The sequence below is a fragment of the Caulobacter sp. CCG-8 genome (assembly GCF_037402475.1).
Classification (GTDB): Bacteria; Pseudomonadota; Alphaproteobacteria; order Caulobacterales; family Caulobacteraceae; genus Caulobacter.
Window position 1 is genome coordinate 167839 of record NZ_JBBEUD010000008.1, and the last position, 45694, is coordinate 213532.

General features: G+C 69.4%; 44 protein-coding genes (1 of these 44 cut by a window edge). 20 read left to right on the plus strand and 24 right to left on the minus strand.

Going from position 1 to position 45694, the window contains the following annotated elements:
• Positions 1–185 carry the 5' end (the start) of a 7-carboxy-7-deazaguanine synthase gene (gene queE / locus WAE60_RS10145; RefSeq protein ID WP_337686106.1) on the minus strand. The gene continues 448 nt to the left of window position 1, outside the view, so 185 of the gene's 633 nt are visible here — the first part of the coding sequence; it begins with the start codon at positions 183–185; the stop codon falls past the left edge of the window.
• 147 nt (positions 186–332) lie between these two features.
• Positions 333–1085 (minus strand): 7-cyano-7-deazaguanine synthase QueC, encoded by a 753-nt coding sequence (queC, locus tag WAE60_RS10150; RefSeq protein WP_337686107.1) that lies wholly within the window; start codon positions 1083–1085, stop codon positions 333–335.
• A gap of 537 nt (positions 1086–1622) precedes the next feature.
• Between queC and WAE60_RS10155 the strand changes: the two genes are divergently transcribed.
• A complete protein-coding gene (locus WAE60_RS10155; RefSeq protein WP_337686109.1) occupies positions 1623–4439 on the plus strand; it encodes a TonB-dependent receptor in 2817 nt (938 codons plus the stop codon).
• Positions 4440–4535: 96 nt separating this feature from the next.
• On the opposite strand, the gene WAE60_RS10160 is transcribed toward WAE60_RS10155, so the two are convergent.
• Both WAE60_RS10160 and WAE60_RS10165 read right to left on the minus strand, forming a co-directional pair.
• Positions 4536–4976, minus strand: coding sequence for a hypothetical protein (locus tag WAE60_RS10160; protein ID WP_337686110.1), 441 nt, complete (start codon positions 4974–4976; stop codon positions 4536–4538).
• 217 nt (positions 4977–5193) lie between these two features.
• A complete protein-coding gene (locus WAE60_RS10165; RefSeq protein WP_337686113.1) occupies positions 5194–7545 on the minus strand; it encodes an arylsulfatase in 2352 nt (783 codons plus the stop codon).
• 227 nt (positions 7546–7772) lie between these two features.
• Here WAE60_RS10165 and WAE60_RS10170 point away from each other — a divergent pair, with 227 nt between their 5' ends.
• Complete coding sequence (locus WAE60_RS10170; protein ID WP_337686115.1) at positions 7773–9308, plus strand: response regulator; 1536 nt, start codon at positions 7773–7775, stop codon at positions 9306–9308.
• A gap of 7 nt (positions 9309–9315) precedes the next feature.
• Here WAE60_RS10170 and arsC read toward each other — a convergent pair whose 3' ends face one another.
• Genes arsC through WAE60_RS10185 form a run of 3 tightly spaced genes read right to left on the minus strand, consistent with a single transcriptional unit; the run spans position 9316 to position 10771 of the window.
• Positions 9316–9729 (minus strand): arsenate reductase (glutaredoxin), encoded by a 414-nt coding sequence (arsC, locus tag WAE60_RS10175; protein ID WP_337686117.1) that lies wholly within the window; start codon positions 9727–9729, stop codon positions 9316–9318.
• The gene (locus tag WAE60_RS10180; RefSeq protein WP_337686118.1) at positions 9726–10397 is read right to left on the minus strand and encodes an MIP/aquaporin family protein; all 672 of its coding nucleotides are present in this window, start codon (positions 10395–10397) and stop codon (positions 9726–9728) included. Before WAE60_RS10180 ends, arsC begins: the two co-directional genes overlap by 4 nt.
• Positions 10398–10399: 2 nt before the next feature.
• Positions 10400–10771 carry a helix-turn-helix transcriptional regulator gene (locus tag WAE60_RS10185; RefSeq protein ID WP_337686121.1) on the minus strand — a complete coding sequence of 124 codons (372 nt, stop codon included), beginning with the start codon at positions 10769–10771 and terminating at the stop codon, positions 10400–10402.
• 54 nt (positions 10772–10825) lie between these two features.
• Here WAE60_RS10185 and arsH point away from each other — a divergent pair, with 54 nt between their 5' ends.
• Positions 10826–11566, plus strand: a complete 741-nt coding sequence (arsH, locus tag WAE60_RS10190; RefSeq protein WP_337686123.1) for an arsenical resistance protein ArsH — start codon at positions 10826–10828, stop codon at positions 11564–11566.
• Here arsH and WAE60_RS10195 read toward each other — a convergent pair.
• Entirely contained in the window at positions 11563–13113 is a 1551-nt protein-coding gene (locus WAE60_RS10195; protein WP_337686126.1) for a hypothetical protein, read from the minus strand. The genes arsH and WAE60_RS10195 overlap by 4 nt on opposite strands.
• 94 nt (positions 13114–13207) lie before the next feature.
• Here WAE60_RS10195 and WAE60_RS10200 point away from each other — a divergent pair, with 94 nt between their 5' ends.
• Both WAE60_RS10200 and WAE60_RS10205 read left to right on the plus strand, forming a co-directional pair.
• On the plus strand, positions 13208–13708 hold the full coding sequence (locus tag WAE60_RS10200) for a CPBP family glutamic-type intramembrane protease (protein WP_337686128.1): 501 nt from the start codon (positions 13208–13210) through the stop codon (positions 13706–13708).
• Positions 13709–13769: 61 nt separating this feature from the next.
• Positions 13770–14519 (plus strand): hypothetical protein, encoded by a 750-nt coding sequence (locus tag WAE60_RS10205; protein ID WP_337686131.1) that lies wholly within the window; start codon positions 13770–13772, stop codon positions 14517–14519.
• A gap of 56 nt (positions 14520–14575) precedes the next feature.
• Here WAE60_RS10205 and WAE60_RS10210 read toward each other — a convergent pair whose 3' ends face one another.
• A complete protein-coding gene (locus WAE60_RS10210) occupies positions 14576–14920 on the minus strand; it encodes a hypothetical protein (protein WP_337686134.1) in 345 nt (114 codons plus the stop codon).
• Between the two features lie 273 nt (positions 14921–15193).
• Positions 15194–16897 (minus strand): acyl-CoA dehydrogenase family protein, encoded by a 1704-nt coding sequence (locus WAE60_RS10215; RefSeq protein WP_337686136.1) that lies wholly within the window; start codon positions 16895–16897, stop codon positions 15194–15196.
• Positions 16898–17043: 146 nt separating this feature from the next.
• Here WAE60_RS10215 and WAE60_RS10220 point away from each other — a divergent pair, with 146 nt between their 5' ends.
• Together WAE60_RS10220 and WAE60_RS10225 are read left to right on the plus strand one after the other, a co-directional pair.
• Entirely contained in the window at positions 17044–17670 is a 627-nt protein-coding gene (locus tag WAE60_RS10220; protein ID WP_337686137.1) for a glutathione S-transferase, read from the plus strand.
• 134 nt (positions 17671–17804) lie between these two features.
• Positions 17805–18782: a hypothetical protein gene (locus tag WAE60_RS10225; RefSeq protein ID WP_337686140.1), complete on the plus strand. Its 978-nt coding sequence runs from the start codon at positions 17805–17807 to the stop codon at positions 18780–18782.
• 138 nt (positions 18783–18920) lie between these two features.
• On the opposite strand, the gene WAE60_RS10230 is transcribed toward WAE60_RS10225, so the two are convergent.
• Complete coding sequence (locus WAE60_RS10230) at positions 18921–20318, minus strand: hypothetical protein (RefSeq protein WP_337686141.1); 1398 nt, start codon at positions 20316–20318, stop codon at positions 18921–18923.
• Between the two features lie 250 nt (positions 20319–20568).
• Here WAE60_RS10230 and WAE60_RS10235 point away from each other — a divergent pair, with 250 nt between their 5' ends.
• The gene (locus tag WAE60_RS10235; RefSeq protein WP_337686142.1) at positions 20569–21144 is read left to right on the plus strand and encodes an SH3 domain-containing protein; all 576 of its coding nucleotides are present in this window, start codon (positions 20569–20571) and stop codon (positions 21142–21144) included.
• A gap of 101 nt (positions 21145–21245) precedes the next feature.
• Here WAE60_RS10235 and WAE60_RS10240 read toward each other — a convergent pair whose 3' ends face one another.
• Positions 21246–21989, minus strand: a complete 744-nt coding sequence (locus WAE60_RS10240) for a DUF2059 domain-containing protein (RefSeq protein WP_029907875.1) — start codon at positions 21987–21989, stop codon at positions 21246–21248.
• A 125-nt stretch (positions 21990–22114) separates the two neighbouring features.
• Here WAE60_RS10240 and WAE60_RS10245 point away from each other — a divergent pair, with 125 nt between their 5' ends.
• Positions 22115–23722: a serine hydrolase gene (locus WAE60_RS10245; protein ID WP_337686144.1), complete on the plus strand. Its 1608-nt coding sequence runs from the start codon at positions 22115–22117 to the stop codon at positions 23720–23722.
• Positions 23723–23861: 139 nt separating this feature from the next.
• The gene (locus WAE60_RS10250) at positions 23862–24200 is read left to right on the plus strand and encodes a DUF559 domain-containing protein (protein WP_029907878.1); all 339 of its coding nucleotides are present in this window, start codon (positions 23862–23864) and stop codon (positions 24198–24200) included.
• A gap of 57 nt (positions 24201–24257) precedes the next feature.
• On the opposite strand, the gene WAE60_RS10255 is transcribed toward WAE60_RS10250, so the two are convergent.
• The 3 genes from WAE60_RS10255 to WAE60_RS10265 all read right to left on the minus strand — a co-directional run bounded on the left by WAE60_RS10255 (position 24258) and on the right by WAE60_RS10265 (position 25816).
• Positions 24258–24860: a TetR/AcrR family transcriptional regulator gene (locus WAE60_RS10255; RefSeq protein ID WP_337686146.1), complete on the minus strand. Its 603-nt coding sequence runs from the start codon at positions 24858–24860 to the stop codon at positions 24258–24260.
• 84 nt (positions 24861–24944) lie between these two features.
• Positions 24945–25592, minus strand: a complete 648-nt coding sequence (locus WAE60_RS10260; RefSeq protein ID WP_337686148.1) for a TetR/AcrR family transcriptional regulator — start codon at positions 25590–25592, stop codon at positions 24945–24947.
• Complete coding sequence (locus WAE60_RS10265; RefSeq protein WP_029907884.1) at positions 25589–25816, minus strand: hypothetical protein; 228 nt, start codon at positions 25814–25816, stop codon at positions 25589–25591. Before WAE60_RS10265 ends, WAE60_RS10260 begins: the two co-directional genes overlap by 4 nt.
• A 348-nt stretch (positions 25817–26164) precedes the next feature.
• Here WAE60_RS10265 and WAE60_RS10270 point away from each other — a divergent pair, with 348 nt between their 5' ends.
• Both WAE60_RS10270 and WAE60_RS10275 read left to right on the plus strand, forming a co-directional pair.
• On the plus strand, positions 26165–26362 hold the full coding sequence (locus tag WAE60_RS10270) for a twin transmembrane helix small protein (RefSeq protein ID WP_029907886.1): 198 nt from the start codon (positions 26165–26167) through the stop codon (positions 26360–26362).
• A gap of 90 nt (positions 26363–26452) precedes the next feature.
• Entirely contained in the window at positions 26453–27031 is a 579-nt protein-coding gene (locus WAE60_RS10275; protein WP_029907888.1) for a cob(I)yrinic acid a,c-diamide adenosyltransferase, read from the plus strand.
• Between the two features lie 189 nt (positions 27032–27220).
• On the opposite strand, the gene WAE60_RS10280 is transcribed toward WAE60_RS10275, so the two are convergent.
• Positions 27221–27493, minus strand: a complete 273-nt coding sequence (locus tag WAE60_RS10280) for a hypothetical protein (protein ID WP_337686154.1) — start codon at positions 27491–27493, stop codon at positions 27221–27223.
• Positions 27494–27624: 131 nt separating this feature from the next.
• Between WAE60_RS10280 and WAE60_RS10285 the strand changes: the two genes are divergently transcribed.
• The 4 genes from WAE60_RS10285 (at position 27625) to WAE60_RS10300 (ending at position 31087) form a co-directional block, all read left to right on the plus strand.
• The gene (locus WAE60_RS10285) at positions 27625–28314 is read left to right on the plus strand and encodes a DUF4336 domain-containing protein (protein ID WP_337686157.1); all 690 of its coding nucleotides are present in this window, start codon (positions 27625–27627) and stop codon (positions 28312–28314) included.
• Positions 28315–28494: 180 nt separating this feature from the next.
• A complete protein-coding gene (locus tag WAE60_RS10290) occupies positions 28495–29241 on the plus strand; it encodes an electron transfer flavoprotein subunit beta/FixA family protein (RefSeq protein ID WP_029907894.1) in 747 nt (248 codons plus the stop codon).
• Positions 29241–30182, plus strand: a complete 942-nt coding sequence (locus WAE60_RS10295; RefSeq protein WP_337686159.1) for an electron transfer flavoprotein subunit alpha/FixB family protein — start codon at positions 29241–29243, stop codon at positions 30180–30182. The genes WAE60_RS10290 and WAE60_RS10295 overlap by 1 nt, the downstream gene beginning before the upstream one ends.
• Before the next feature lie 176 nt (positions 30183–30358).
• Positions 30359–31087 (plus strand): alpha/beta hydrolase, encoded by a 729-nt coding sequence (locus WAE60_RS10300; protein ID WP_337686160.1) that lies wholly within the window; start codon positions 30359–30361, stop codon positions 31085–31087.
• A 43-nt stretch (positions 31088–31130) separates the two neighbouring features.
• Here the strand turns inward: WAE60_RS10300 and WAE60_RS10305 are convergent, their stop codons facing one another.
• Complete coding sequence (locus tag WAE60_RS10305) at positions 31131–31262, minus strand: hypothetical protein (RefSeq protein WP_337686162.1); 132 nt, start codon at positions 31260–31262, stop codon at positions 31131–31133.
• A 121-nt stretch (positions 31263–31383) separates the two neighbouring features.
• On the opposite strand from WAE60_RS10305, the gene WAE60_RS10310 reads away from it, so the two are divergent.
• Positions 31384–32283, plus strand: coding sequence for a LysR substrate-binding domain-containing protein (locus WAE60_RS10310; RefSeq protein WP_337686164.1), 900 nt, complete (start codon positions 31384–31386; stop codon positions 32281–32283).
• Here WAE60_RS10310 and WAE60_RS10315 read toward each other — a convergent pair whose 3' ends face one another.
• Positions 32284–32733 carry a MarR family transcriptional regulator gene (locus tag WAE60_RS10315; RefSeq protein ID WP_197026636.1) on the minus strand — a complete coding sequence of 150 codons (450 nt, stop codon included), beginning with the start codon at positions 32731–32733 and terminating at the stop codon, positions 32284–32286.
• Positions 32734–32818: 85 nt separating this feature from the next.
• On the opposite strand from WAE60_RS10315, the gene WAE60_RS10320 reads away from it, so the two are divergent.
• Complete coding sequence (locus tag WAE60_RS10320; protein WP_337686167.1) at positions 32819–34351, plus strand: FAD-dependent oxidoreductase; 1533 nt, start codon at positions 32819–32821, stop codon at positions 34349–34351.
• A gap of 3 nt (positions 34352–34354) precedes the next feature.
• Here WAE60_RS10320 and WAE60_RS10325 read toward each other — a convergent pair whose 3' ends face one another.
• A complete protein-coding gene (locus tag WAE60_RS10325) occupies positions 34355–37327 on the minus strand; it encodes a hypothetical protein (protein WP_337686169.1) in 2973 nt (990 codons plus the stop codon).
• Positions 37328–37461: 134 nt separating this feature from the next.
• Positions 37462–38850 carry a glycoside hydrolase family 47 protein gene (locus tag WAE60_RS10330; protein ID WP_337686170.1) on the minus strand — a complete coding sequence of 463 codons (1389 nt, stop codon included), beginning with the start codon at positions 38848–38850 and terminating at the stop codon, positions 37462–37464.
• 284 nt (positions 38851–39134) lie between these two features.
• Here WAE60_RS10330 and WAE60_RS10335 point away from each other — a divergent pair, with 284 nt between their 5' ends.
• Positions 39135–40013: a 3-hydroxybutyryl-CoA dehydrogenase gene (locus WAE60_RS10335; protein WP_029907907.1), complete on the plus strand. Its 879-nt coding sequence runs from the start codon at positions 39135–39137 to the stop codon at positions 40011–40013.
• 3 nt (positions 40014–40016) lie between these two features.
• Here WAE60_RS10335 and WAE60_RS10340 read toward each other — a convergent pair whose 3' ends face one another.
• Positions 40017–40397: a type II toxin-antitoxin system VapC family toxin gene (locus tag WAE60_RS10340; protein WP_337686172.1), complete on the minus strand. Its 381-nt coding sequence runs from the start codon at positions 40395–40397 to the stop codon at positions 40017–40019.
• Positions 40381–40902 carry a hypothetical protein gene (locus WAE60_RS10345; protein ID WP_337686173.1) on the minus strand — a complete coding sequence of 174 codons (522 nt, stop codon included), beginning with the start codon at positions 40900–40902 and terminating at the stop codon, positions 40381–40383. The genes WAE60_RS10340 and WAE60_RS10345 overlap by 17 nt, the downstream gene beginning before the upstream one ends.
• Here WAE60_RS10345 and WAE60_RS10350 point away from each other — a divergent pair.
• Positions 40895–43171, plus strand: coding sequence for an arylsulfatase (locus tag WAE60_RS10350; protein WP_337686176.1), 2277 nt, complete (start codon positions 40895–40897; stop codon positions 43169–43171). The two genes, WAE60_RS10345 and WAE60_RS10350, sit on opposite strands and share 8 nt — an antisense overlap.
• A gap of 150 nt (positions 43172–43321) precedes the next feature.
• On the opposite strand, the gene feoB is transcribed toward WAE60_RS10350, so the two are convergent.
• Both feoB and WAE60_RS10360 read right to left on the minus strand, forming a co-directional pair.
• Positions 43322–45208 (minus strand): ferrous iron transport protein B, encoded by a 1887-nt coding sequence (gene feoB / locus WAE60_RS10355; protein WP_337686178.1) that lies wholly within the window; start codon positions 45206–45208, stop codon positions 43322–43324.
• A gap of 4 nt (positions 45209–45212) precedes the next feature.
• Positions 45213–45560, minus strand: coding sequence for a FeoA family protein (locus WAE60_RS10360; RefSeq protein ID WP_337686181.1), 348 nt, complete (start codon positions 45558–45560; stop codon positions 45213–45215).
• Positions 45561–45694: the final 134 nt, after the last annotated feature.

Here is a 45694-nt window from a genome sequence, read left to right on the forward strand (position 1 = left end):
CCGCCGTTCTCGCCGTCGGTCCCGACGAAGTCGGTGTCGCAGAAGGTGCAGACGGCCTTGGCGCGATCCTGCTCGCGGCCGGTCCACAGGTTGCAGCCGGCGAACCGGCAGAACACCGCCGCCTTGCCCGCCTGGCCGCCCTCGCCCTGCAGGGTGAGGAAGATCTCTTTCACCGAGTAGGTCATCGAGCGATCTCGCCCTCCACCGTTGTCATCCCGGAAAGCGCGGAGCGCTTGTCCGGGACCCAGGTGAACCGCATCGCCTTTGCCCAGTCCCCTGGGTCCCGGACAGCCTCCGCGAGGCTTCCGGGACGACAACTGAAAATGCGAATCTCAGACACCGAGCACGTCCCGTCCCGCCGCGTCCCAGTCCTCGTACCCCTTCTGGCGCAGGTCGCAGGCCGGGCATTCGCCGCAGCCGTGGCCCCAGGCGTGCAGCTCGCCGCGGTCGCCCTGGTAGCAGGTGTGGCTCTCGATCACGATCAGGTCGACCAGGTCCTCGCCGCCCAGGGTCTTGGCCAGGGCCCAGGTCTGCGCCTTGGTCAGCTTCATCAGCGGGGTCTCGACGACGAAGTCGCGGTCCATGCCCAGGTTCAGCGCCTGCTGCATGGCGTCCAGCGTGTCGCGCCGGCAATCGGGATAGCCCGAGAAGTCGGTCTCGCACATGCCGCCGACCAGCGCCCCCAGGCCCCGGCGGTCGGCCAGGGCGGCGGCGTAGATCAGGAACACCAGGTTGCGGCCCGGCACGAAGGTGGACGGCAGGCCGCGCTCGGTCATCTCGATGGCGACGTCGGCGGTCAGGGCCGACTGGGCCACGGCGCCGAAGCCGGTCAGGTCCAGCACGTGGTCCTCGCCCAGGCGCTCGGCCCAGTGCGGGAAGCGCTGGGCCATCTGGGCGCGCACCGCCTGGCGGGCCTGCATCTCGATGGAATGGCGCTGGCCGTAGTCAAAGCCGACGGTCTCGACCCGGGCGTAGCGCTCCAGGGCCCAGGCCAGGCAGACGCTGGAATCCTGGCCGCCGGAGAACAGCACCAGGGCGGCCTCCGCGCGCGACGCGCCGGCCGGGGATTGGGGGGAGGTGGACATGGCGCCTCTCTACACGAGGCGCGGGCGGTTGGCACGCCCGACGAGGTCCCGCCCGAGACGGCAAGACCTTGCCGGTTTTCCGCCGTTTCCGCCGCCCGCATGCCCGGAGGACCGGGCCTGGGGGTGTGCGCCTCCCGCATCAGCCTGAAACATTTGTTTCGAACGCTGATATTTGGGCTGTACCTTCAGCGCGAATGCGACACTATGGGCCAAGCGCGTCGGCACGCCGCGTCAAGGTTTCCTGGCCTGAAGCCACGACTGACGTTACGTCAGCCGCCGGACCGACTTTTCTAAATTCGGCGAAAACTTGCATACCCAGAGGTTAATGTGACCCTGGGTAAAGTGAAAACGCGTAACCTATCAATGATTACTTAGCGTGAGGCCGGTTGACAGCCTCAAACGCCAAGTATGCAATCCCCTTATGCTGCGAGGGGTCCGCCGTACACCCGCGTAGTGCTTAAAAGTACGGCGCCGAGGAAACAACAGACGTCCGCAGGCCCCGCCATAAGGAGCCGCGACGTCCAGGGAGGGAATAGAATGTCGCGATCTCTGCGTATGCGGAGCCTGCTGGCCATGGGCGCGTCCGTGACCGTGCTGGCCGCCGTCGCCGCTCCGGCCTTTGCTCAAACCGCATCGACCCCGTCCGCCCAGCAAGGCGGCGGCAACGTGCTCGAGGAACTGGTCGTCACCGCCCAGAAGAAGGAAGAAGCGCTGCAGGACGTGCCGATCGCGGTGTCGGCCTTCAGCCAGGACAGCCTGCAAGCGCAGAAGATCGACGGCGGCCCGAACTTGCAACAGGCCATTCCGAACGTCACCTTCGCCAAGGGCAACTTCACCAACAGCTTCAACTTCGCCATCCGCGGCATCGGCAACAAGGCCGTGGGCGTCTCGACCGACGCCGGCGTCGGCGTCCACCTGAACAACGCCCCGATGCAGTCGGGCAACCTGTTCGACGCCGAGTTCTTCGACGTGGAGCGCGTCGAAGTGCTGCGCGGTCCGCAAGGCACCCTGTACGGCCGCAACGCCACCGGCGGTCTGGTCAACGTCATCACCGCCAAGCCGACCGACAGCTTCGAGGCCGAGGTCACCGGCGAGGTGGGCAACTACAGCACCCAGAAGCTGCGCGGCATGATCAACATGCCGATCGCCGGCGACAAGCTGGCGGTCCGCGTGGCCGGCAACTACCTCAAGCGCGACGGCTACGTCACCAACACCTTCAACAACCACAAGGTCGACGACCGCGACCTGTACTCGACCCGCGTCTCGGTGATGTTCAATCCCATCGAGACCCTGCGCACCAACTTCATGTGGGAGCACTTCAAGGAAGACGACAGCCGCGCCCGCGTCGGCAAGCAGCTCTGCACCAAGGACCTGGGCCCGGCCACCATCGGCGGCGTGGCCACCGGCACCGCCCGTCCGTTCCTGACCCAGGGCTGTCTGCCCGCCTCGCTGTACGGCGACAGCGCCTACGGCACGGTCAACACCTCGGGCACCCTGACGGGCGAACTGGGCAACCTGGTGGGCTTCACCAGCGGCGACGCCAACCTCGGCGACACCACCAGCCGGAACCTGCGCGAGATCGAGACGCTGTTCGACCCGATCTACCAGTCGAAATCCAACGTCTACCAGTTCAACCTGGAATACGACCTCACCGACGACCTGACGCTGACGTCGTTGACCTCGTACAGCAAGGGCAGCGTCTATACGAAGCTGGACTACAACCGGAACGTCTCGACCGTTCCGTTCAACAACACCCCGTTCACCCCGGGCGGCTTCTTCACCGATCCGCAGGTGGGCACGACCAACAAGTTCACGACGCTGGACGTCTCCTCGGGCAGCTCCGAGCAGTGGAGCCAGGAAGTCCGCCTGCAGTCGAACTTCGACGGCCCGCTGAACTTCAACGTCGGCGGCATCTGGTTCGACTACAAGACGGTCACCGACTACTACGTGATCGGCAACTCGCTGACCATTTCGGCCCTGGCCCTGAACTACCAGAACACGGGCAACCCGAACTGCAGCCCCACGGCCCTGCCCACCAGCTGCATCGGCATCGACACCAACGCCACGCCGGACGGCAGCGGCCACAACTACTATGACAACCGCTCGCCCTATCACCTGAAGTCGAACGCCATCTTCGGCGAGCTGTACTGGCAGGCCAACGAGAAGCTGAAGTTCACCCTGGGCCTGCGCCGCACCCACGACGACAAGCGCCTGGACGTGTACGACACCGTGCTGCTGGCGCCGGGCATCGGCCTGACCCAGAGCGCCACCAACCCGCAGGAAAAGTCGGTCTTCAACGAGCTGACCGGCCGCTTCGGCTTCGACTACAAGCTCAGCGACGACAACCTGCTCTACGCCTTCTATTCCAAGGGCTACAAGGGCGGCGGCTCGAACCCGCCGGCGGCGGTCGGCTCGGCCGTCAAGCCGACGTTCGCGCCGGAATTCGTCAACGCCTTCGAAGTGGGGTCGAAGAACACCCTGCTGGGCGGCAGCCTGCAGTTGAACGCCACCGGCTTCTACTACGACTACCAGGGCTACCAGATCTCCAAGATCGTCAGCCGCACCTCGGTCAACGAGAACATCGACGCCACGGTCTACGGCCTGGAGCTGGAGTCGGTCTGGTCGCCGGTCCACAACCTGCGCATCAACGCCAACCTCGGCTATCTGCACACCAAGATCGCCGACGGCGTGTCGTCGATCGACACCATGGACCGCACCCAGACCAACCCGCTGTACCAGGTGGTCAAGGCCGGCCCCAGCATCCCGGGCGTGGCCGTCGGCTCCAACTGCGTGGTCGCCAGCGCGGGCATCGCCACGGCCCTGACCGTCAACCCGGCCCTGGGCGCCACCGTCCCCTTCGCCTGCGGCGGCAAGGCCTTCTACACCGCCTTCCTGCAGAGCCGCGGCGTGCCGCTGGTCTTCGCGAACGCGATCAGCAACGCGATGTTCAACTACGGCTCGGGCTACTCGATCGAGGGCAAGGCCGCGGACCTGTCGGGCAACGAGCTGCCCAACTCGCCGCACTGGACCGCCTCGGTCGGCGCCCAGTACACCTGGGACTTCTCGGGCGGCTGGTCGGCCACCCTGCGCGGCGACTACTACTACCAGGGCGAACAGTACGCGCGGGTCTACAACACCGCGTACGACCGCCTGAAGTCGTGGGAGAACGCCAACGTCACGCTGAAGATCGAGAAGCCGGAGTGGGGCTTCCGCATCGACGCCTACGTCAAGAACATCGGCAACGACACGCCGATCACCGACGCCTACACCACCGACGACAGCTCGGGCCTGTTCACCAACCTGATCACGCTGGAGCCGCGCACCTACGGCGTCGCCCTGACCAAGCGGTTCTAGGCCTCGGCCTCGAACCATCGCTCCCGGGGCGACCCGGGAGCGCCCTACCAAGGGCGGCGGAGCGATCCGTCGCCCTTTCTGTTTGGGGGTCCGGGATCAGGTCTGCGGGCAGAGGAAGCTGGCGGTGACGTTGCTGAGCGGCCCCGGCCACTCGCCGAACATGATGGCGCCGCTGTAGCTGTAGAGGGGCGAGGCCGGGAAGCAGAGGTTCATGTTGAACTTCAGCAGGTCGCCCGTGCTGGCCGCGACCACCGTCAGCGGAAAGCCGATCAGCGGCGCGTTGTCGTAGATGAACAGCACGCCGGTGAACGGCGAGATGACCGGCGCGGCCGGGTTGGGGAACTCCAGCGTCCCGGTCACCGGAACCACCTCGCATCGCGCCGTCGAGATCGAGGCCGCCGGATCCCCGGTCGTCTTCGCGACCAGCTCGTCCGGCACGACCAGGGTCAGGTCGTATTCGAAGCCGACCTGCTCGCCGGGGCCGGCCATGATCTCGGGCTGATAGACCGTCAGTTTCAGCTTGATGGACTGGGGCATCGGTGGGTCCTCGATCCAGGGTTCGGGCAATCGACCGCGGAGTGCGGCCACGCCCGATGGTGGCGTCGCGAACATGTCACCCGTATGAAGGGAATTTCGTCGAGCGCTCTACGGCAGGTTTCGCGCGACGTCCCACCTTCCTGCCAAAAGAACAGGCGGTACGCGTCGCCGCGTGACCGCCTGAAGTCGTAGCCGGGGTCGGGGGAGAAACCGCCGGCTATTCGTGGCTGTCGGCGAAGGCGGTGTGCATGCGGTGCAGTTTGGCCTCGTCCTCGGGCGACAGCTCGCGCGGGCCCAGAACGACGTCGACGCGCAGCACCTTGCCGGTGAAGCGGAACGGGGTCTTGTAGCTCTTGCCCACCGGCGAGCCGGTGTCCGAGCCCACCCCGAAGGTGTCGATGCCGAAGCGGCCGGCGACGGTGTTCTCGATCCGCGCCCGCCCGACCTCCTTGCCGTCGATGCCGATCACCGCCTCGCCGCCCTTGCCCAGGCCCCCGCCGTCATAGGCGAACTCCATCGAGACCGTGCTGCGGCCGGGCGGCACGGAGATGCTGGAGACCAGATCCGTGCGCGCCTTCTCGAACCAGTTGTAGTGATAGACCAGCTTGCCGTTCTGGACGTACAGGGCGTAGCCGGCCGAGGCGCCGCCGGCCGCCAGGATGATCCCCTCCCCGCCCTTCTCCGGCATCTCGATCTCGGCCGTGATCCGGTGCGAGCGGTTCTTGGTGTTGGGCGAGGCCGTCTCGGCCAGGCGCGAGGCCCCGGCGTAGTAGGTGAAGTGGGTGCGGTTCGGGTCCGCCCCGCCCGGCGAGGGCTTGGGCGTGGCCAGGCGCCCGGAGCCCCGGTCGTCGAACGGATAGACGTTGTTCTTGCGGGCCTCCTCGTCGAACACCGCCTTCAGCTCGGCCAGCTTGTCGGGATGGACGGCGGCCAGGTCGTTGGCTTCGGAGAAGTCCTCGTCCAGGTGGTACAGCTCCCAGCGATCGTTCTCCCAGTGGCCGGGAGCCAGGTCCTGGCGCCACGGCAGGGTGTGCTGGGCGCAGGCGATCCATCCCTTGTCGTAGATCGCCCGGTTGGTGAAGACCTCGAAATACTGCCGCTCGCGCACCGGCCGGGCCTTGGGGTCGGCGAAGGTCGAGGTGATCGCCACGCCGTCCAGCGGCTTCTGCTCCACCCCGTCGACGAAGGCCGGCGCGGGGATGCCGGCGACGTCCAGGATGGTGGGCATGATGTCGATCAGGTGGGTGAACTGGTCGCGCACCCCGCCGTGGTCGGTGATCCTGGCCGGCCAGGCGGCGACCATCGGATTGCGCGAGCCGCCCAGGTGCGAGGCCACCTGCTTGACCCACTGGAACGGCGCGTTGCCGGCCCAGGCCCAGCCCAGCGGATAGTGCGGCTCGGTCTCGGGCCCGCCGATCTCGTCCAGCTTGGCCAGATTGTCCTCCAGCTTCGAGGGCACGCCGTTGAGGTTCATGATCTCGTTGACCGTGCCTGTGAAGCCGCCCTCCGAGCTCGCCCCGTTGTCGCCCACGATATAGAGGATCAGGGTGTTGTCGGCGTCGGGCAGGGCCTCGACCGCCTCGATCAGGCGGCCGCATTCGCTGTCGGCATAGGCCAGGTAGCCGGCGAAGTTCTCCATGAACCGGGCGTAGAGCCTGCGCTCGTCGGCCGACAGGCTGTCCCAGGGCTTCACCCAGTCGGGGCGCGGCGTCAGGGCGGTGTCGGGCGGGATCACCCCGGCCTCCAGCTGACGGCGATAGGTCGCCTCGCGCACCGCGTCCCAGCCGGCGTCGAACTGGCCGGCGAACTTCTCGCGCCAGGCCTTGGGCGCATGGTGCGGGGCGTGGGCGGCGCCGGGGGCGAAGTAGAGGAAGACCGGCTTCTGCGGGGCCACGGCCTTGCTGTAGCGCATCCAGTTGATGGCCCGGTCGGTCATGTCCTCCATGAAGTGGTAGCCCTCTTCGGGCGACTTGTGGGGCTCGACCGCGACGGTGTTCTCGAACAGCACCGGATAGTACTGGTGGGTCTCGCCGCCGATGAAGCCGTAGAAGTAGTCGAAGCCCAGGCCCGTGGGCCAGCGGTCGAAGGGCCCGGCGACGCTGCTCTCCCAGTCGGGCGTGTTGTGGTTCTTGCCGAACCACGAGGTGGCGTAGCCGTTGCCGCGCAGCACCGAGGCGATGGTCGCCGTGCTCTTGGGGATCATGTTGTTGTAGCTGGGGAAACCCGTCGCCCATTCCGACAGGAAGCCCACGCCGCAGTTGTGGTGGTTGCGCCCGGTGATCAGGGCCGCGCGGGACGGTCCGCAGATCGCCGTGGTGTGGAAGCGGTTGTAGCGCAGGCCACGCGCCGCCAGCTTGTCCAGGGCCGGGGTCGGCACCGGCCCGCCGAAGGTGCTGACCTGGCCGAAACCCACGTCGTCCAGCAGGATGACGATGACGTTGGGCGCGCCCTCGGGCGGCTTGGGCACCTTGGGCCAGTCTTCCTTGGAGTCCAGGTAGGTCTTGCCGATCACGCCCTGGAATGGCGGCTCGGGCAGAGGCAGGCGCGAGCGGTCGGTGGCGTCGGCCATGGCGGTCTCCTGGAAAGCGGTCGAACTCGCGCAGGAGCTAGCCAGCGCGGCGGCCGGCTCGCCATGGGGTGAAGCCCCTAGAGCGATCGACGCATCTCCCGGTTTTCCGTCGCGGCGACGGCGACCGCCCCGTTCGACTCCAAATCCCCAAAAACCCTGACCATTTACGACTCCGCAACGCCAACAGGCGAAGGTGAGGTCCCAAAGACGTTCCGCCAAACGGCCGCATGGACACGCTCGCCCGCCTTATCGACCGCCGAGCCCCGATCGACCCCGCGACCCCGTGCGCCGAGGTCGTGGCGATGTTCGACGCCGCTCCGCGCGCCGCCGCCCTCCCCGTGGTCGTGGACGGCAAGCCGGCGGGCCTGGTCTATCGCGACGTCTTCCTGGCCCAGATGGCCGTCGCCCCCGCCCTGGCCGACCGGCCGGTGTCCGAGGTCATGGACCGCGAGCCGCGCGCCGTCTCCGCCGGCGTGACCGCCGCCGACTTCGTCGACCGCCTGGCCCAGAGCACCACCCCGATCTTCCGCAGCGCCTATGTCGCCGTCGACGAGGCCGGCGACTATGTCGGCGTCGGCGGGCTGGAGTCGCTGCTCACCTCCCACCGCCGCCGCCAGCGCGAGGCCGACGAGGCCATGGCCCTGGTCGAGCGCATGGCCCACGACATCGGCCATCACCTGGACGGCGTCCTGGCCTTCACCGAGCGGCTGGAACAGTCGCGGCTGACGCCCGACGCCGCCGCCTATGTCCGCGCCATCGGCGACACCAGCCGCGACATGAGCCAGGTGCTGGGCCGCGCCATGGACCTGCGCCGCGCCGCGACCGGCGGCCTGACCCTGTCGCCCGCCCCGGCCCTGCTGCGCGACCTCAGCGACGCCGTCGAGGCCCGCTGGGCGCCCCGCGCCGCCGAGGGCGGCTCGACCCTGCTGTTCTCCTACGACGGCCCGCCCGACGCGGCCGCCCTGATCGACGCCGACCGCGTGCTACAGGTGTTCGACGCCCTGATCGAGAGCGCCCTGGCCAGCGGCCGCGGCGTCATCGAGGCCAGCCTCAAGGCCCACGCCGTCGAGAACGGCCTGCTGCTGGAAGGCCGCGTGCGCGACAACGCCCCCGGCGCCGCCGAGGCCCGCCTGGCGCGCGTCCTGGCCCCGCTGGGCGCCGGCAGCATCGAGGACAGCAACGAGCTGGCCCTGGGCGTGGGCATGGCCCTGGCCCACGGCCTGACCCGCGCCATGGGCGGCCCGCTGCGGGCCGAGGCCAACATGGGCGCCGGCCTGACCCTGCAGTTCGCCGTGGCCGTGCCGGAGGCGATCCTCGCCGACCAGCACGACGACGAGCCGGTGCTGGACGCCCGCTCGGCCCACATCCTGATCGTCGACGACAACGCCACCAACCGCATGGTCGCCGAGGCGCTGTGCGAGATGTTCGACTGCACGTCCGAACAGGTGGCCGACGGCGTCGAGGCCGTCGAGGCCGCCAAGTCGGGCCGCTTCGACCTGATCCTGATGGACATCAAGATGCCGCGCATGGACGGCGTCACCGCCACCCGCGCCATCCGCGAGCTGCCCGGCCGGGCCGGCCAGGCGCCGATCGTCGCCCTGACCGCCAACGCCGATCCCAACGACGTGGCCACCTACATCGCCGCCGGCATGCAGGACGTGGTCGAAAAGCCCATCAAGCCGGAACGCCTGGCCGTGGTGCTGTCGGCCCTGCTGGGTGATGACGATGGGGACGAAGACGGCGACGCCGAGGCCGCGGCCTAGCGGACCGCTAGAGCTTCACGACCTCGCCGTCCTCCTTGGTGAAGCTTTCGGGCCTGCGGTCCAGCAGGTCGAGCACTTCCTCCGACGGCCGGCACAGCTTCACCCCTTTCGGCGTCACGACGATGGGCCGGTTCACCAGGATCGGGTGCTCGACCATGGCGTCCAGCAGGCGCGCCTCGTCGACGCCCTCGGCCAGCAGTCCCAACTCGTCCGCCGGCGTCCCCTTCTCCCTCAGCAGCTGGCGCAAGGTCAGGCCGGCCCTGTCCGCCAGGTCGCGGAGCTGGTCGCGGGTCCAGCCGGCCTGGAGGTATTCGACCACCTGGGGCGCGTAGCCGGCGGCCCGGACCATGGCGACGGTGTTGCGCGAGGTCCCGCAGGCCGGGTTGTGGAAGATGACGATGGGGAAGTCGGCGTCGCTCATGGGGTCGTGTCCGGCTTGAGGAGCCAGCCGAAGACGCCCGCCGCGAGGAGGGCGCCGACGAACTGGGCGAGGATGAAGGCGGGGGCGCTGGAGGGCGCGATCCCGGCGAAGGTGTCCGACAGGGCGCGGGCCAGGGTCACCGCCGGGTTGGCGAACGAGGTCGAGGCCGTGAACCAGTAGGCGGCGGTGATGTAGAGGCCGACGGCCATGGCCGTGCTCTCGGGCCGGAAGCGGCTCACGCCCAGGATGGCGGCGACGAGGCCGAAGGTCGCCACGACCTCGGCGAAGGCCTGGGCCCCGCCGTCGCGCAGCTTGGTCGAGACCTGCAGGATCGGCTCGCCGAACATGGCGTGGGCCGCCCAGACGCCCAGCACCGCGCCCGCCACCTGGGCCGGCGGATAGGCCAGGGCGAGGCGCCACGGCATCTCCCGCCGCAGGGCCGACACCAGGGTCACCGCCGGATTGAAGTGGGCGCCGGAGATCGGCCCGAACACCTGGATCAGCACCACCAGCGCCGCGCCCGTGGCCAGGGTGTTGCCCAGCAGGGCGATGGCGACGTTCCCGCCGGCCAGCCGCTCGCCCATGATCCCCGAGCCGATCACCACCGCCAGCAGCAGGGCCGAGCCGAGCCCTTCCGCCACGAGGCGGCGCGCGACGCTGAACCTCACGGCTAGCCGCCGGAACCGACGGGCGCGCAGGCCGGGCCGCAGTCCTTCACGCGGGCCAGGATCGAGCCCAGCGGCGCGCAGATCTCCGGCGCGCCGTTGCAGCAGTCCTCCATCAGGAAGCCCAGCAGGCCGCTCATGGCGTCGTAGTCGGCCGAATAGATGATCGACCGTCCCTCGCGCCGCGAGACGATCAGGCCCGCGTGCGACAGGACGTTGAGGTTGGCCGACAGGCTGTTGGGCAGGACGTCCAGCGTCCGGGCGATGTCGCCCGCCGCGATCCCGTCGGGACCGGCCTTCACCAGCAGGCGGAAGATCGCCAGGCGCCCCTCGTGGCCGAGGGCGGACAGCATGTTGACAGCGGGCTTCGATTCCATATTTCCAATATGCTGGAAATATCTGACAGTTCAATGACGCATTTGGAGACGCCCGTGAGCCCGTTCCCTGCCCTCGACCCGAAGTTCCTGGCCCAGGTCGACCAGGAGCGGCTCGACGTCGCCGCGCCGTCCGCCCATCCGCCGCGCATCCTGCTGCTGTACGGGTCGCTGCGGGCGCGCTCGTTCAGCCGCCTGCTGGTCGAGGAGGCCGCCCGCATCCTCGACGCCCTGGGCTGCGAGACCCGCATCTTCGACCCGCGCGACCTGCCGCTGCCCGACGCCACCGGCCCCGACCACCCGAAGGTCCAGGAACTGCGCGCCCTGTCGCAATGGTCGGAAGGCCAGGTCTGGTGCAGCCCCGAGCGGCACGGCGCGATCAGCGGCGTCATGAAGGCCCAGATCGACTGGATCCCGCTGGAGATCGGCAGCGTCCGGCCGACCCAGGGCAAGACCCTGGCGGTGATGCAGGTCAGCGGCGGCTCGCAGTCGTTCAACGCGGTCAACACCCTGCGCCTGCTGGGACGCTGGATGCGGATGATCACCATCCCCAACCAGTCGTCGGTGGCCATGGCCTACAAGGAGTTCGACGAGAACGACCGGATGAAGCCCTCCAGCTACTACGAGCGGGTGGTGGACGTGATGGAGGAGCTGGTGAAGTTCACCCTGCTGACCCGCGACCGGGCCGACTACCTCGTCGACCGCTACAGCGAGCGCAAGGCCAGCGGCCGCATCCCCGAGCACGTGGCGCTGGCCGCCGAGGCCATGCGCCACGAGACGGCGCCCGCCGCGCCCTAGCCCGCCGCCTTTTGGGGTCCTGACCGGCCCGCCTCGACCTCCAGCCGCGTCAGCAGCTGGCGCGCCGCGTCGCTGCCGTCGTGCGGGTCGTTGGCCAGGGGCTTGAGCAGGGCCACGGCGCGCCGGTAGTCGCCGCGCATCGCCAGGGCCTGGACCGCGCTGAAGGTAACCTCGGACACCTGCGGCGCCAGCTCGTTGGCCAGCAGCAGCCCCTCCATCACGTTGTCGCTGGGATAGCCCGGCGACAGCGAGCGGCTCCGGGCGTAGGCCAGCAGGATCTGGTAGCGGGCGCCGTCGATCTTGAACGCCCGGCCCAGCACGCCCTGGGCCTGCTTGTACAGCGCCGCCTTGCGGGCGGGATCGGCGTCGCCGGTCTCCATCAGGATCTGGGCCTGCAGCTCCAGGGCCTCGACGTCCTCGGGCGCGGCCGCCAGCCGTCGATCGATCACGCCGTCGGCGGCGGCGAAGTCCTCGGCCTGCAGCCGGGCCCGCGCCAGGGCCCGCTGCGCCAGGCCGTCGTCGGGATAGCGGGCCGCACGCTTGGCCACGTCCTCGGCGAAGGCCTTGCGCGCCGCCAGGTCGCCGGGCGGCGAGATCATCCGGACCGCCTCCAGCAGCAGGTCGTCGGCGGAGGCCGGCATCGTGGTCACCGTCACCTCGACCGAGCGGGCGCGCTTGCGGGTGAAGACCTGGACCGGCAGGTTGGTGTGCGTGTAGTCGTGCAGGTCCTTCTGCAGGTCGGCCAGGCTCCTGCCGGTGGCCGCCTCCATCGCCTTGACCGACGGCGTCCCTTCGCCGACCGCCTTCATATAGGCCTGCAGCTGGGCGTAGCGGGCCGGGTCGCTCATCAGGTAGTGGGTCAGCAGCCAGGCCAGCGGGTAGTAGGTATCGGCCGTCGGCTCGTCGACCCGGGGCGCCTCGGTCAGCAGCCTGTCCAGCGGCATCCAGCGGCTCTGCATCAGCCAGGAGGCCCGGTTGGTATTGAACTTGCCGACCACGATGCTGTCGCCGTCGAACGCCGTGGTCATGAAGTACTCGGCGTAGCCCTCCACCAGCCACGGCGCGTAGGCGTAGTTGAAGTACTGCTTCATGAAGTGGTGCACGTACTCGTGCAGCATCACGTCGTCGTTCTCGACCTCCTTGGCCCGGCCGACGATGGCGACGCAGGCGATGCCGCCGGCCGAGGTGGTGTAGTAGCCGCGCAGGGTCTCGTCGGCGCCCGGCATGGCCCGCCGCAGGGCCGGCGTGCCGCGCACCAGATAGACGTCCAGCTTGCGCGGCGGCACGGCGTCGACCGGCAGGCGGTGCATGAACCGCAGGACCATGTCGAAGTCCTCGAGCTTGGCGGCGTAGTCGCGCAGCACGTCCTCGCCCACGATGCCGTGGACCACGAACCGCGGCGTCTCCGCCCGTCGCCACGAGCCCGTCCCGGTCGTTTCGGCGCGCGCGGCGGCGCCTCCCATGGCCGAGAGCGCCAGCAGCCCCGCCATCACGTCACGACGACCGGTCCGGCCGTCCCCGGCCGCCGCGTCCCGCTTCTCGATCATCCCCGTCCCCCGAAAGCCACTCGCCCTTAGGTTAGGGCGCCCGGGCGTCCAAACTCAAGCTTGGGGACGGCGGCGCATGGGCTAGGGTGGCGCCATGCCCGCGATCCTGCTCCAGCGCCTGCGCCGGTCCCTGACCACCCTGCCCGACGCGCGAGGCTGGGCGCTGTGCGGCCTGGTCGCCGGGGTCGTGGGCGGGCTGATGGCGGCAATCGGCTTTTCGACCGGGCTCTACGCCCTGACCCCGACCGTCCCCGGCCTGCCCCTGCGGCTGCTGACCGTGCTGTTCGTGCCCGCCCTGGGCGAGGAGATCCCGTTCCGCGGCCTGCTGGTCCCCAGCCGCGAGGAAGACCGTCGGCCGTGGATCGCCATCGCCGTCTCGACCGCGCTCTACGTCGCCTGGCATCCGCTGGAGGCCCTGACCTTCCTGCCCCAGGCGGGCCTGTTCCTGCGCCCGGACTTCCTGGCCTGCACCGCGATCCTCGGCCTGGGCTGCGCCTGGGTGCGCTGGCGCTCGGGCTCGCTGTGGCCGGCGGTGCTGCTGCACGGCGGCTTCGTGGTGGTGTGGCAGACCTGGCTGGGCGGGGTGAGGCTGTAGGGGGCGAGCCTGATTTCGCCCCATTGCGGACTTCAACGAGAATGTCGGCTACGCTTCGACGATGAAACCGACGCTCTCGCCGCAGGCAATCTATCACCAACTCGGAATGCTGTTGGCCAATGCACCCGATCTTGAGGGATACGATGGCGAGTGGAACCTTCCGGCCGCGACAATCCAGTGGCTTTCCAAGGCTACGGCATTGGTGAAGGCCGCGACGGGAGTGTCGGCGGAAAGTCTCCGCATTGACAACGCGGTTCAAAATCTTGTCGCGTCAATAAGACCGGAGACCCAATCCAAACAGATCATATTGGTCTTGAACCAAGTGCTAGCGATGCTTGAGATCGACTTGCCGGTGAGCACGCAAGGGGCTTTTGTCACAACCGGAGCATCGCTCGATGCCTATGCGGCGATCTCCAAAATAGTCCGCGAGGCCACTAGCTCCGTACTGATCGTCGACCCCTACATGGACGCTACAGCAGTGATAGAGGTAGCGGAACTGGTACCGCCCGGGGTTCGGGTTCAGTTGCTATCAGACGCTGCAGCCGTAAAGCCTACCCTCAAGACTGCCGCAAGTAAGTGGATCCAGCAGTACGGGTCAACCCGCCCATTGGAAGCGAGATTGGCTGCGGCTCGGTCGCTTCATGACAGGTTGATCATTATAGACGCGACGGCAGCATGGATACTCACTCAGTCTCTAAAGGACTTCGCCCAACGGTCGCCAGCAACCATTCAACGAGCCGATACGGAGTTGGCTACCATGAAAGTCCAGGCGTTCGGCGCCATCTGGGCTGGAGCAACAGCACTCTTCTAGCCGATTGCAGCACCGACTGCCGCGATGACGTCTGCCCCTAGGCAGACGCTCACCCACTAGAACCTGAACCCCAGCTTCGCGCCCACGAACTTGCCGTCGGGGTCGTAGCCGCGCGCCCGGCCGGCGCCGCTGTCGTCGGCGTTGGGCTGGAGGCCGCACAGCAGGCCCGCGCCCAGCAGGGCGTCGCCGGCCTTGCCCTCGACCGATGTCCGCGCCACGCCGGGCGGAAGCGGCGTCGGCGCGCGGGAATACAGCACCGGCAGGCCGGGCGCCTTGAGGTCCAGGGGCTTGGGCGAGGCCAGGGAGAGCCTGGGCGCGGGCGCCTGCGCCTGGGCTTCGCCCGCGCAGGCGACGGCGGCGATCAGGGCGAAGACCGCGAAGGTGGGGCGAAGGGCCGTCATGCCTTCAAGATGGGGAAGCGACGGCCGGCGCCAAGGGGCGACCCGCGATGTTGCGTCGCAGCAAAACCCCTTGAAAATGACAACGTTGTCATCCATATGGGGCGCATGGGGACGATTTGATGTCCCGTCCAACCGAGAACGGAAGAAACCAATGCTCAGCCTGATCGTCCTGACCCTGTCGGCCATCAAGGCCCAGCGCGCCGCCTAAGCGCGCCGGCCTCCGCCGCAGAAAAGAGCCCGCGAACCCGGTTCGCGGGCTTTTTCTTTGGGCGCCTAGTTCCCCTCTTCCAGCAGGCGCCGGGCGATGACCTGGGCCTGGATCTCGCCGGCGCCCTCGAAGATGTTGAGGATGCGGGCGTCGGCCAGCAGGCGGCTGGCGACGTATTCCATCGCGAAGCCGTTGCCGCCGTGGACCTGCAGGGCGTTGTCGGCGGCGGCCCAGGCGACGCGGGCGGCGACCAGCTTGGCCATGCCGGCCTCCAGGTCGCAACGCTTGCCCTCGTCCTTCTGGCGGGCGGCGAAATAGGTCAGCTGGCGCACGCCCATGATCTCGGCGGCCATCATGGCCAGCTTGTTGTGGACGCGGGGGAACTCGAAGATCGCCTGGCCGAACTGCTTGCGGTCCAGGGCGTAGCCGAGGCCGGTCTCCAGCGCCGCCTGGGCCACGCCGACGGCGCGGGCGGCGGTCTGGATGCGGGCGCTCTCGAAGGTGGCCATCAGCTGCTTGAAGCCCTGGCCGGGCACGCCGCCCAGCAGGTTCTCGGCGGGCACTTCGAAGCCGTCGAAGCCCAGCTCGAACTCCTTCATGCCGCGATACCCGATCACCCCGATCTCGCCGCCGCTCATGCCCTGGGCCGGGAAGTCGTCGCCGTCGACGCCGCGCGGCTTGGGGGCCAGCAGCATGGACAGGCCGCGATAGTCGGTGGTGGCCGGGTCGGTGCGGACCAGCAGGGTCATGACGTCGGCGCGGGCCGCGTGGGTGATCCAGGTCTTGTTCCCGGCCACCACGTACTGGTCGCCCTTCAGCTCGGCGCGGGTGCGCAACGACCCCAGGTCCGAGCCGGTGTTGGGCTCGGTGAAGACGGCGGTCGGCAGGATCGAGGCGTCGGCGATCTTCGGCAGCCAGTACTGCTTCTGCTCCTCCGTGCCGCCGGTCAGGATCAGCTCGCCCGCGATCTCCGACCGCGTGGCCAGCGAGCCGACGCCGATCCAGGCCCGCGACAGCTCTTCGGACACCACGCACATGGCGGTCTTGCCCAGGCCGCTGCCGCCGTACCCCTCGGGGATGGTCAGGCCGAACACGCCCAGGGCGCCCAGCTCCTCGACCAGTTCGATGGGGATCAGCTGGTCCTTCAGGTGCCAGTCGTGGGCGAAGGGCGTGACCTTCTCCTCGGCGAAGGCGTGGAACTGGTCGCGGATCATCTCGAAGGTCTCGTCCAGACCCGTGTGCTCCAGCGTCGGGCGGCCGCGCGCCTCGGCCAGGCGCTTGGCGACGCGGGTCTTCACGGCCTGGGTCCCGCCCTCGACCATCAGCTTCATGATGCCGTTCGAGAACAGGCGGTTCATGACGCCCCGGTCCTTGACCAGGTGGGCGGGGCGGACGATCTCGCCCTGGTTCATCGGGACGCCGCCGATCAGCTGGGCGGCGTATTCGGAAAACAGCAGCTGGGCCAGCAGGGCCTCGATCTCGCCGAACCGGCCTTCCGCCTCCAGCCGCTCGGCCCAGCCGGCGACCTGGTTCATCAGCTCGGCATAGGCGGCGTACCAGCCGTAGCCGTGGACCTGATGCTGGTGCTCGTCGGCCAGGGCGCGGTCGATCTTGCCGTTCGCGCCGGTGATGGCGGCCTTCACCTCGGGCTTGGCCTCGGCCACGAACAGCTGGGCCGCGCCGGCGGCTTCACGCAGCAGCACAGTCAGGCCCGGCAGGATGAGGCTGGTTTCCTGGGCGACCACTCCTTGAGGATTTGGGGGGGTCATGGCTTGCTCCCGTGCGGCAAACAGTTGTTTTCTTTCACTGTGGAGCCTTTCGCAGCTGCGAGCAATGCCGCACTGCAACATAAATCGGTCCGACGGGGGCGAAAGTTCCCCGGGCGCGTTCACCAGGGCCCAGGGGAGAGAAACAGATGCTGGTCGTCCACCACCTCAACGAGTCGCGCTCGCAGCGCATACTGTGGCTGCTGGAGGAGTTGGCCCTGCCCTACGAGATCCGCTTCTACGAGCGCGATCCCCAGACCCGCCTGGCCCCGCCCGCCCTGCTGCACGTCCATTCGCTGGGCAAGTCGCCGGTGCTGACCGACGGCTCCACGACGATCATCGAGAGCGGGGCGATCACCGACTACGTCATCCGCCGCCATGCCGGCGGCCGGCTGGCGCCCGACCCGGCGAGCGCGGACTACGACGCCTACCAGCAGTGGCTGCACTACGCCGAGGGCTCGGCCATGCTGCCGATGCTGCTGCGGATGTATGTCGGCCGGCTGGGCGCGGCTGGCGCGCCGCTGCATCCGCGCATCGAGAGCGAGATGGCCAACCACCTGTCCTATGTGGACGGCGCGCTGGAGGGCCGCGACTTCTTCGTCGGCGACGGCCTGACCGGCGCCGATATCCAGATGAGCTTCGTCGCCGAGGTCGCCAAGGCCCACGGCAAGCTGGCCGACTATCCGAACCTGGAAGCCTGGATCGGCCGCATGCACGCGCGCCCGGCGTGGAAGACGGCGCTGGAGAAGAGCGGGCCTTACAAGCTGGGGGAGTAGCGCCCCGAGAGCCCTCTCCCAGCGGGAAAGGGCGGCCCCCGCGACGGCAACCTGACACTGCGCGTAACTTCTGGTTTAGCTTCCGGGATTAGCCTGACGGGGCCGAGCCCCCTCGGCGCAGTCCTGGAGCGCCCGTGCAGATTTCCGCCACGACGCCGAACGCCGCCGCGCCGAACGCCGCCGCGCAAGTCCCGACGCCCACGCCGGCCGACACGCCGCAAGCCGCGCCGCCCGCCGCGCCGGCCGTGACCGTGACCCTGTCGCCCGAGGCCCGCGCGGCCCAGGCCGCCCTGGCCGCGATGCCGATGCAGGACGCCGTCGAGCAACTGACGTCCGGCGCCCAGGACGCCCCCTCGGCCGGCCCGCTGGACCGGATCAAGTCGCTGCTGCTGAAGCTGGCCGACGGGTCCGGCGTCCCGAAGGCCGAACAGGTCCAGGCCTATGTCGACGTGCAGAAGGCGATCTTCCTGGACGACGACAGGACCTGGTGGACCCAGAGCAGTCCGGAGGATCGCAAGGCCTACGCCGCGATCATGGACGGCGGCGCGATCAGCACGGAAATCCGCAAGGCCGCCGACGACTTCAACCGCTGGAGCCTGTCGCAGGACATGCGCTCCAACGTGCCGCGCAAGAACCTGGCGCACCTGAACGCCCTGTCGCCGCTGGAGCAGCAGATGGTCTTCGCCGGCACGGCCAGCGCGGACGGCACGATCGGCGCGGGCGCGACCTCGCTGGACCAGTGGAAGGCCCAGATGCAGGTCGACATCGTCGATGTCGACCAGATGATCGCCATGGACGAGGCCGAGAAGAAGGGCAGGTCGGGCAAGACCGCAACCCCGGTCAAGACCGGCGCCAAGGTCGCCGACGATGGCGCGGCGGCGGCGAACGACGCCTCGCCCGAAGCCCAGGCCCTGGACGCGCTCACCTCGCCCGACCGGGGCGACGGCCTCGCGGCGGCGGCCCTCAGGATGCTGCGGAAGGCCGCCGAGGCCCGGGCCGAGGCGAAGGAACAGGCCGAAAAGGCCCGCAAGGACGCGCCGCGCACGGACGGGACGCCTCGCGCCATCCTCGAGCCCTACGTGATCGGCGACAAGGTCGACAAGGCGGTCTGAGGGCCCCTCACGCTGTCATCCCGGAAGCCTCGCAGAGGCTGTCCGGGATCCAGGGGACTGGGCTGAGGCCTTGCGGTTCACCTGGGTCCCGGACAAGCGCTGCGCGCTTTCCGGGATGACAACGTTGGGGGCCGCCCCCTACGGCGACGTCGCCACCGCCCACGAGAAGTCGGTGTGGGTGACCGTGGTGCTGAAGTAGGTCGGGTCGGTGAAGAAGGCGATCGGCTTGTTGTAGTTGGCCGGATAGGGCTGGCTGTTACCCACCACCGCCACGCCGTGACAGCTCATGCAGTTTGAGGTGATCCCGGCCGGGATGCTGGGATCGGTCTCCAGATAGGGATTGAAGCAGACCTGCATGGTCTGGCTGCTGGGCGTGGTGGTCTGGTTGTAGGCCGTACAGGCGGCGTAGTTGCTCCAGGGGCCGCCCAGCGAGGTGGGCTGGCCCTGCTTGCTGCCGGGGAAGCCGTTGGGCGTGTCGCCGCCCGGCTGCCACCAGAAGGTCTGCCAGGTCCAGAACGGGATCTCCTTGGTGTTGACGTGCATGGCCAGCAGCACGGCGTAGTCGCCCTCGGCCACGGTCTTGCCGGTGGCGGCGGCGAAGTTCTTGGCTTCCGGGGCGGTCAGGCGCACCGCGTAGAGGGTGCTGAGCGGGGTCCACAGGAAGGTCTTGCAGGCCGTGCCGGCGGTGCTGACGCTCGCGATCTCGGCCGGGGTGGCGGGCCGCACCGGGCCGGTCCCGTCCGGCGAGACCAGCATGCAGGTCGTCCAGGTGCGGATCGTCGGATTGGTCGGGTTGGTCGAGCCGCCCGGCCCCTGCCACAGCGGCTGCACCGTCAGGCCCTTGGCCGCGACCGTGCCGAACACCGGCTTCAGCTCGATGGCCTGGACCGGAAACTCGTTGATCCCCCGGTTCTGGGGCGTGGTCCCCGTCGGCCACGAGGCGTTCAGCTTGGTCAGGCCCGACTGGGTGCTGTAGTCGTACTTGGCCCCGCCCGGCCCTGCCTGCGGCGAGTCGATGAAGGTCGCGGCCTGCGGGTTGAACTTGTTGTCGGCGGTGACGTCGGAATTGCCGAACGTGCCCAGCGCCCCCAGCTTGACGCCCTTGGCGTGGTGGAACTGCAGCGGGGCGGCGAAGTTGCGGATCACCCGCGGCTTGGCCAGGCGGGCTTCAAGGCTGACGCCGTTCGTGCCGGCCTGGACGGCCGCCAGGTTGGTGGGGAACACGTCGTTGGGCCCGGCCCAGGTTTCCCAGATCGGCAGCTCCTGATCGTTGAACTTCTGGCCGGACGGCGCGGCCATGGCCTGCCACAGGCTCCAGGCGTGGCCGCGGATCGAGGCGGTGTCGCCGGCGTCGATCCAGCCGTTGATGGTGGCGGTGGGCACCGGGAAGTTCGGACCGACCGGCAGCGGCACCGGCGTCACCACGCCCGCTGCCTTGGGCGGGGTCGCGCCTTCGCCCGCCGTGTTGGACGCCTGGTTGCAGGCCGCCGTCAGGGCCAGCAGTCCGGACGTCGCGATCAGACCAATCTTGCGCATAGCCGTTCCTCCCATAGGGACGACTTTCGCGCACATTCGTCGACGCCGCCCTCATGGGTAGTATTCACCGCGCGGCTCGACCGTCAATAGAGCGCGGGAGCCGGGGGCGCGCGGACGCCGCCTCCCGAAAAATTCTCAGATGAACGAATTCTGTCGGTCCAGCTGTCGGCGCGGTTCAGCTTCGCCTTGGCATGGTGCGTCTCACGGGGCCGACGGCTCCGGACCATTCAAGGGACGAAGGACGAAGACCATGACCAAGACCATCACCTTCAAGAAAGCGATCGCCGGCCTGGCCATGACCGCCACGGCCCTGACCCTGGCCACGGCGCCCACCACCGCCAGCGCCATGTCGCAGAAGCTGGGCGGCGTCATCGGCTGCAACGCCTCGGGCGGCAAGCAGGAAGCCGGCGCCGTGATCGGCGGCCTGCTGGGCGCCGTCGCCGGCAACAAGCTGGCCAAGAACGACCGGGGCACGGGCACCGCCATCGGCGCCGTGGTCGGCGCGGGCGCCGGCTCCTACGCCGGCTGCCAGATGCAGAAGACCCGCGCCGCGAACAACGCCGGCGGCGTCTACACCAGCAACGGCATCCGGGTTTCGAACAGCGTCGACGCCGCCCCGATGACCAAGATCAAGGGCAAGTACGTCGCCCGCTCGAACCTGAACCTGCGCGCCGCCGCCTCGACCCGCGGCGAGGCCGTCGGCACGGTCCAGGCCGGCCAGACCTTCCAGGCCCTGGGCCGCACCGGCGACGGCAAGTGGATCCTGGTCGGCCAGGACGGCGTGGGCGTCGGCTACGTCTCCAGCGCCTACGTCTACCGGGCGTAAGCGTCCTTCCGGAACGGGCCGCTTAGCGTCGGGCCCGGGTGCAGTAAGCGTAAGGCGAGCCCGTCTGTCCCCCCGGCAGGCGGGCTCGCTGCGTTCCGGCCTCAGGCCTTAGGGCAGCCCGTGGACGCGATCCCCCGGGGCTTGAGCGCGGCGCACAGCCGCCCCTTGAACCGCTCGGTCGCGCCGGACACCTCGCGGAGGCTCAGGGACTGGCTCAGCTCGATGCTGCCGATCGTGGCGCCCAGCACGTCGAGGATCGCCGGATTGCGCATCATCGTCATGCCCGCCTCCTGCTTTTCGGCCTCGGTCAGGGCGTCGGGCGTGCGCACCGTCTTCTGGCCCAGGGGCGACTCGTAGAAGGCCAGGGCGCCGGTCAGCTGCTCGGCCGTCAGCCGGGCGGCGTAGTAGCGGTCCAGGCCCTGGATGATCTTGTCCACCATGTCGCGGCGCGTGTCCGTCAGGGCGTCGTCGAGGGCCGCCATGAACTTGGCCTTCTGCTCGGGCGGCGCGTTCTTCAGGCCCTGGAGGGTCATGTCCCGCGCCGGGGCCAGCGCCTGCTTGAAGGTCTCGTCCAGGCCGGCGCGGATGTTCATCGCCTTGACGAAGCGGCCGCCCAGGGCGAGCTGGTCGGCGGGGATCGGCTGCGTCCCCAGGGCGACGGCGACCGCCGCGCTGTTCAGGGCCTGCAGCTTCTCGGCGTCGGTCTGGCCTGGCGCCTGGGCCTGGATCTGGGTCTGGGCTTGCGGCTGAGCCGGCGGCGCGGCCTGCGCCCAGACCGGGGACGCGCCCGCCAGCAGGCCGACGACGCCCAGGCCGGACAGGACGGCCTTGCGGAATTGGATCACGGAACTCCCCCTCGATGGTCGCCGCCATAGCACCGCTTCGCGCGCCCGCCCAGGCGCCGCGCTCCGCCTTGCCCCGACTCCGCGGCTAGGCTTCAGTGCGGGCCTGACTTTTCCGGGACGCCACCATGATCGCCACCACCCGCCGCGCCGCCCTGTTGTCGGCCTTCGCCACCGTCGGGGCCGCGGCGCTGGCGAAACCGGCCTTCGCACGCCAGGCCGGCAAGGCCGGCGCGGCGGTCGACCAGTTCGCCCAGGAGGTCATGGCCGCCTTCCCCGACGAGCCGGGCCTGGGGATCTGCGTGGTCGAGGACGGCGAGATCACCCTGGCCAAGGGCTACGGCGTCAAGCGCCTGGGCGCGCCGGACAGGGTCACCGACTCCACCCTGTTCGGCGTGGCCTCCAACACCAAGGCCTTCACCGCCGCCGCCCTGGCCATGCTGGTCGAGGAGGACAAGGTCAAATGGGACGACCCGGTCACCAAGTACCTCCCGGCCTTCGAGATGAGCGACCCGGTCGTCACCAGGCTGATGACCGTGCGCGACCTGCTGTGCCACCGCTCGGGCCTGACTCTGGGGGCCGGCGACCTGATGATCTGGCCCAACCCCACCCACAGCCGGGCCGACATCGTCGCGGGGCTGAAGTACCTGCCGATCGGCGGTCAGTTCCGGGGCGGCTACGCCTATGACAACGTGCTGTACGTGGCCGCCGGCGAGGTGATCGCCGCCGTCACCGGCGCGCCGTGGGAGGTGTTCATCCAGAAGCGGATCCTGGATCCGCTGAAGATGACCGACAGCGTGCCCCTGCCCTCGCTGATCGGCGGCCGCTCGCGGGCCGAGCCGCACGCCCGGATGGGTCCGCCGGTGCGGGGCCTGGGGCCGCAGACGGTGCTGCCGTTCGACGGCAGCTTCGACTCGGCCGGCGCGGCGGGCGGCCTCAACGCCAGCCCGCGCGACATCGGCAAGTGGATGCAGGTCCAGCTGGGCCTGGGCACGACGCCGGGCGGGGTGAAGCTGTGGACCGAGGCCTCGGGCCGCGAGATGTGGAAGCCCCAGACCATCACCGCCTGGTCCGACGGCCCGACCGCCGACAATCCGGTGCGCGCTTCGCTGCAGGCCTACGCCCTGGGCTGGTTCGTCAACGACCACCGCGGCGAGAAGATCGTCTGGCACACCGGCGGCCTGGCCGGCTTCATCTCCTATACCGGCCTGCTGCCGGGCCGGAAGTCGGGGATCATGGTGATGACCAACGCCGAGGAGGCGCCGGTCTTCCGGTCCCTGCGCTACGGCGGTCCCGACCGGCTGCAGGGGCGCAGCGACTTCGACTGGATCGCGTCGAGCCGGAAGGTCCAGGCCGAGAACGACGCCAAGACGATCAAGGAGGCCGCCGAGGCGGTGACGCCCAAGGGCGGCGGCGTGGCCCCCACCCTGCCGCTGGCCGCCTATGCCGGGACCTATCGCGACCCCTGGTACGGGACCGTCACCGTCTCGGTGTCCAGCAAGGGCAAGAAGGCCGGGCTGAAGATCGCCTTCGACAAGACCCCCGCCCTGCGCGGCGCGCTGGAGACCTTCGACGGCGACACCTTCAAGACGCGGTTCGAAGACCGCTCGCAGGAGGACGCCTTCGTGGTGTTCTCGGTGAAGGACGGGGCGGTGACGGGCGCCACGATGCGGGCGGTCTCGCCGCTGGCGGACTTCTCGTACGACTATCAGGATCTGAAGCTGGTGCGGTTGTAGGGGGCTACAGGCGCCCTCTCCCGAAGGGGAGAGGGAGGGGCCCAACGCGCAGCGTTGGGAGGGTGAGGGGTGAAGCCGCGAAAAGCGAAACGCCCGTTACTTCGCTTGCCATTGGCCGGGCCAAGGCCAAGCTCTCGCCGTGGACCGGATCGTCAACGCCCGTCGCCTGCGTCAGAGCCAAACCTTGGCCGAAGAAAGGCTCTGGGCGATCCTGCGTGGACGCCGCCTCGACGGGTACAAGTTTCGTCGCCAAGTTCCGATCGACCGCTACTTCGCTGACTTTGTTTGCCGGGACGCCAAGCTGATCGTCGAGCTCGACGGCGCTTCACACGAGGATCGCTTCCTGCATGATCAAACCCGGACCGAGGTGCTGGAGCGCTGCGGTTTCCATGTCCTGCGGTTCGACAACGAGGCCGTGCTGTCCGATCCCGGTGGAGCCGCCGAGGCCATTGGCGCGGCGCTCCGGCTGAGGTTTTAACCCCTCACCCTCCCACCGCTTCGCGGCGGGCCCCTCCCTCTCCCAAGGGAGAGGGTGCTAGGTTACCCGCCACCCCTGGGCGATGAACAGGATCTGCTTGTCCATCATCGCCGACAGCTCGGCGGCCGTGGCCTGGCGGCAGGCGGCCAGGCGGTAGTTCCAGGCGTAGGCGGCTTTGAGCACGTCGATGGCCAGCTGCGGGTCGAGGTCGGGGCGGACGTCGCCGCGCTCGACGCCGCCCAGCAGGACGTCGCGCAGCATCTCGGTCAGGGGCTCGTTGCGGCCGTACGGCGTGACGCCGGGGTCCTGGCTGGGGCTGTAGGAGGCCGCGATGTGGGCCAGGAACAGCTTCACCCGCCGGGTCTCGAACTCGTAGTGGATGGCGAAGATCGAGCACAGCCGGTCGGCCGTCGAGCCGCGCAGGAAGGGCACGACCCGGTCGAACTCGGCGTAGAGGTCGCCCAGGCGTTTATCCATGACGTGGCTGAGCACCTCCGCCTTGGAGGCGAAGGTGGTGAAGACGCTGCCGACAGAAACCCCGGCCCGTTCGGCGATCGCCCGGATGGTGGTCTCTTCGTAGCCTGTCTCGTTGAACAGGTCGCGAGCGGCCCCGAGAACCTTCTCGCGCGTCGCCTGTTTCTGCTCGTCTCTTACGCCCACGCATGTCCCCCCGGATAGCCTGCGTCGTACTATTGTCCCGGCGGCGGACGCCCCGACTAAGAGCGTCCGCCCCAGGTCGTGATCTTACGCGCGCGCGCCCGCCAGGATGACCTTCAGTTGATCCGAAAGTCGCGACAGCAGTGCTTCGACCGACCAGGCGTCGAAAATCGCCCGGCGATAGTTGGCCACATACACGTCCCAGATGATCTCGGCGAGCAGCTTAACGTCGGCTTCACCCTTAAGTTCGCCGCGCTCGACGCCGCGGGTCAGCACGCCGTTCAGCAGGTTGAAGATGTGCTTGAGGTGCGAACGGTTGCGGCGCTCGGCGGTTTCCGACCGGGTCCACGACACGGCGATGCTGGCCTGCAGCAGCGGCAGCTGCTCGACATGGAAGCCGTAGGCCACGGCGAACATGCCGATGACGCCTTCTTCCACGGTGGCGGCGGCCAGGCTGGCCTGCTTCATCTGGGCGTAGATGACTTCGTAGTCGGCGGTCAGGATCTCGTCGAACAGCTCGCTCTTGTCCGAGAAGCTGGCGAACACCGCGCCCGTCGACATGCCGGCGGCCTGGGCGATGTCGCGGATGGTCGCGCCTTCGTAGCCACGCTCGGTGAAGAGACGACGGGCGGCCGACAGGACGCGTTCGCGCGTGCGCTGCTTGGCCAGGGCCCGGCGGGTCAGCTTGACCGGGGTTTCGGTCGGGGACTCGATGTTCAGCGAAACAAAGCTCATTGGGCAGTCTCCAGGCGAGCAAGCGCGGCTTCGGCGCGCTTCTCGAATTCATTGCAATATTCGTCGACGACGGCGGTGAGGACGTCGGCGTAGCGACGCGCCAGGGCGCGTCCGTCCTGCGCGGCGTCACGCAGGTCGATGATCAACTGGCGGACTTCCGCCATGGCGTCTTCGCGCTCGGACGCGGAGAAGTCGGCGACAGCGGCGCAAGCGCTCTGGGCCATTCGGTTTTCTCCTGCCTCCCCGCTGAGGATGGGCGCTGACATGACCTGCGGTGAGGAGTTGATCATGTTCAACGAACGCGCACTGGAATTTGAAGGTGGCGCGTTTATCCCCTGCTGCAAGGGCGCGCAACCAAAAAACCGAACCAAAATCATCGAACAGCAGCGTTTCTGTCATGTATGGTACCGTTCTCGCGGGGTCACTGCGACAAATGCACTCAACGAACAGAGTCGGCGAATCCTGGTATGGAACCCAAGGATGCACGCGCGACCGACTCGCGCGGCCAAGCTTGCGATCCCTTCCTCCGGCGCTCTGGCCAAGCCTGAAGCGAGGGCCTACTTTCCGCCGCCATGAGCCACCTGTTCGATTTCCTGATCCCGATCGCGCTGGCCGCGGTCCTGATCACCCTCTGCGTCGGCATCTACGCCCTGTTCCGGGGCGGGGATTTCGGGCGTTCCTACTCTAACAAGCTGATGCGCCTGCGCGTGGCGCTGCAGTTCGTGGCGGTGCTGGTGCTGGTCGCCGCCTTCTGGTGGCGCAATCACTGACCGTCGTTCTCTCAATGGACGAGGGTCCGTTCGGTTGCGCGACGCGCTCGAGATCGTTCGCGTTCAGATAGATTAGGCAGGGGTCCGCCGATGGTGACGCTGAACCGCATCTACACCCGCACCGGCGACAAGGGCCTGACCCGGCTGTCGACCGGCCAGCCTGTCAGCAAGGCCTCCCTGCGGGTCGAGGCCTATGGCGGGGTCGATGAGACCAACGCCTTCATCGGCGTCGCGCGCCAGCACACGAAAGCCGACGCCGAGCTCGACGCCCTGCTGGAGCGCATCCAGAACGACCTGTTCGACCTGGGCGCCGACCTGGCCACGCCGGAGCAGAACGAAAAGCCCGAATGGGAGCCGCTGCGGGTGGTCGACAGCCAGGTCGAGCGGCTGGAACGCGAGATCGACGCGATGAACGCGCGCCTCTCGCCCCTGACCTCGTTCGTCCTGCCGGCCGGCAGCCCCGCCGCCGCGGCCCTGCACGTGGCCCGCACGGTCTGCCGCCGCGCCGAGCGCAAGCTGGTCGAGCTGATGGGAACCGAGGGCGAGATCGTGGGCGAACCAGCCCTGCGCTATCTCAACCGCCTGTCGGACCTGCTGTTCGTCGCCGCCCGCCGCGCCAACGACGACGGCGCGGCCGACGTCCTGTGGAAGCCGGGCGCGACGCGGTAGGATTTTGAAACCCTCTCCCAGAGGGAGAGGGAGGGACCCGCGCCGCAGGCGTGGGAGGGTGAGGGGTTACACCCTCACCGATTTCGCACGAGCGCCCTGCCGGCACGCCGTCAGACGTTTAAACCCCTCACCCTCCCAGGCTTCGCCTGGGCCCCTCCCTCTCCCTTTGGGAGAGGGTTTCGGGAGGACCTACTTCTTCGCCGAATGCTCGGCCCGGGGGCCTTCCATCTTGCTGGGGTCGGTGTTGATCGGCGGCACGTTCAGCGGCCGGTGCGTGATGGTCTCGATCGAATAGAGCTTGGCGCACTTCATCCACTTGCCCGCCCAGGCGTACTCCGGCCCGCGCGCGACGCAGCGGTCGCGCGGCCAGACGTAGAAGTAGTGGAAGCAGAAGACGCTCAGCGTGGCGCCGAGGAACACGGCGAAGAAGATCTTCTGCAGGCGGGAGATGTTGCTCTTCATGGAGCCGCCTCATACTGGGCCGCCGCCCAACTGGCCAGAGACTTCTGGCCAGAGGCTTCTGCGTCGCGGCCGGCGGCGCTGGAAAGCCGGCCCCGGATGCGCTTAGCTGCCCGCGAGCGCGAGGGTCCGCCATGCTGCAGCCGTTCGGTGAGGAAATCTGGCTGGCCGAAGGCTCCATCGCCGTGGTGGCGGGCTTCCGCTATCCGACCCGGACCGCCGTCATCCGCCTGCCCGACGGCGGGCTGTTCGTCTGGTCGCCCATCCGGCTTTCGGACGACCTGAAGGCGGCGGTCGACGCCCTGGGCGAGGTTCGGCACCTGATCGCCCCCAACTCCATGCACCATCTGTTCGTGACCGACTGGCAGCGCGCCTATCCGGCCGCCAGGCTCCACGCCACGCTGGGGCTGCGCCAGAAGCGCAAGGACCTCGACTTCGACGGCGATCTCGAGGACGCCCCGGCCCCCGGCTGGGCCGGCGAGATCGACCAGGTCCTGGTGCGGGGCAACAGGATCACCACCGAGGTCGTGTTCTTCCACCGGCGCAGCGGCACCGCGATCTTCACCGACCTGATCCAGCATTTCGGCCCGACCTGGTTCACCGGCTGGCGCGCCGTGGTCGCCCGGCTGGACCTGATGACGGCGCCCGAGCCCGAGGTCCCGCGAAAATTCCGCGTCGCCTTCGTCGATCGCCGCGCCGCCCGCATGGCGGTGGAAAAGATCCTGGCCTGGCCGACCCGAAAGGTGGTGATGGCCCACGCCCCGCCCGTCGAGACCGACGGCCAGGCCTTCATCGCCAGGGCGTTCCGATGGCTGTCGGCTTGAACGATCCCGCCCTTAAGTGTGCAGCGCAGCGGACGCGGGCGAGGAAGTATCGTACAACCGTTTGAACGTAGCGACCGTTTATGCGTTACGCTTACGTCAGGGGAAACTTGCAAACCTGCCGCAACGCGGTAAGTGCGTCTGCGCAGGCAGGAAAAACTAGCCAGGAGGCGGCGTAGACCGATGAAGGTTCTGGTCCCGGTCAAACGGGTTATCGATTACAATGTGAAGGTTCGGGTGAAGCCCGATCAGACCGGCGTCGACCTGGCGAACGTCAAGATGTCGATGAACCCCTTCTGCGAGATCGCGGTCGAGGAAGCCGTGCGTCTGAAGGAGAAGGGCGTCGCCACCGAGGTGGTGATCGTCTCGATCGGCCCGGCCCAAGCCCAGGAAACCATCCGCACGGCCCTGGCCATGGGCGGCGACCGCGGCGTGCTGATCACGACCGACGCCGATCCCGAGCCCCTGGCCGTGGCCAAGCTGCTGGCGGCCGTGGTCGCCGAGGAGCAGCCCAACCTCGTCCTGATGGGCAAGCAGGCCATCGACGGCGACAACAACGCCGTGGGCCAGATGCTGTCGGCCCTGCTGGGCTGGCCGCAGGCCACCTACGCCTCGGCCGTTGAGATCTCGGGCTCGACCGCCAAGGTCACCCGCGAAGTCGACGGCGGCCTCCAGACCCTGGACGTCGACCTGCCGGCCGTGGTCACCGCCGACCTGCGCCTGAACGAGCCGCGCTACGCGTCTCTGCCCAACATCATGAAGGCCAAGAAGAAGGAGATCGTCAGCAAGACGGTCGCCGACTACGGCGTCGACATCGCCCCGCGCCTCAAGGTCGTGAAGGTCGCCGAACCGGCCAAGCGCTCGGCCGGCGTCAAGGTGGAAACCGCCGCCGACCTCGTCTCCAAGCTCAAAACCGCGGGGGTGCTGTAATGGCCGTTCTCGTCGTCGCCGATAACGACAACGCGCACCTGCGCGACGGCACCCACAAGACCGTCACCGCCGCCCTGAAGCTGTCGGGCGACGTGGACGTGCTGGTGCTGGGCAAGGGCGTCAGCGGCGTCGCCGCCGAGGCCGCCAAGATCGCCGGCGTCCGCAAGGTGCTGGTCTCCGAGAGCGAGGCCCTGGGCCACGGGATCGCCGAGGCGGAAGCCGACGCGGTGCTGGCCGTCGCCGGCGCCTATGACGCCATCCTGGTTCCGGCCACCTCGGGCGGCAAGAACTTCGCCCCGCGCGTCGCCGCCAAGCTGGACGTGGCCCCGATCAGCGACATCGTCGATGTCGTCTCGGCCGACACCTTCACGCGCCCGATCTACGCCGGCAACGCCCTGGAGACCATCCAGACCAGCGACGCCAAGAAGGTGATCACCGTGCGTCCCACCGCCTTCGCGGCGGCGGGCGAAGGCGGCTCGGCCTCGGTGGAGACCGTCGGCGGCGCCGACGCCGGCAAGACCCGCTTCGTCAGCGAAGAGATGGTCAAGTCCGACCGTCCGGAACTGGCCGCGGCCAAGATCGTCGTCTCGGGCGGCCGCGCCATGGGCTCGGCCGAGGAGTTCCAGAAGGTGATCGAGCCCCTGGCCGACAAGCTGGGCGCCGCCGTCGGCGCCTCGCGCGCGGCCGTGGACGCCGGCTACGCGCCGAACGACTACCAGGTCGGCCAGACCGGCAAGGTGGTCGCCCCGGCGCTGTACATCGCCATCGGCATCTCGGGCGCCATCCAGCACCTGGCCGGGATGAAGGACTCCAAGGTGATCGTCGCGATCAACAAGGACGCCGACGCCCCGATCTTCCAGATCGCCGACTACGGCCTGGTCGCCGACTACAAGACCGCCGTGCCGGAACTGATGGACGCCCTGACGGCGGCCGGTAAGTAAGGCTTTCGCGGTTTCGCGAATGGAGAAGGCCCGGGCGCGATCCCGGGCCTTTTTCTTTGGGCGCCGCGGGCGAAGGTGGGGACACACACTCACCCCGCCGCCTCGCCCCTTGACCATGAGCCGTGGGGTGAGTGTGTGTCCCCCGTGTCTGTCACCGATCCCACCAAGGACCCCGCATGCCCTACGTCACCCATCGCGGCCAGCGCATCCAATACACCGTCGAGGGCGAGGGACCGCTGGTGGTGCTGCAGCACGGGCTGTTCATGGACAGCGAGAGCTGGCGGGCCAACGGGATCGTCGACGCCCTGAAGGGCCGCCACCGCGTGGCCTGCGTCGACTCGCTGGGCCACGGCCTCAGCGACAAGCCGGCCGATCCGGCCCTCTACGCCCAGGACCAGCGGGCCGGCGACCTGGCGGCGGTGATCGACGATCTGGGAGAGTCCAGCGCGGCGGTGTTCGGCTATTCGATGGGCGCGTGGATGGCCGTGGGCCTGGCCAGGCATCACCCCGAGAAGGTCTCGCGCCTGATCGTCGGCGGCTGGGACCTGGTCAACGGCGTTCCCAAGGGACCGCAGGGCCCGCTGACCTTCGACATCTTCATGGCCTTCGCCCGCGCCACCGCCCCGGCCCTGGTGGGCTGGGTGACGCCGGAGATCGAGCCGGCCATGCGCGCCTGCTTCGAGGCCCTGGGCCAGCTGGACGGCGCGCCCGAGGCGGTGCTGGGCGGCGGCTTCCCGGTGCTGCTGTGGGACGGGCGCGAAGACCCCTATCACGCCCCGATGCAGGCCTTCGCCGCCGCCCAGGGCCTGCCGTTCCTGTCCAGCGACGGCGGCCACGTGCCGGCCATCGTCACGCCGGGGGCGGAGACCGTCCGTCAGTTGGTCGGATTCCTCGACACCCCTTGAACCCGCTCATCCCGGCATTCGCCGGGATGAGCGGAGGGTGGGGTTAGCGCGGGCTGTGGATCGGCACGCTGGCCGCCCAGGGGACCTCGGCGTTGGGCAGCGGGGCCGACAGCCTGTCGATCGAGGCGAACAGGAAGGTCAGGACGGCGACGCCGGAGATCAGAAGCAGCTTCATGGGAGCACCTGTGAGAATGGATGGCGGCCACGGCGGCCTTGCACAGGTAGAATGGCTCGACAGGGCTTGAATTACGAACGATGGTATCTGGCCTAACTTGTGAGCCAGACTAACGACCCCAATGGCATCCATGCGCCTGCCGCCGTTCCTGACCCTGACCGCCCTCGAGGCCGCCGCCCGCCATCGCAGCTACAGCCGCGCGGCCCGCGAGCTGTTCGTCACCCACGGCGCGGTCAGCCAGCAGATCCGCAAGCTGGAAGACGAGCTGGGGACCAAGCTGTTCGTCCGCCAGGGCAACGCCATGGTCCCCACCGCCACCGGCCAGCGCCTGGCCGGCCACGTCACCGACGCCCTGGCGACCTTGCGGGCGGGCGTCGACGAGGCGCGGCTGGCGGCCAACGGCCCGCTGGTGATCAGCAGCAGCGCCGCCTTCGCCCGGGGCTGGCTGGTCACCCGCCTGGAACGCCTGGCCCGCGACGTGGACGAGCCCGACCTGATCCTCCGCGCCGAGGACCGCGTCGCCGACCTGACCACCGACGGCGTCGACATCGCCCTGCGCTTCGGCCTGGGCGCCTGGCCGGGGGTGGAGGTGGCCACCCTGATGATCGAGCGGCTGTTCCCGGTCTGCAGCCCCGATTTCCTGGTGCGCCACCCGATCAGGGAGCCGCGCGACCTGCTGGACGTGCCCCTGCTGCGCCACGTCGGCCTGCCGTGGTCGATGTGGCTGACGGCCATGGGCGTGGACGAGGTCCCGCGCCAGCAGGGCCTGGGCTTCGAGGACACCGCCCTGATGCTGGACACGGCGGCGCACGGGGTGGGCGTGGCCCTGGCCCGCAGCGGCCTGGCCGAACGCGACCTGCGCGAGGGCCGCCTGGTCCGCCCGTTCGCCGACACCATGGGGGGCGAGGTGGCGGTCGAGACCGGCAACCACTTCGTCTGGCGCGCCGACAGCCCCAAGCTGGCGCGGATCCTCAAGCTGCGGGACTGGTTCCTGGCCGAGACGGCGGGGTTGCGGGGGTAGCTACCCCTCCTCCGTCATCCCGCGCATCCCGTCGGCGAACTTGCGCATCAGGCGCACCAGGTCGTCGAAGTCCCGCGCGTTCCAGTCCTCGAACAGCTGCACCGCCATGCGTCCGCGCGCGGCGTCCAGGGCGTCGGTGGCGGCGCGGCCCTTGGCGGTGACCACCGCCTCGCGGACCCGGCGGTCGACCTGGCCGGCCCGGCGCTCGACCAGGCCCAGCTCCTCCAGCCGCGCCACCTGGCGGCTGACCGTGGTGTGGTCGCGCCCCACCCGGCCGGCCAGGTCGACCACGCCGATCGGCCCCAGGCGCTGGATGAACACCAGCAGCGGGAACAGGGCGCGCTCCAGCGCCAGCCCGGCCTTTTCCAGCAGGGCGGCGTCGTTCTCGGGCCGGTTCAGCACGCTGGCGATATCGATCAGCGACCGATGCAGCTCGGGCAGCGAACGCAAGATATGTGTATTTTGCACATTATTTGTTGACATGGATCCCGCAGTCTCGATATGTGTGCGTAATACACACATTATCGAGGCGGCCATGAACAAGCAAGCTTCCACCAACACTCAAGTCCTGATCTGCGGCGCCGGCGCGGCCGGCCTGACCCTGGCGATCGACCTGGCCCGGCGCGGCGTGGCGATCCGGCTGATCGACAAGCTGCCCGCCCCGTTCGCCGGCTCGCGCGGCAAGGGGATCCAGCCCCGCACCCTGGAGGTGCTGGAGGACCTGGGCGTCATCGACCGCCTGGCGGCCGTGGGCGCGCCCTATCCGGTCCAGCGTCTGCACAAGGCCGACGGGACCTTCACTGACAGCCAGGAGGTCATGGTCTCGCCGCCGACGCCGGAAGAGCCCTACCGCACGCCCCTGATGGTCCCGCAGTTCCGCACCGAGGCGGTGCTGCGCGAGCGCCTGGCCGAGCTGGGCGGGACGGTCGAGTACGGCCGCGCGCTGACGGGCTTCGACCAGGACGCCGACGGGGTCACGGCCACGGTCGCCGGTCCGGACGGGGCCGAGACGATCCGCTGCGGCTGGCTGGTCGGCGGCGACGGCGGCCGCTCGTTCGTGCGCCACGTCCTGGACATCGGCTTCCCCGGCAAGACCCTGGGCGTGCGGGCCGTCGTCGCCGACATCGCGCTGGAGGGCCTGTCGCGCGACTTCTGGCATCGCTGCGGCGAGGGCGACATGGACCGGCAGATCGGCCTGTGCCCCCTGCCCCACACCGACCTGTTCCAGCTGCAGGCGCCGATCCCTCTCGAGGGCGAGATCGACCTGTCCGTCGCCGGCCTGCAGGCCTTCATCGACGATCGCTGGACCGCCGGTCGCCTGAAGGTGAACCGCGTGGACTGGGCCTCGGCCTACAGCATGAACGCCCGCCTGGCCGACCGCTACCGCGAGGGCCGGGTGCTGCTGATGGGCGACGCCGCCCACATCCATCCGCCGACCGGAGGCCAGGGCCTGAACACCAGTCTGCAGGACGCCTACAATCTGGGCTGGAAGCTGGCCGCCGTCCTGCAAGGCGCGCCCGACGCCCTGATCGACACCTATGAAGAGGAGCGCCGCCCGATCGCCGCCGGCATGCTGGGCCTGGCCACGGGCCTGCTGGAAAAGGCCAAGCAGGGCGAGATCAAGCGCGGCCGCGAGGTGCACCAGCTGGACCTGGGCTACCGGTTCTCGTCGCTGGCCCTGGACGCCGTCCGGCCGGAAGACCTGTTGCAGCCCGGAGACCGCGCGCCCGACGGCCGCCTGGCGGGCGCGGCCGGCGGCGCCAAGCGCCTGTTCGACCTGCTGGCCGGTCCGCACTGGACCCTGCTGGCGCGCGCCGTCGATCCGGCCGCCCTGCCCGCGCCGCGCCCCGGCCTGCACGTCCACCGCGTCGGCGGCGCGAGCGGCGACCTCCGGGACCCCGACGACGTGCTGGGCGTGACCTACGGCCTGGCCGAAGGCGAGGCGGTCCTGATCCGGCCGGACGGCTATGTCGCGGCGTTCCCGGCCGCGACGGACGGGGCGCGGCTGGAGGGCTATCTGGCGGAGGTGGGGCTGGACGCGCCCTCCCGGGCGGCGCGGGCGGCCTAGCGCCTAGCCGCCGCGCTCGCAGCCCAGCACGGCCCCGACCACCAGGGCCAGGGCGCCCGCCACCAGCAGGAGGAACTTGGCCCAGGTCGCGACCTGGGCCGCCCGCGCCGTCCCGTCCCGGGCGCCCTTGGCGATCATCCAGGCCTCGAGCCCGTCCTCGACCAGGTCGGCGAGCGCGGTCAGCAGCACCAGGCCGGCGCCGGCCCGGAACATCGGCGTCAGATAGGCGTGGACCGGGACGCCATGGCCGTAGACCGGCTGGTTGACGATCAGCAGCTGGGCCAGGACCACCGCGAAGGCCGCGTAGCCGGCGATGAACAGCAGGTCGAAGCCGAACGCGGTCCGGACATAGGCGAAGACCTTGGGCGGGTCCGCCGCCGCCCGCCAGCGCGCCACCGCCGCGTCGAAGGCCGCCGCCGTCCGCCGCCGCTGCAGGCCCAGGGTGGTGGGCAGCTTCATCCTGCGCAGCTTGCGGTCGGCCCAGCCGATGACGCCGCCGCCGACCGCCATCGCCAGGAGCGCCGCCGCCAGCCACCGCCACAGCTCCACGCCCTTGGCCTTGCCCGGCGCCGGGCGGGTCTGGCCGCCGACCGCCTGGAGGCCGACGTCGCCCAGGATGTCGCGCAGCCGGGTCTCGGCCAGGCAGGCGCTCTTCATCTTCAGGTCCGGCGCGATCAGAAGCCGCTGGGCGTCCTTCGGCTTCGGCTGGATGCCCAGGGCCTCGTCGGCGTGCTGCATGGCGCTCTTGGACAGCGCCCAGTCCATCGGCACCTGGCCGCTGCTGGGCTTGCACAGGTGCACCAGGCGATAGGTCGGCGACACGCCCCATTCCCCGGCCTCCTCGGGACTCGCCTTCGGCGCGGCCTCGCCGGGGGCGGGGCGGTCGTCCGGGGCGATGTCGCCGCCGTGGTTGCGCACGGTCTGGGCCAGCGACATGGCCGCCGCCGTGTCGTGCGAGCCGCGCGAGGCGGCCAGGCCCAGCAGCGGCCCCAGCACGTCGGGCGCGAAGTCCTGCGGCTTGGCCTTGAACAGCGGGTCGGGCTCGCAGCCCTCGGGCGGCTTGCCCCCCGGCGGCGTCTCGCAGACCTCGGCGCCCGCCCGGATCAGGTCGGCGGCCGTGTCGTCCTGGCTGGTGGCGTTGTTCAGCTCGATGAACACCGGCTTGAGCTTGTACCCGCCGGCGTTGGCCAGGCGCAGGGCCGCCGCGGCGACGTCCGCCATCGAGGTCACCCCGCCGCCGTCGAAATAGCCGCCGTCCAGCAGGTGGCCCTGGCTCTGGCGCTCGGCGTCGATCAGGGTCCCGCCGGGGCTGACCAGCGGGAAGCGCGCGCCGTTGTGGATCGCCGTGGAGATCCGCACGTCGCGGCCGGTCAGGGCGTGGAAGTCCACCGCGTTGGGGAAGTCCTCGGGCGTGATGGCGATGTCGGCGGTGATGATCCGCCGACCGTCCTCCTGCCGGGCGCCGTTGATGATCACGATGGGCAGCCAGGACGGGGCGGGCGCGCCGGCGGGCGGGCGCCACAGCGACAGGAACGGCCGGGTCCACAGGTCGGCCTCGGCGCACCGCGCCTGGCCCGCGCTCTCGTCGCCGGCGCGCCGGCAGTGCTGCCGCCAGCCGGACTCGAAGCCGGTCTCCAGGGTCTCGGCGCGGTCGGGCAGGACCGGCAGGGCCACGGGCAGGAAGCGCTGGGCCAGGTCGGGGAACAGCAGGCCCGAGACGGCCGGGCTGAGATAGTCGATCCCCGCCACGTCGGCCACGCGGTCGGCGAACGGCGCGCCGTCCAGGTCCGGCCGGTCGGCCAGGGTCGAGACATAGGCCATCACCCCAACCGAGCCGCCCGAGACGCTGCTGATGGCGAACACCCGGTCGCTGAACGGCCTGGGCTGGTCCTTGGTCTCGTACTGCAGCTTGCCCAGGACGTCGGCGGCCCAGTAGCCGGCGCGCGACGCCCCGCCCTGGGCGGCCACGAAGACGATCGGCGTCTCCGGCCCGCCGGGCTGGCAGGCCTGCGGTCCCTGGGCCCGGCACCAGGCGTCCAGCCGCATGGCGATGGTGTCCTTGCCGGTCTTGGGATCGGGACGATCGGTCGCTTCCGGCGGGACCGGTCGGGCGGGCGGCAGCGGCATGGCCGCGTCGGCGTCGGTCTGGCGCTGCAGCGTGCGGCGGCCGATCGCGTGGTTGTCGTTGATGAAGCTGAAGCCCAAGGCCAGCAGCACCAGCCCGGTCAGCACCGGCAGACGGGTCGAACGGCTGGCGTGCAGCATGGCGGCCAGGGCGGCGGTGATGAAGGCCAGGCCCAGGAAGACCACGCTGATGGCGCCCAGGAACTGCGACGGCCCCACCGGCCAGACGCACAGCACCGCCATCGACGCCAGGCCCAGGACGAAGGTGCCCCACCGGGTCAGCCGGCTGAGCCGGCGATTGTCCAGCCGGAAGTACATCGTGACGTGGCGCCGGGCCCAGAGCACGAACACGGCCACCAGGCCCAGGCCGAAGAAGATCCAGGGCAGGGCCCAGAGGTCGACCTCGGCCCGCCAGGTCGCCACCCCGGCGATGAAGAACGGCCCGCCGCCCAGGATGCGCGGCGTCCACTCGCGCAGCCAGTCGATCAGCCGCGACTGCCGGCGACGGGCGGCGAACGCCTGGGGCTCGCGCCGCCGGTGCTGCTCGATGATGTAGCGGGTCCAGAACCAGCACTGGAAGCCGTAGAAGGCGGTGGCCAGCACCATCCAGGCGGCCTTGCAGGTGTCCGACCCGGCGGTCACCGCCAGGTCCGCGCCCTGTTCCATGAACATCAGCGCCGCGCAGACCACCAGCAGGGCGGCCACGGCCGGCGCGCCGCGGATGGCTTCCAGGTCGGAGACGAGCGCGGCCCAGAACGCCTGGATCGGCGCGAGCCAGCGCCTGAGGCCATCGCGGGCGGTTCTCCAGGCCGAGGCCTTTTCCGGTTGCCCGGTTTCCGGTTGATCGTCCATCGCGCCCCAGCCCCCCGAGGTCGACGCTCCAGGGCGCCGTCGCCGGTCAGCCTAACCCAGAGTTGAAGGTTTTCAATCTATAGAGACAACCACTCTCGCCAAAGGCGCATGGCCGGTCGCCGCGATCCGCGCCCTCACGCCGTCCTGAACCCGCGCAGCACATTGGCCTCGGTGCTCAGCTGCAGCTGGGCGTAGTCGATGCGCGGCGTGTCGGAGAACAGCAGGTAGTAGTACTTCATCTGCTCGGACCACCAGTAGCCGGGGCAGTTGTCGCCCTGGGTCATCGGCCGGGTGGTGATGTCCTTCAGCGCCGTGTAGCCGAAGGCGGCGCGGCTGGTGGCCTTCATCTCGCGATAGTGGATCGCCGCCAGCCGGCGATAGCGGTCGTCGCCGTCGTCCAGCCACAGGTTCAGGCAGGCGTCGGGATATTCCGGACGCAGGCCGGTGTGCTTGCGGCGCGGCTGGGCCGTGGTCACGTCGATGGACTCGGGGATCACCCCGAACGTCTCCTGGAGGTAGGTGAACGAGGCCAGGTAGTCGTCGCCCTGGACCTTGCGGCCGATCTGGCTCAGCAGGCCGGCATAGTAGCAGGCCAGCTCGCTCTGGGCCGTGGCGGTCACCGCCCCGGTCTCGAAATCGACCATCGGGAACCACAGCCGGCCGTCGTAGCGCTTGGCCTGGTGGGCCAGCTGGGCGTCGATGCACTCGACCGCCCAGCGCTGGCAGTCGGCGTCGGCGAACAGCTCCCAGCCGTCCTGCAGGTACTCGTAGAAGCTGTCGGCATAGACGTCGATGCTGGCGTTGCGGCTGGTGAACTCGCCGGTCACCGCGTGGATGTTGGCGGCCATCAGGCCGATCTTCGAACGGCGGTCCAGGGCGTGGCGCATGGCCCGCTTGGCCATGTCGAAATACCTGCGGTCGCCGGTCAGCTGGCTCAGCACCCCGAACTCGGACAGGTAGGTGCCGATCTCGGCCAGGTTGGTCTCGGGGTCGCTGGACGCCCCGGTGCGCAGGTTCACATAGCGATACGGCAGGCCGTGCGGCGAGGCCTCGAAGGCCTTGGCCAGGCGGTCGGCCAGGTCGCGGGCCTTGGCCAGCAGCACGGGATCGCCGCAGGCCAGGTGGGCCGAGAGGAGGCCGCCGACCAGGCGGATGTTGGTCTCGAAAACCTGCGCATTGCCGTCGACGTCGAAGTCGAGGTTCTGCTTCACCCAGTCGACGCCCGCCTGGAACTCGGCGTCCAGCCCCATGATCCACAGGGTGTCCAGCGCCTCGACCAGCGACAGGCCCAGGTCGTGGCCCTCGACGAAGAACGACGATGACGTGCCGCTGACCGGATTGATCTCGTCCTTGCCCCAGGCCTTGGCGACATAGCCGCGCCAGGCCCACTGGAACTCGGAGCGGACGTCGGCGGCCAGGGTCTTCCAATCCTCGGCGGGAGCGGCGGCGGCGAAGGCGGGGGTCGCGGCGGCCGAGGCGACCAGGGCCAGGGCGCGACGGCGGGAGGGGCGGAAGCTGTGCATGGCGGGAGCCTATCTCATTGCTGTCGTCCCGGAAGCCTCGCAGAGGCTGTCCGGGATCCAGGGCGCCGGGCTGATGCTTTGCGGGTTCAGCTGGGCCCGGACAAGCGCCGCGCGCTTTCCGGGACGGCAACCGCATCCACAACCCTGGAGAATAGCCCCTGCGGCGTTTCCGCTGCGTCGCAGCAAAGCCTTGGCGACGACGGGGTTGGTCGTGCTAGAAAAGCCGGCATGAACTCGGGCACGGCGCGTGACGCCCTGCCTCGCCTCGAACAAGGCTAGTCTGAATGACGGATATCAAGACGGTCGGCGTGATCGGCGCGGGCCAGATGGGGTCGGGGATCGCTCATGTCGTCGCCCTGGGCGGCTACGACGTGCGCCTGCACGACGTCTCGCGCGAGCGCATCGACGCCGGCCTGGCCCTGGTCGAGAAGAACATGGCCCGCCAGGTGCATCGCGGCATCATCGACCAGGACGCGATGGACGCGGCCCTGAAGCGGATCACCGCCGCCGAGGACCTGGCCCTGGTCGGCGCGACCGACCTGGCCATCGAGGCGGCCACCGAGAACGAGGAGATCAAGAAGTCGATCTTCCGCGGCCTGCAGCCCCACCTGGGCCCCAACACCCTGCTGGCCTCGAACACCTCGTCGATCTCGATCACCCGGCTGGCCAGCGCCACCGACCGCCCCGAACGGTTCATCGGCCTGCACTTCATGAATCCCGTCCCGCTGATGAAGCTGGTCGAGATCATCCGCGGCATCGCCACCGACGTGCCGACCTACGAGCGCGCCGTGGCCTTCGCCAAGTCGCTGGGCAAGATCACCAGCAACGCCGAGGACTTCCCCGCCTTCATCGTCAACCGCGTGCTGGTGCCGATGATCAACGAGGCGATCTACACCCTGTACGAGGGGGTCGGCACGGTCGACGCCATCGACACCGCCATGAAGCTGGGCGCCAACCATCCGATGGGCCCGCTGGAGCTGGGCGACTTCATCGGCCTGGACACCGTGCTGAGCATCATGAACGTGCTCTACGAAGGCCTGGCCGACAGCAAGTACCGCCCCTGCCCGCTGCTAGTGAAGTATGTCGAGGCCGGCTGGCTGGGTAAGAAGACCGGCCGAGGCTTCTACGACTACCGCGGCGACGTGCCTGTGCCGACGCGGTAGGGGCTACCAGAGCGTCGGGACGCCGTAGGCGACGAGTTGCGGGTCGCGGGTGATCACGGTGGCGTTCTCGACCATTCCCTGGGCGGCGATCAGACGGTCGAACGGATCGCCGTGCTGACGAGGCAGCCGGCCCGCAGTCACGGCGTGGCGGGTCTCGACAGGTAACCAGGTGAAATCGAGCGCACGCACCGCATCCTCGATGTCGGCCGGCAATAGCTGGATTTCGGCGCTGCGGGGTCGCTTGAACTCGATTTCGTAGGCGCAGGCGGCGCTGACGAAGACTTCGTTGTCGATGTCCTTGAGCAAGGCGGCGAGTCTCGAAGGCAGACGCCGTGACTGGCTCAGCGCCCAGATGACAGCGTGGGTATCAAGCAGCAGCTTCATCGTCGGTCGGGAAGATCGGCCCGTCGACCGCGGCCAAGGTCTCGGGATCGGGCCCGATGAAGAGGTCTTCGGGCAGGTCGAGGTTCAGGTGGTCCCAGATCCCAAGTTGACGCTCGCGTTTCGGCGAGGCCGTGTCTGGGATCGAGGCATTGTCCGGGACCGGCGACGGCGTCGCGACCGCCAGCACCTCGCCGTCGCGTGTCAACTCCACGACTTCGCCAGCCTGAAGATGCGCCAGGAACTCGGCCAGATCGGCCAGTTCGTTGATGTCGACCCGGGTCGTCATGACGCGAGCATAACATCGGAACACAACCAGAACAACACCCGTTCCGCCCCCGCTCTTGGGGGACACGATGGCCTCGCGAACCTCGAGACCCGGAATGCCGAGACCGCCGAATAAGGTGTTTCCCCCGCGTCCGGAGGGGTTCGCCCAATGGCGTTTTTCCCGTGGACCGGCCGAATCCTCTCCCTGCCAGACGCCGTCAGGGAGCTTCGCCGTGTCCACGCCCGATCACCTTCCGCGCCCCGATTTCCGCTTCACCGGCCAAGTCGGCCGAACCTTCAAGGACTCCGATCCGGCCCAGTTCCCCCAGCCCGTGCAGCCGCCGCCGGGCGCGCCCAACATCGTGCTGATCCTGCTGGACGACGTGGGCTTCGGCCAGTTCTCGACCTTCGGCGGCGGGGTGCCCTCGCCCACCATGGACCGGCTGGCCAAGGAGGGGATCCGCTACAACCGCTTCCACACCACGGCCCTGTGCAGCCCCACGCGGGCGGCCCTGATCACCGGCCGCAACCACCACTCGGCCACCTTCGCCGGCATCACCGAGGCGGCCACGGGCTTCGACGGCTACACCTGCGTCCTGCCCCGGAACTGCGGCACGGTGGCCGAGGTGCTGCGCCAGAACGGCTACATGACCGCGTGGATCGGCAAGAACCACAACACCCCCACCTGGGAGACCAGCCCCGCCGGTCCGTTCGACCGCTGGGCCAACGGCCTGGGCTTCGACTATTTCTACGGCTTCAACGCCGGCGACATGAACCACTGGCACCCGGTCCTCTACGAGAACCACAACCTGGTCCCGGCCTCGGACGATCCCGACTACCACCTGACCGAGGACCTGGCCGACAAGGCCGTCGAGTGGGTCAGGCGGGTGAAAAGCATCGCGCCCGACAAGCCCTACTTCCTGTATGTCGCGCCCGGCGCCACCCACGCGCCGCACCAGGCCCCCAAGGCCTGGATCGACCGGTTCAAGGGCCAATTCGACGACGGCTGGGACGCCTATCGCGAGAAGACCCTGGAACGGCAGAAGGCGCTGGGCGTCGTGCCGCCCGACACCCAGCTGACCGAGCGCTCCAAGGGCCTGCCGGCCTGGGGGGGCCTGAACCCCGACCAGAAGCGCCTCTACGCCCGGATGATGGAATGCTTCGCCGCCTACGGCGCCCAGGTCGACGAGGCCATGGGCCGGGTGGTCGACGCGGTGAAGGACCTGCCCGACGCCGACAACACCGTCATCCTCTACATCGCCGGCGACAACGGCTCGTCGGCCGAGGGCGGGCTGGAGGGCTCGCTGAACGAGAACCTGTTCTTCAACGGCTTCCCGGAAACTTGGCAGGACAATCTCACGGCCATCGACGAGCTGGGCGGGCCCAAGCACTTCAACCACTTCCCCTCGTCCTGGGCCCACGCGATGAACACGCCGTTCCAGTGGACCAAGCAGGTGGCCAGCCATTTCGGCGGCACCCGCAATCCGCTGATCGTCAGCTGGCCCAAGAGGATCAAGGACAAGGGGGCCCTGCGCGACCAGTTCCTGCATGTGATCGACATCGTGCCGACCCTGTACGAATGGGCCGGGATCACCGCGCCCCTGGAGCTGAACGGCGTGGCGCAGAAACCCATCGAGGGGATCAGCTTCGCCTTCACCGCCGACGACGCCGAGGCGCCCAGCCTGCGCCGGACCCAGTATTTCGAGCTGGGCTGCAACCGCGGCCTCTATCACGACGGCTGGATGGCCTCGGCGCCGTCCTTCGTGCCCTGGCAGCCGACCCGCGACGAGAACTGGAATCCCGACAAGGCCGTCTGGGAGCTCTACAAGGTCGACGAGGACTTCTCCCAGGCCAGGGACCTGGCCAAGGACCACCCCGACAAGCTGCGCGAGCTGCAGGACCTGTGGTGGGCCGAGGCGTCCAAGTACAGCGTCCTGCCGCTGGACTGGCGCGCGACCATCCGCATGAACGCCGAGGCCATGGGCCGGCCCAGCCTGATCGGCAAGCGGACCAAAGCCGTCTACTACGAGGGCATGACCGCCCTGCCCGGCGCGGCCTGCCTGCCCATGCTCAACAAGTCCTGGACCATCACCGCCGAGGTCGACCTGCCGGACGACAAGGCCAGCGGCATGATCGTCACCCAGGGCGGCTCGGAGGGCGGCTACGGCCTCTATCTGCGCGAGGGCCGGCCGGTGTTCGTCTACAACTTCCTGGGCCAGGAGCGGCCCACCTTCGCGGGCGAGACGGCCCTGCCGGCGGGCAGGTCGACGATCGAGGTCGCGTTCAAGTACGACGGCGGCGGCATGGGCAAGGGCGGCGCGTTCACGCTGAAGGCCGGCGGCAAGACGGTCGCGGGCGGGCGCATCGAGCGGTCGGTCCCGATCCAGTTCGCCATCTTCGAGGGCCTGGACATCGGCCTGGACACCGGCTCGCCCATCGACTGGACCTACAAGCTGCCGTTCAGGTTCACCGGCAAGGTCGAGAAGGTGACGATCGAGCTGGGCAAGTGAGGGTTCTTTGAGTTGTCATCCCGGAAAGCGCGCAGCGCTTGTCCGGGACCCAGGGGCAGCCGCACCGCATCAGCCCAGTCTCCTGGGTCCCGGACAGCCTCTGCGAGGCTTCCGGGATGACAACGGTTTGGGTTGCGGGAATAGAAGCCCCTACCCCGCCCCCATCGCCACGGCCACGTGGTAGACGGCGAACGAGGCCAGATAGGCCAGGGCGGTCATGTAGACGAACATCACCGTCGGCCAGGTCCAGCCGTTGGTCTCGCGCTTGACCACGCCCAGGGTGGCCATGCACTGCGGGGCGAAGACGTACCAGGCCAGGAACGACAGGGCCGTGGCCAGCGACCACTGGTGCGACAGCAGGGTGCTGAGCGCCTCGTGGGAGTCGGCGTCGCCGCCCACGGCGTAGACCGTGCCCAGGGCCGCCACCGCCACTTCGCGCGCCGCGAAGCCGGGGATCAGGGCCACGGTCATCTGCCAGTTGAAGCCGATGGGCTGCATGACGGGCGCGATCAGGTGCCCGATGCGGCCGGCCAGGCTGTAGTCGATGGCCGGTCCCGTCGCGCCCTCGGGCGGATAGGGGAAGGTCGACAGCACCCAGACCACGATCATCAGCGGCAGGATGATGCGGCCGGCGCGGCTGAGGAAGATCTTGGCCCGGGTCCACAGGTTCATCGCCACGTTGCGCGGCTCGGGCCAGCGGTAGGTCGGCAGCTCCATCATGAACGGCTCGACCGTGCCCCGCCAGAACACCCGGCGGATCACGAACGACACCACCAGCGCGCTGACGATGCCGGCGGCGTAGAGGCCGAACATCACCAGGCCCTGCAGGCTCAGCACGCCCCAGACCTTGGTGTGGGGGATGAAGGCGGCGATGATCAGGGTATAGACCGGGATCCGCGCCGAGCAGGTCATCAGCGGGGCCACCAGGATCGTCGTGAGCCGGTCCTGCTTGTTGTCGATCACCCGCGTGGACATGATCCCGGGGATGGCGCAGGCGAAGCTGCTGAGCAGCGGGATGAACGCCCGGCCGTGCAGGCCCGCCCCGCCCATGATCTTGTCCATCAGGAAGGCCGCGCGGGTCATGTAGCCGCTGTCTTCCAGCAGCAGGATGAAGAAGAACAGGATCAGGATCTGGGGCAGGAAGACCAGCACGCTGCCCACCCCGGCGATCAGGCCGTCGGTCAGGAAGCTGGCCAGCAGCCCCTTGGGCATGTGCTCGCCGATGAAGCCGGCCAGGGCCTGGAAGCCCCCGTCGATCGCGTCGGCCGGCACGGTGGCCCAGGTGAACACCGCCTGGAACATCACGAACAGCAGGGCGAACAGGATGATCAGCCCGCCGACCGGGTTCAGCAGCACCGCATCGACCTTGCCGGTGACGGTGTCGGGGCGTTCGGGCGGCTTCACGCAGGCCTTGAAGATGCGCTGGGCCTCGGCGTGGGCGGCGCGGATCTCGCCGGCGGTCGGCTCGCGCCAGACGTTGTCGTGCGTGCCCTCGTGGCTGGCGGCCAGGGCGCTGGCCTTCTCGACCAGCTCGTCCAGGCCGCGCTTGCGGGTGGCCACGGTGGTGGCGATCGGCGCGCCGATCTCGGTGGACAGCCGCTCCAGGTCGATGCGCAGGCCCTGCCGCTGGGCGATGTCGAACATGTTGAGCGCCAGCACGAACGGGCGGCCCACCTGCTTCAGCTCCAGCACCAGGCGCAGCACCAGCCGCAGGTTGGTGGCGTCGGCCACGCAGATCAGGACGTCCGGGGCGGCTTCGCCCGACAGCTTGCCCAGCACCGCGTCGCGGGTGACGATCTCGTCGGGGCTGCGGGCCCGCAGGCTGTAGGTGCCGGGCAGGTCCAGCACGTGGGCGCCGCGGCCGCCGGGCAAGGTCAGCACGCCCTCCTTCCGCTCGACGGTGACGCCGGCGTAGTTGGCGACCTTCTGGCGGCTGCCGGTCAGGGCGTTGAACAGGGCGGTCTTGCCGGAATTGGGATTGCCGACCAGCGCCAGGCGCGCGGGGCCCTGGGGGGCTTTGGGGACAGCGTCGGTCAAGGCCTCAGATCTCTTCGAAACGGACGGTGACGGCGGCGGCCTCGCGGCGGCGCAGGGCCACGCGCATGTCGTCGATCCGCACGGCGATGGGGTCGCGGCCGAACAGGCCCTCGTGCAGCACCTCGAACGCGGCGCCCTCCACGAAGCCCATCTCCAGCAGGCGGCGCTCCAGCTCCTCCGGATCGATCGACTCCGACCGCCCCGTCTCGCCGCCCACCCGCACGATGACCCCGCGCTGCCCTTTGCGGGCCGTGCTGAGCGGGCCTTCCGCGCCGCGCGCGCCCAGGGGGGCGCCCGAGGCGGAGTCTGGGAGGTCGATGACTTCGGAAGCTAGGCTGAGAGCGTCGGACATGATCGCACCGGAAAAACTTGCGAACGATTATCAGTCCAAGGTCACGCTGTCATGCGGCGATTGGGCGGCGGGGGGGGGGGGGGGGGGGGGGGGGGGGGGGGGGGGGGGGGGGGGGGGGGGGGGGGGGGGGGGGG

Bases quoted from the DNA above. Each gene is read 5' to 3' on its own strand.
- WAE60_RS10215 (WP_337686136.1), bottom strand. From the start codon at position 16,897: ATGACCCCCCCAAATCCTCAAGGAGTGGTCGCCCAGGAAACCAGCCTC.
- WAE60_RS10155 (WP_337686109.1), top strand. From the start codon at position 1,623: ATGTCGCGATCTCTGCGTATGCGGAGCCTGCTGGCCATGGGCGCGTCC.
- WAE60_RS10270 (WP_029907886.1), top strand. From the start codon at position 26,165: ATGAGCCACCTGTTCGATTTCCTGATCCCGATCGCGCTGGCCGCGGTC.
- arsC (WP_337686117.1), bottom strand. From the start codon at position 9,729: ATGAGCGACGCCGACTTCCCCATCGTCATCTTCCACAACCCGGCCTGC.
- WAE60_RS10295 (WP_337686159.1), top strand. From the start codon at position 29,241: ATGGCCGTTCTCGTCGTCGCCGATAACGACAACGCGCACCTGCGCGAC.
- WAE60_RS10165 (WP_337686113.1), bottom strand. From the start codon at position 7,545: ATGGCCGACGCCACCGACCGCTCGCGCCTGCCTCTGCCCGAGCCGCCA.
- WAE60_RS10290 (WP_029907894.1), top strand. From the start codon at position 28,495: ATGAAGGTTCTGGTCCCGGTCAAACGGGTTATCGATTACAATGTGAAG.
- WAE60_RS10275 (WP_029907888.1), top strand. From the start codon at position 26,453: ATGGTGACGCTGAACCGCATCTACACCCGCACCGGCGACAAGGGCCTG.
- WAE60_RS10265 (WP_029907884.1), bottom strand. From the start codon at position 25,816: ATGGCCCAGAGCGCTTGCGCCGCTGTCGCCGACTTCTCCGCGTCCGAG.
- WAE60_RS10260 (WP_337686148.1), bottom strand. From the start codon at position 25,592: ATGAGCTTTGTTTCGCTGAACATCGAGTCCCCGACCGAAACCCCGGTC.
- WAE60_RS10335 (WP_029907907.1), top strand. From the start codon at position 39,135: ATGACGGATATCAAGACGGTCGGCGTGATCGGCGCGGGCCAGATGGGG.
- WAE60_RS10310 (WP_337686164.1), top strand. From the start codon at position 31,384: ATGGCATCCATGCGCCTGCCGCCGTTCCTGACCCTGACCGCCCTCGAG.
- WAE60_RS10320 (WP_337686167.1), top strand. From the start codon at position 32,819: ATGAACAAGCAAGCTTCCACCAACACTCAAGTCCTGATCTGCGGCGCC.
- WAE60_RS10360 (WP_337686181.1), bottom strand. From the start codon at position 45,560: ATGTCCGACGCTCTCAGCCTAGCTTCCGAAGTCATCGACCTCCCAGAC.
- WAE60_RS10210 (WP_337686134.1), bottom strand. From the start codon at position 14,920: ATGACGGCCCTTCGCCCCACCTTCGCGGTCTTCGCCCTGATCGCCGCC.
- WAE60_RS10330 (WP_337686170.1), bottom strand. From the start codon at position 38,850: ATGCACAGCTTCCGCCCCTCCCGCCGTCGCGCCCTGGCCCTGGTCGCC.
- WAE60_RS10305 (WP_337686162.1), bottom strand. From the start codon at position 31,262: ATGAAGCTGCTTCTGATCTCCGGCGTCGCCGTCCTGACCTTCCTGTTC.
- WAE60_RS10170 (WP_337686115.1), top strand. From the start codon at position 7,773: ATGGACACGCTCGCCCGCCTTATCGACCGCCGAGCCCCGATCGACCCC.
- WAE60_RS10205 (WP_337686131.1), top strand. From the start codon at position 13,770: ATGAAACCGACGCTCTCGCCGCAGGCAATCTATCACCAACTCGGAATG.
- WAE60_RS10340 (WP_337686172.1), bottom strand. From the start codon at position 40,397: ATGAAGCTGCTGCTTGATACCCACGCTGTCATCTGGGCGCTGAGCCAG.
- WAE60_RS10160 (WP_337686110.1), bottom strand. From the start codon at position 4,976: ATGCCCCAGTCCATCAAGCTGAAACTGACGGTCTATCAGCCCGAGATC.
- queC (WP_337686107.1), bottom strand. From the start codon at position 1,085: ATGTCCACCTCCCCCCAATCCCCGGCCGGCGCGTCGCGCGCGGAGGCC.
- WAE60_RS10245 (WP_337686144.1), top strand. From the start codon at position 22,115: ATGATCGCCACCACCCGCCGCGCCGCCCTGTTGTCGGCCTTCGCCACC.
- WAE60_RS10230 (WP_337686141.1), bottom strand. From the start codon at position 20,318: ATGCGCAAGATTGGTCTGATCGCGACGTCCGGACTGCTGGCCCTGACG.
- WAE60_RS10280 (WP_337686154.1), bottom strand. From the start codon at position 27,493: ATGAAGAGCAACATCTCCCGCCTGCAGAAGATCTTCTTCGCCGTGTTC.
- WAE60_RS10300 (WP_337686160.1), top strand. From the start codon at position 30,359: ATGCCCTACGTCACCCATCGCGGCCAGCGCATCCAATACACCGTCGAG.
- WAE60_RS10185 (WP_337686121.1), bottom strand. From the start codon at position 10,771: ATGGAATCGAAGCCCGCTGTCAACATGCTGTCCGCCCTCGGCCACGAG.
- WAE60_RS10325 (WP_337686169.1), bottom strand. From the start codon at position 37,327: ATGGACGATCAACCGGAAACCGGGCAACCGGAAAAGGCCTCGGCCTGG.
- WAE60_RS10235 (WP_337686142.1), top strand. From the start codon at position 20,569: ATGACCAAGACCATCACCTTCAAGAAAGCGATCGCCGGCCTGGCCATG.
- WAE60_RS10195 (WP_337686126.1), bottom strand. From the start codon at position 13,113: ATGATCGAGAAGCGGGACGCGGCGGCCGGGGACGGCCGGACCGGTCGT.
- WAE60_RS10285 (WP_337686157.1), top strand. From the start codon at position 27,625: ATGCTGCAGCCGTTCGGTGAGGAAATCTGGCTGGCCGAAGGCTCCATC.
- WAE60_RS10200 (WP_337686128.1), top strand. From the start codon at position 13,208: ATGCCCGCGATCCTGCTCCAGCGCCTGCGCCGGTCCCTGACCACCCTG.
- WAE60_RS10220 (WP_337686137.1), top strand. From the start codon at position 17,044: ATGCTGGTCGTCCACCACCTCAACGAGTCGCGCTCGCAGCGCATACTG.